The following is a 53,214-nucleotide window of genomic DNA, read 5'->3' on the forward strand; positions in this document are numbered from 1 at the left end:
TGGCTGTAATCCGACATATAATTGGCTGTAATCCGACATATAATACAATCTTGCCGCCTCAATGCTAAGGCGCTGTTTATCCTGATCCATGATCCAACCCACTTTTATTATGTCGTAATCGAATTGGGTTCATTATACATCGTTATGCTGATGATTTCGATAGCGGACGTCGTTATGAACAAACAAGCGCCCGATCAACGATTGTATTCCTGACGTTTCAGGGATACACCGTTGATATGGACGCTTGCAAAGGATCAGCCTATACCGGCTGAACGTATTCGAGTGGAGATACCCGGCCATAGGAGGTCTTCGCGCCTTGGATCGGCGCCGCCCAGGCCACGGCGTTGGCAATTACCTGTTGAATTTCAGGTTGATGGTAAGTAGGGAATGCTTCATGACCCGGTCTGAAATAGAACAGCTTGCCGCGTCCGCGCTTGTAGCAGCAGCCGCTGCGGAACACCTCGCCGCCTTCGAACCAGGAGACAAACACCAGTTCATCCGGTGCCGGGATTTCAAAGCGCTCACCGTACATTTCCTCCTGCGGAACCTCGATATATTCTCCAAGTCCGCTTACGATCGGATGGCTGGGATCGATGACCCACAACCGTTCCTTCTCGCCGTCATCGCGCCATTTCAGGGCGCCTGTGTTCGTGCCGAGGAGGCGCTGAAAAATCTTCGAGCCGTGACCGGAATGCAGGACGATGATTCCCATGCCGTCCAATACGCGCTGACGCACTTTTTCCACGATATCATCCCGTACTTCACCGTGAGCCACATGCCCCCACCAGATCAGAACATCCGTTGAAGCGAGCACCTCATCCGTCAAGCCGTGTTCCGGATCATCCAATACGGCGGTGCGTACGACGAACTGTGCATCCTTTCCCAGAAAATCGGCAATCGTACGGTGGATGCCTTCAGGGTAAATCTTAGCGATCTGTTCATTATGTCTCTCGTGCCGGTATTCATTCCATACCGTTACATTGATATTAGCCAAGGGTAGTGGCCTCCTTTAATATTGAAATCCAGCGACCTCTTATACATTCATCCTAAGTATAGGCTGTGTTACAATGAACGGGAATGTGTGAAAGTTACTCTTTTTGTACAAAAACGACTTCGCGTTTTTTTGGGAGAGAGGGTGGAATGCGTGCTATCGATGAACGCTGACTATGTGCCGAGAATCAAACTGATGGGATTTGTCTCCTACAAGAACCCCTGGATTCATTTTAAGCGGAACACACACGAGTATATTCTGTATTTCGTGAAGAGCGGCGAGCTTCATATGCGGGAGAACGGCGTTTCCCATGTGCTCAAAAAAGGCGACTTACTGGTCCTTGAACCGCATTTGGACCACGAGGGAACCCAAAAGCATTCCTGCGACTACTACTATATTCATTTTGAACACCCCGATATTCGTCAAGCGCCCGAGCGTCCCTTACCCTTGCTGGCCAAGCAGTGGATCATGGGCGAGAACGAGACGGCAGGCAAGAACGACAGCAGGCAGCTATATTTCCCCAAGACCTGCACGCTAATCCAGAAAAAAAGCCTTCATCATATGTACCATGCCCTCGGCGAAATGCTGCAGCTATATAGGCGGAAGCACTTTAACCGCAGTTTGACCGCGCTCAAATTCATGGAAATGCTGATCGAGCTGTCCCGTGAGAGCCTGTTCGATGAGCTGGAGAAGAACAGCCCGCATACCAAGTCCTATATGAAGGTGCATGCACTGCTCGACTACATTCATGAACATTACGCCGAGAAAATCATCAGCTCGGATATCGAACAGCGCTTCGAATGCAATTATGATTACATCAATCGGGTATTCGCCAAGCTTACCGGTCATACGATCATGCGATATGTGAATCAGGTACGAATCAATCATGCAAAGGAATTAATCGAGGCCACGCACCTTAGCTTCGGTGAGATCGGGTATCTGACCGGCCTGGAGGATCCATTCTATTTCAGCAAGATCTTCAAAAAATACGTCGGCATGTCCCCGAATCAATACTATAAGCAGGTCCGCGAGAAGGAATAAGCTTGGCTTACCCGTTGCTGGCTCCCTGCGTTATGGTCGTCGTATCGTCGTGGATAGAACCAAGGAAGCGTTTAACGGTTGACCTTCGGCGTTGGGGATAACCCGCCACCCCTCCAAGTTAATAGGGAATTATCCTTGCACTTCTCCACATTTGTTCACAAACGCTGGATAACTTCCCTGAAATAAAATATCGGAAATTCAGTTTGTGCGGAACGAACGGGGATAATGTTCATAACTCTGTGTATAACGAACTTATTCAAGATGTTATGCACAGTTCTTCCGATGTGAGGTAAGTCTTTTGTGTTAATTATCCACATGCGTTGATTTGGATTTTTCCGCATGAACCCGGAATCATGGCATATAAAAAAAAGCGAGAACAGGGAAGCCTCCTCCCTGTCTTCGCTTTTTAATAGTAAGGTGCCTTCTGCTCTCCCTCGTTACTTGCGCCCGTAATCGGCCTTAATCTCTCCCCAGCTCTTCGTTTGCCATTTCAGCACCTTGTTCTCATATGTATTGGTTCGAAGCCAGTGCTCGGCCCGGTCCACCAGATCCCAGATCTCTTGGGTTGACTCATCGCGCGGAAGCGTGGAGACCACCTTCTTCTGCTTCAGCCATTTGAGCGCATTCATGGAATCGCTGTACACCGTCTTGGTGCTGCCGATTTTCTTCAAATAAGCCAGTGCGTGGACGATGGCCAGAAACTCGCCGAGATTGTTCGTTCCCTTCGAAATCGGTCCGCACGAGAACAGAATATCTCCCGTCTGCGTATCCACGCCTTTGTACTCGACGGGTCCCGGGTTTCCTCGCGTCCCCACATCTACGGAAATGCTGTCATAATCGATCTCACCCGGTTCTTCGGCAGCAGATGCGCTGCTTCGCTTGTAGTTTTTGGAGCCTGAGCTGCCCGATTTGCCTCCGGACTGCTGCCCCCAGTAATTTTTATAACCGGCCGCATAGGCCTGTTCCGCTTCGCTCCGGGATTCAAACGCCTTGAACTTCGCACCTGTAAACTGATTGACCTGCTGCTGGCAGTCGCCCCAGCTTGTATAAATTCCGGGCACTTTACCTACCCAGACTACATAATATTTTTGCTTCGCCATCCTAAACCTCCATCCTGAACTAACCTCTCTAGCGTACTATATCACATCCTCCGAAACCAACAAAAAAAGCGCCATCGTCTCCGATCCGCTTTCTGTGTTTGATCTTATTCAATTGTTCCTGTTTCGTCGGCTTTACTCTCACATGCTGTGACAGCGCACTGTAATCTTCGTTGGTCTTTCTCATTGAGACGGCTGACCATGTTCCGGCACGTTCCGCTTTGCGGAGCGCTTTTTGCGTTTTGGTACGGGCCATAAGGCTCACACTCCTTGTATTATAGAATTCCCTTATATTGTACGGCAAAATGGATGGTAATGGAACAAAAGGCAGTCTGGGATTTCCTCTCCTTCTTCAGAAAACCTATGATATAATACGGAATCATTGGAGAATAGGTCCAATTAAGATAAGAGGGGTTGAAGCGATATGAAACTAGAGCGGCTCATATCCATGATTTACATGCTGCTGAACAACGAGATCCTGTCCGCGTCTGCCCTTGCAGAGAAATATAACGTGTCCCAGCGAACCATATACCGCGACATTGATGCAATCTGCGCAGCCGGCATTCCCGTTGTATCGTATCAGGGAGTGAACGGCGGTTATGGCATTATGGAGCAATACAAGATGGACAAAAGCTTGCTTGGCTCCTACGATGTCAGCGCCTTGATCACCATCCTGCACAGCATGTCCACGGTGTTTGAGGATGAACGGGCCATGGATACCATTCAGCGTTTGCAGACCATTGATCGTTCCGCCAATACGGCATCGCAGGGATTGTCCATGGATATCGGGAGCTGGCGCTCTTACAACGAAAGCCTCCGACTTCTTCGCCGCGCCATTACCGACAAGCATGTGATCTCCTTTCAATACATAAGCGCCAAGAATGAACGCATTCACCGTAAAGTCGAGCCCCTGCGACTCATGTATAAATTCGGCTCCTGGTATTTGTACGGATTCTGCAGAACAAGGGCCGATTACCGCGAATTCCGAATTTCGAGGATATCGGAGCTGTCCCCCTCCGCCGAGCCCTTTCAGCACCAGCATTCGGAGGAGCACACGCACGGTCCTCATCTTCAAGAGCAAAATCCGCACGACCGAGGGGAGCAGCATCCCTGGGAGCCTTCATCCGATGCGATGGAAGTCATCCTTCACGTATCCCCCCGGGCCTTGGCCAGAGCGATGGATCAATTCTATGATGTACAGCGGGAATTTTTTGAAGACGGCTCGCTCCGTCTCACGTTCAAGGTCCAAGATCCGGATTCCTGGTGGCTCTGGTCGACCCTGCTAAGCTTTGGTGAGGATATCGAGATCATTGAGCCGGCTGGCTTAAGGACGCTCATGCAATCCAAATTAGAAAAAATGCTGCAGGTATACACAAAAGTATGACAGTCCGCTGTCATACTTTTTTATTTACAATGTTCCCAAGAAAGCAAAAACGAAGAAGCCAAAGGGGACGATCACGATGAATTATCCTGTAAAAATGTATGAGTACCATGTATGGGCCAACCAAGCGATATTCAACCGTCTGCTGGAGCTGCCGGGGGAATTGCACAATCAGAAAATAACGAGCATTTTCCCAACCGTATCCGAGGCGTTGATTCACATTTACACGGCGGATCTTGGATGGATCAACATTTTGTCCGGGATGGATATGCAGCAGGCTTTAACAGAGGCCTTCCAGCTTCGGGAAGAGCTTGAGTCCATCTCACTGGAGGACCTAAACCTCCGGTTTATCGAACTATCCGAGCGATTCACGGCCTTTCTGGGCCAAAATCCTGACCTGGAACGGATGATCCGATTGGATAATCCTTATGCCGGGATCCGGGACACCCGCCTCTCCGAGATCATGCTTCATGTCGTGAACCACGGCACCTACCATCGTGGAAATATTGCTGCCATGATGCGCCAGCTCGGAAGCTCCTCCGCGATGACCGACTACGCTTTTTTTGGTACCAGAGTGAACCGGAGTTGGTGCTTGCCTAAATAACTCGCAGCAATATCGGCAATCCCCTGATCCGAATTCCATACCGGTTCAGGCCGGCAAAAGCCGCAGCCAAAAAGCCTGCTCCGAACGGGTCCGAAGCAGGCTTTCCTGTTTCTAGTTAAAAGCGTGCTACAATTTGCGTCCCTCCGTCAAGCGTACCCAGAAGCCGCCTTTAAAGCTCTTCGGTTCATGGGAGATAATGAACGCCTGCGGCGACATTTTGGATAGTGACTCCATCAACCGCCGCTCATTCTTCCGTTTCACGAGAACTTGAAGCACGAGCCGTTTGCCATCCTTACCGTCCGCTTCCCAGGCAGTCACGCCATACCCCTTCTCCCGCAGGTTCATCGCCAGGTTCGTCTCAACGGAATTCACGATAACCTGTACCACGATGTACCCGAGTGCCAGATACTCTTCGATCCGACTGCCGGCATATACGCCAAGGCCGAAGCCCAGGCAATAGGCCGCCATATTAAAGGGATTGTCCAGATTTTGCAGGACGAGATTAAGGCCGAGCAAGTAAACGAATACCTCCAGCATGGCCAGGAGAGAGGCGATCCCTCTCCTGCCTTTGATCATCAGAATCAGACGCAGCGAAAAGATCGAGACATAAACCACGTTGATGCCGATGATGGAGCCGATAAGTGACAGCGAGATCATAAAGAATCGCGGGTGGCGATGTACTCTGGTCTTGGCTTCTGGCCCGAATACGGCTGCTTGACCTTATTCTCCACGCTGTTGTAAACCATAAAGATATTGCTGCGCGGCATCGGCGTAATATTGCTGTTCGAACCATGCATAATATTGCAGTCAAAAATCACGATTGAACCGGCTTTACCGACAGGTGTGTCGATACCGCTTTTCTGCACCATGCGTGTCAGGCTGTCATGATCCGGAACGCCGTATTCCTGTTTGCGCAGGGAATCCTTGAAGTGATTCTCCGGCGTTTGGCCGATGCAGGCCACGAATTCCTTATGCGATCCAGGCACAACCATAAGCGGTCCGTTATAAGAGTAGTTATCCTCCAGAGCAATGGAGCAGCTCAAAGCTCTCATACGAGGCATGCCATCCTCAACATGCCATGTTTCGAAATCAGAGTGCCAATAGAACTCTTTGCCCGTGAAGCCCGGCTTGTAATTAATCCGCGATTGATGGATATACGTCTCGCTTCCCAAGAGATACTCCATGATCGCCAAGAGTCTCGGATGCCGGGACAGCTTCTTGAACACTTCATGGCTCTCGTGCACCGCAAAGACCGATCGAACTTCGTTCCCACCCGGCTCCCGGATCACTTCATCCTTATCCAGCTCTCTTGCCGATACCTGCAAACTGCGGGCTTCCGCCTGATATACCGACAGCTCCTCTCGACCAAAGAAGTCTTCCAGGAATAAATATCCGTTGCGCTCATAGAAGTCGGATTGCTCCTGCGTTAACGCAGCATCCGGTGTCCATTCCGAATGAACGACAGGATCCTGTCTCTTTAGGATCCGGGGTTCCGAATGCACTCTTGAAGGATAAACGTCTAGTTCTTTTTCCTGAAGGGCCGACACATGATTATTACTCATCGCATATCATCTCCTTAGTCCAAATTTGGGGCAAGCAGCGGGTAGGTTCCTTCCTCGTCATGAACTTCCGCGCCGGTAAGCGGCGGATTGAATACGCAAACCATCCGCATCTGCGAACGAGCTCTCAAATAATGCTTCTCGTGACCGTCCAGCGCATACATCATGCCTGGGGAAATAGGGTGCGTTTCACCCCCGACAATCTCGATTTCCCCCTCGCCTTCGATGCAGTACACGGCTTCGACGTGGTTTTTGTACCAGATCAGCGTCTCCGTTCCCGCCTTGATGAGGGTATCATTGAGCGAGAAGCCCATGCCGTCTTTTGTAAGCAGAAGCCTTCTCGAGTTCCATGTCTGGGTATCGATATCGTCTTTGGTATCCACGATCTCTTCCAAATGTTTAACAATCATGACAACCTCTCCTCTGCTGCTAATTGTTTCATACTGTTCTCAAATATCCCCAATCCCTCTGCCAATGTGTTCATTTCAATCGTAAGCGGCGGCATTAGCTTTGCCACTTCGCTATACGGACCGGACGTTTCCATAATCAGTCCATGCTCGAAGGCCATCTCGGACAGCCTGCCTGCGAGCTCCGGCTTATCGAAAGCAACCCCCTGAATCATGCCTCTGCCGCGGATTTCGCCGCCGAGCTGAGGATAATCCTTCACAACGCCTTCCAATGATTGGCGAATCCGATTTTCCCTGATGCCGATATCAAGCTGAAAATCTTTCGTTTTCCAATAATTCAGCGCTTCGGCTGCGGCAACGAATCCGAGATTATTGCCCCGGAAGGTACCGTTATGCTCCCCCGGCTCCCAAATATCAATCTCCGGTTTGATCAGCGTAATCGCCATCGGCAAGCCAAAGCCGCCAATCGATTTCGAGAGGCATATGATATCCGGTTCAATACCGGCATCATCAAAACTAAAGAACGGACCGGTTCGGCCGCAGCCCATCTGGATATCATCCAAAATCAGCAGCATTCCCTTATCCTTGCAGATGCGCGCAAGCTTCTGCAGCCATTCCCGGCTGGCGGCGTTCAATCCGCCTTCCCCCTGCACCGCCTCGACGATCACTGCGGCCGGCAGCGGAATTCCGCTTCCCGGATCATCCAGAAGTTTCTCCATATATGCCATCGTATCCACGTCGTCACCAAAGTAACCGTCATACGGCATAAACACGGAGTGACTTAGATCCACGCCGGCACCCTGGCGCTTGAAGGAGTTGCCGGTTACCGCCAGCGATCCGAGCGACATGCCATGAAAGGCATTCGTGAAGCACAGAACGGTGCTGCGCCCTGTCACTTTACGGGCGATTTTGAGCGCGGCTTCTACGGCATTCGTTCCGGTCGGACCGGGGAACATCACTTTGTGATCCCACCCGCGCGGCTTCAGGATGATCTCCTGAAATCGGGTCAGAAACGTTTCCTTCGCACCCGTAGCCATATCCAGGCTATGCGTGACGCCATCCTTCAGGATGTAGTCGACTACCTTCTCGCGAATCTTCTCATTGTTATGTCCGTAATTCAAAGCCCCGGCTCCCGCAAAAAAATCAATGTATTCATTCCCCTGCGTATCCCACAGCTTCGCATTTCGGGCCTTGTCAAAAACCGTCTGAAAGCTCCGGCAATAGCTTCTTACTTCCGATTCCAGCTTGTTAAACACAGTAAGCTTCGGTTTCTCCATGACTTGGTTGTCCATAGTTCCCTCCAATTGTTTAAATGTCATTGAAAAAGGGGCCAATCACGAATAACGGCTCATCTTCATGGGACGTTCCATCGGGGAACATCTCTGCTCCATAACCTACGGTTACGGTGCTGGGAATGGATTTCTCCTCGGCATAACCGAGAAACAAACGACGGGACGCCATGTTACTCGGCGATACCGTAGCTTCAATGTAACGGACGCCATGGCATGCCTTCTGATTCATCAGATTTGTCAGCATTGCCTTTGCAACGCCTTGCCTCCGATGCGAATTAGCAACGGCCACTTGCCATACGAACAGCGTCTCCGGATTGCGAGGAGAACGGAAGGCGGAAATAAAACCGATGATATCTCCTTCATGCTCGGCAATCATGCAGGTATCATGGAAGTAATCTCCAAGCAGCATGTAGCAATAGGGAGAGTTCAGATCAAGCGATCCGGTGTCGCGTATAAGCTCCCACACCCGGGTACCATCCCGGGCTTTCGGTCTTCGGTAAACAATTTCGGTATCGGTATCCACAGCCATTCTATACAATCACCTCTTTCCAGAACTAATTTCCGTTGGAACGGAATCGCTGCAGGAAGCTCTGCAGCCGCTCGCTCTGGGGATTATCGAATATCTCCTCCGGCGTGCCCTGCTCAACGATCCTTCCCTCGGCTCCGAAGATGACGCGGTCCGCGATTTCCTTCGCAAAATCCATCTCATGCGTAATCAGCATCATGGCCATTTCGCCTTCCTCCGCGATTTCCCGGATGACCTCCAGCACTTCGCCGACCAGCTCGGGATCAAGCGCCGAGGTCACCTCGTCAAACACCATAACCTTTGGCCGCATGACCAGCGCTCTGGCGATGGCAACCCGCTGCTTCTGGCCCCCGGACAGATTGGACGGGTACATCTTCAATTTGTCGGCCAAACCGACCTTACTGAGCATGGAGACGGCCCGCTCCTCCGCCTCCTCCTTGGATAAACCCAGCACTTTGCGCGGGGCCTCCGTCACATTCCGAAGCACGTTCATGTGCGGGAACAGATTGAAATGCTGAAAGACCATGCCGACATTGCAGCGCATCCGGTGCAAATGCTTTTCATTGGCCCGAACCAGCTTGCCCTTCTCTTCCATATGCCAGAGCAGCTCACCATCAACCTCGATGGTTCCCTCGGTGGGTTCTTCCAGCGTCATCAGCATCCGGCCCATCGTTGTTTTGCCCGATCCGCTTGGACCGATCACAGCCACCTTTTCTCCAGGCTGCATCTCCAGATCGATGCCTTTAAGCACCTGTAGATCACCAAACGACTTGGTCACGCCGGTATATTTCACAATCGGCTTTGTACCCGTAGCGGTAACGGGATTTCCCTCCTGCTGCGGCACCTTCGACGCTTCCGCCTGCTCATCGATCACAACGGCATTCAATTGATTCCCTCCTTTTATTTTCCACGCTGCAGATTCATGCGTTTTTCCAGCCTTTGCACAAGCAATGAGGCGATATAACTGATGACCAGGAACAGAATCCCGACCATCGTATACGGTTCAAATGCACGGAACGACTGCGACACGATATTTTTAGCCGTCAGCATCATCTCCACAAGCGTTATGGCGCATAGAATCGGCGTCTCTTTAAACATAACAATCAAATAATTACCCAGTACCGGAATGATCGGCGGCACCGCTTGCGGCAGGATAATACTTCGCCAGGTTTGGGCTTTCGTGTAATTCAGTGCTGTGGCAGCCTCCCATTGTCCCTTCGGCACTCCCTCGATTCCGGATCGGTACACCTCGGACAGATATGTGCTGTAATGCAGCCCGAGACCGATCACCCCGGCATAGAAGGCCGGAATGGAGATTCCGGTAAGAAGCGGCAGGCTGTAATACAGGAAGAAGACCTGCACCAGCAGCGGTGTATTGCGAATGAATTCGATCATTCCTTTGGTTATTAGTGACAGCATCTTAAATCGGCTCCGCACTGCAAAAGCAAGCAGCAATCCGATGATCAATGCCACCGCGAAAGCGCAGATCGTCACCCATACCGTCATTTTTAATGCACTCAAGAGCTGGGGCAGGATATCCCATACATAGTTCCAATCCCACATGACTATAACCTCCCCGCTGTCCATTTACGCTCCAGCAGTCGAACTGCCAGCGAAACGAGCGTAGCAATGACAAAATACATGAGGAGCAGCAGCACCAGAATCTCGGTCGTCCAGGAGATGTAATTATTGCGGAGCACCATCGCCTGATACGTTAAATCCGCCATCGTGATGAAATAAACCAGTGAGGTGGATTTGATGAGCTCCACAAGCTGATTCCCGAAAGGGGGAAGCATTCGCAGGGACGCTTGAGGCAATATGACATTCCACAGTCTTTGCCAAGGCTTCAGATTAAGCGCTACAGCGGCTTCCCATTGTCCTTTCGGAACGGCCAACACGGCGCTGCGAACGATTTCCGAGCCGTATGCGCCGAAGTTCAGTCCGATCGCGAGGATCGCAGCCAGCATTTTCGGAAGCTCGACGCCGATGAACGGAAGGGCGAAATACAACCAGAACAGCTGCACCAGCAAGGAGGTCCCCCGAAAGACTTCCACGTACACGGCTGTCAACGTGCGAATGATCCACAGCTTCGACAGTCGGCATAACCCGGCTGCAAAGGACATCACGACCGCAAGAATGGCTGAAAAGAAAGCAACTACAATCGTGATCTCCGCCCCTTTCAACAGCGTAGGGAGAAAATCAATCCACGAATTCGGCATGCTATTCCCCGCAAAGGGCAGCGGCCGTCATCTCGCCCGGGAGCTCTTCTTCTGTGAACCCGAACTTCTGCAAAATTTCCAGCAGCTCGCCCGACTCCTTCATTTTTTGAAGCTCCGCATTATAAGCCTCCTGGAACTCGGTATCCGCTTGGCGGAAAGCCGTAGCTCCATAACCGCGAACGCTTTCGCCGTCGATGACCGGCTGCTCGAAATCAGCCACGCGTTCGATGCTGTCGTCGCTGGCCGAATCCAGCATCGCCTGCAGGGACGGCCCCGTCATGGTAATTGCATGCACCCGGTCTGCCTGAAGGGCGCTAATGGCCGAGGCTTGATCGGGGACCTGCACAATCCGGTCCGTAGGAATGCCGGACTTTTCCATATAGCCGATTTCGACCGCACCGGTCATAACGGCGACCTTAGCTTGGTCATGATTGGCAATATCCTCATAACTTCCAAGTCCCAGCGGATTCCCTTGCTTCACCGCAATGGCTTCCCCGATGCTGTACTCCGGATTAGCAAACAATACGGCAGAGCAGCGATCCGGATTAATGAACATGCCTGCGGTAATTAGATCAAACCGCTCGGCCTGCAGTCCGGCAACCAGCGATCCGAATTCCGTAAGCTCTCCCCTCATTTCCTTGATGCCAAGCCGCTCCAAAATAACCCTCGCAATCTCAACCGCTTCTCCTGTCAGCTCCCCGTTGGCCTCTTTATAGGCATAAGGCTTCTCATTCGCAAATCCCACGGTGATATACCCCTGCTCAATGGCTTGCTCCAATGTACTCCCTTTGTCGCCGCAAGCCGCAAGCGACACCCCCATAATCAATGACAACATCAGTACAACCACTCTCTTCAAAACTTCCCACAACCTTTCATTATGACTTTGGTATTCTTAAAAATGGCATGTTGAAATTATCCATGTTAACCCATATGTTAACTAGGATTTAAGCGTATTCAGATACCTTGCATGGGTCGGACCTTCAGGGAAGATGATTCATCCATCTCCTTCCACGCTTAAACCCAATGCCATCTGACCGATTTAATTGGTTTTGGTTAAACATTTGCAGGCCTTGCCCCTCCTCTTTAGCAGAATACAAAAAGACCACCAAACAGGGGATCTAGACATAGCTCCGCCAGCAGGGGGTCAAAAAATAGAGAAAAGGCCCCTAAAGAGAATTAAGGGCCTTTGTTATGAACATCCATTATGTATGCAAGACCCATCCACTGCTGACGAGGTTAGCTGACGGACTCGGGTAAGATGGTACCCTACACTCGTGATTCCAAGTGACTCGCCCCTGATGAAACTGGTTCCCCCGCTTTCCGGAAAATGTATGCCGGAAACTAAGCGTGTGTCCATGATAAAGGGAACTTCAGGAAAAGTCAAACCCCTTTAACCGCTTTTTCTGGAAATTCAGAGGCGGAAGTTCCGCTCTTCCAGGGCCTATGACAAGCATGAAAAATGCCTCATTCAAGCCTCTCCCCCAACGATGCAGTAATTTTATTCCAGTCTCATTTTTCGCTATATAGCAGGCATTTGCCATGCCTCCCTTACTCATTCATGTGGTGGATCGTTTATGCCATGAATTACATTCGGATTGTGAAAGCTTTCCCCACACATTTACGGCGTAAATACGGCGCAAATTTTTTTTTTGAACCGCTGCGTACCGAGCCTATGAATATCGTAGGGAAATCCGAAATTCATCCTATAGTTTTGCTATTCGTCAATAGATGAATGCCTCCGGGGCTAGCGTACATTCTGGAAATTATAGGTGTTTATCTATCATTTATGCGCTATTAACCCATGCCGTACCGAGAGTATTTGCGTAGTATAGAAAAAATCTAAAGGAGGTGCTTCATTTGGAACGTTCTTCTAGAAAGAGAAAATTGTGTGCTCTTAAAAAAATAGAGAAAAAAGTCATTCATGCGAAGAAAAAGCATTGCCCGTCTCATGGTCATGGTGATCATAAAGGCCACGGCGGTGGCATTAAAAAGCGTCGATGCCCAAGAGCTATCCGTGGACCTGTAGGTCCTCAGGGTCCTATCGGACCGGTTGGACCGGTCGGACCTATCGGGCCTGTGGGACCTGCCGGACCGACAACTGGTATTGCAGGACCTGCTGGACCTGCCGGACCTGCTGGACCTGTCGGGCCTGTCGGACCTGTCGGACCTGCGGGACCTACTGGAGCTACTGGAGCTACTGGGGCAACAGGGGCTACAGGAGCAGCCGCCGGAGGAGCCATCATCCCATTCGCATCCGGCATACCGCTTGCTCTGACCACCGTTTTAGGCGGATTAGTCGGATCCGTTGGTCTCGTAGGATTTGGTAACTCGGCCAATACGTTTACGCTGGCTGGCGGTACGATTGACCTCACTGGAGCCGCTGGAACTCTGCTTAACATGGCGTTTAACACGCCACGAGCCGGTACCATCACTGGCATCTCCGCTACCTTTAGCACTACTGTGGCGCTTTCCCTGCTGGGAACTACCGTTACAATTACAGCACAACTGTACAGTGCGCCGGCTACAAGCAACATTTTCGCACCGGTACCAGGCGCTCTTGTTACGCTGGCTCCGCCTCTTACGGGCGTTCTCGCTCTCGGTACGGTAAGCAACGGCTTCGTAGAAGGCCTGGCTATTCCGGTGCCGGCCAATACACGCCTGTTAATGGTATTCTCGGCAACCGCAGCTGGCGCAACACTTGTCACTGCAGTGGCAGGTTACGGCAGCGCTGGTGTCAGCATTATATAAGTTTCGTTTTCCACCTGCAAAAAAAAGCCCCGATTTTATATCGGGGCTTTGCTTTATTTACACGGCTGTATATCCGCCATCCACCAGCAAGCTCGTGCCTGTAATGAAGGACGCATCTTCACTGGCGAGGAACAACACGGCTTTGGCTACTTCTTCCGGCTGTCCCAAGCGGCCCATCGGATGAAGGCCGACCAGGTGCTGGGTGATCGCTTCCGTTCTTCCCTGAATAAGAGGAGTATCGATATATCCCGGACATACGGCATTAACCCGGATCCCTTTAGGAGCATAATCTGCGCTCATCGACTGGGTTAACAGCTTAACGCCTCCCTTAGCGGAAGCATAGGCGGTAACGCCCGCTTTTCCGACATGGCTATGGATTGAGCCGCAGTTTACGATCGCCCCTCCGGTTCCTTGGGATAACATTTGCTGGATTACATATTTATCGCACAGGAACACTCCTGTCAGATTAATATCAATCGTTCTTTGCCAGTTGTCCATCGACAACTGATCGGCAGGAGCATCATGAGCAATGCCTGCATTGGCGAACAATACATCGACACGGCCAAAATGCTCAACCGTCTGCTTCACCATATTTGCAACTTCCTGTTCTTGGGTTACATCCGTTTTAACGAACAGCGTTTCAAAGCCTGCCCCTCTTAATTCATCGGAAACTGCTTGTCCCCGGTCCGAATAATCCGCGATAACAACCTTGGCTCCCTCTTCCACAAAAAGCCTTACCGCTGCTTCGCCGATCCCGCTGGCGCCTCCCGTCACAATGACAACCTTGGATTCAAACTTCATTTGTCGACCACTCCTATTTTGTGAATTCATCATATCAGCTCCACATTCATGTAGAGTTTGCATACTTCAGGCATGATATTCCACAAGCCCCTTTTCTTTCTTAAACCTACGTAGTGTCGAATGACGGCATATGAAGTCATAACTTGATATTCGCTGCGTCCTAACCTTTTTATCCGCCCGTCCGTTGTTATACCGGCCGCTCGATCGTAAACATCTCTCCCAGTGCAGAATAGATGTTTCCCGCCATACGGCTGACAGGCTTCAACTTGGCAGCGTCAATCCGGCCTTGCTCGTATAGCTCCTCCGAAACATGAAAGCGGACTACGCGGGCAATCAGCAGATCAGCAGCAGGCAGCTGATCCGCGCCATTCAACGTGACCACCTGCTCCAGCACGCATTCCATGCGAATCTTGGATTCCAGAACGCCGGGAACCTTAACAACCTCGCTTACGACAGGGGTTAAATTGGTTCGGTCAAGCTCACTCTCGTCCGGAGGCAGGTTCGCCGCCGTTTCATTCACGGCCTCAACGTTGTCTTCGTCCACGATGTGGATGACAAGCTCGCCGCTTTGCATGGCATTTCTCGCTGTATCCTTCGCCGTGCCGTTCTTCCGCTGAACGGAAACGGACAGCATGGGCGGATTGCTCGTCAGAATGGAGAAATAACTGAACGGCGCGGCATTCAGCACACCTTCCTCCGATAATGTCGTAACAAAAGCGATCGGCCGCGGAACAACGCTCCCGATCAGCAGCTTGTAGATGTCCCGTTCGCTTTGAGTATTCGGGTCTATGGATATCACTTGAGTTGCCCCTCTCCTGTATTTTTGACTTCTATAGGCTCCAGACCTTCCTCAATACGGGATCGCTCCGGTTCAAACCAGGCAGGAAGTTTCAATTGCTCCCCCAGCGAGTCCAGATCTTCATCCACCGTAAAGCCGGGCGGATCGGTTGCGATCTCAAACAAGATCCCCCCTCGTTCCCTGAAATATAACGATCTGAAATAGTTGCGATTCTTAATTTCTGTTGGCAAAAAGCCATGTTGTTTCACCCATTCAAGCCAATTGCCGTGCTCCTCATCATCTTGAGCACGCCATGCAATATGATGGGTCGTTCCAGCGCCTCCGGCTCCCAAAGGGATATCCCGCATCGGCAAATCAATCACGCTGCCGAAGGTCCCGGCTGACTGAAACCGTGCATAATTAACGTCCACTCCCATGAAGGTCAGTCCCATGACCTGCTCCAGTGCCTTCTTCGTTTCCTCCCATTTGCTGCTGAACAGGACCGCGCCGCCAAACCCTTTGATCGCCGTATCCGGAGTAATACCGTCCACAGACCAGCCGTTATTCGGTCCTTCCTCCCGCTCAACCAGCTCAAGAGAAAGTCCATCGCGATCGGAGAACTGAAGATAATGCTCGTTAAACCGAAATGCTTTCATGACAGAAACGCCAAAGCTCCGCAGCCGCTGTTCCCAATAAGGCAGGGCACCTTCAGGGACAACAAATGTTGTATACCCAACCTGCCCTCCTCCACGTATCCCTCTTCGTGAAGCAGAAGACGGAAAGAAGGTGATAATGGTCCCCGGATGCCCCTCCTCATCCCCGAAATACAAATGGTAAACCTCAGGCGCATCGAAATTGACCGTCTTCTTGACCATTCTGAGTCCAAGCACACCCGTATAAAAATCAACATTTTTCTGCGGATCCTGCGCATAAGCGGTAATATGATGAATGCCTGCCGTTTGTAATGCCATATCCATCAACTCCTCATCGTTTCGTGTCCATACCGAGGTTTCCCTACATGATTTTCGGTTCGTATGATATACACAATCTTTAATTTTAATATCTTTAATTAAAGATTATATTTTTTTCATACCATTGTCAAGCGGCCCTTCACAGCCAGGACAGACAAAAAGCCGCCAAGAACGATTCCACGCTCTTAGGCGGCTCCAGTATGCAGCTTCGGCCACATGTCTATCCCGCGTTTATGCTTTTTGCCATTTTTCCTTAAAGAACAGCTGATACACTCTGGTTACGATAATCTTAATGATCATGTAAATCGGTACCACCAGCAGAATCCCTATAATTCCGCCCAGATCCTGTCCCACCAGAACCAGGATAATGATTGTAATGGGGTGAATTGCCAGTTGTTTGCCGAAGATATACGGACCAATCAGGTTATCCTGAATCTGCTGGGCTGCCAGAATGACAACAAGCGACCAGATCGCCGTCCCCGGGGATTGGATGAACCCGATGATCACAATCGGGATCGAGGAAAGAATAGCTCCAATAAACGGTATGAAATTCGCAATGACAGCGACAACCGTCAGCAGCAGCGCATAAGGCAAACCAATAATCAGGAACCCGATATACATCAAGACGCCCAGCGCCAGATTGATGAGGACCCGGCCCACGATAAACCCTTTGAGCGCGTTATTGATTTCATCCAGAACCGATGCGCCCACTTCCTTGAACCGGTTAGGTAGAAAGCTGACAATCATCTCCCCGAACTTCCCGCCTTCCTTCAGCATGTAGTACAGCATGATCGGGAACGTAAATAAAACGATGGCAAAATTCGAAACAAACGAAAACAGGTTCATAATATAATTCGTGAGGAACGTGAAGCCTTGGTTCAAATAATCGGTTAGCTGTGTAAGCGGATTGGAGTTCTCCGGGAATATATCCTTGAAGAAGCCGTTATTCTCCCATTCCTGCAGCTGCTCGCCAAGCTTTGCAAACAAAGCGGGGGCATTCTGTACAAGGGCCACGATCTGATCCCGCAGGGATGGCCATACTCCAATAATAAAACCTGTAAGGATACCTGCAAACACGACATATAAGAGCAGAATGGCCAGCGAGCGATTTAGCTTGCGCTTTTCGAGATAATCAACCAGCGGCCTGAGCAGGTAATAGAAGAATCCGGACAGCATCAGCGGCACAAGGATGATCGAGAAGAACGAAAGTACCGGTCTGAATATAAAATCCACCAGCGACCCCAAATAAATAATAAAGAGAACCAGGATCACGGCAAGACATAATTTGAAAAACTTGTTCATTTTCAGCAAAAAGCATGCCCCTTCTCCTATTTTTTTCACCATCGTATCATGACCATGTATCCATATACAAATCGCTCCCATCTGCACTGTTCAGAGTGTCGGATCTAAGGTGCTATCGCTTTTATAACCATTCCGTTCACTTCATCCTGGAGATATATACTTCTCCTAACGCCTCACGTATAATATGTAGGATTGCAAGGGTAAGGCTATAGTGTAGGAGGATATTATAAAACATGCATGTTACATCCATCATTCTTGGTCTGATCATCGTACTGAATATCGTGTTCTCCATGTTCGTCGTGTTCAGGGAACGGCGGGATGCCGGCTCCACCTGGGCATGGCTGCTGGTGCTGTCCTTTATCCCGATTCTGGGCTTTGCGCTGTACCTGTTGTTCGCCCAAAATCTAAGAAGAATCCGTCTCTTTCATTGGGATGATCTGCAGAAAACCGGAATCGAGAAGGTATTGCTGTCTCAAATGGAAGGGATGAATAAGGGAGAATACCCGTTCAGCAATCAAGCGGCTGCGGATAGCAGCGATTTGATCCATATGCATATCAACGAGAATCAAGCGATCCTTACGGACGACAACCACGTTGAAATTTTCACGGATGGACGCAAGAAATTTGAACGGTTGTTTCAGGATATTGAGGAAGCCAAAGTCTACATACATATTCAATACTACATCATCCGTCGCGACGAGCTGGGCAAGAAGCTGATATCCCTGTTGACCAAAAAAGCAAAAGAAGGCGTGAAAGTCCGGGTTCTGTACGACGAGCTGGGCTCGCGTCAATTAACCAAGGGCTTCTTCAAAGCATTTCGCGAAGCCGGCGGAGAAGCCGAGGCCTTCTTCCCGTCCAAGCTGCGCTTCATTAATTTGCGTTTGAATTACCGGAATCACCGGAAGCTGGCTATCATTGATGGCGATATCGGGTATGTCGGCGGTTTTAACGTAGGGGATGAGTACCTGGGTCTCAACTCCAGGTTCGGGTATTGGCGGGACACCCATCTGCGCATTCAAGGTGAAGCGGTCTATGCGATGCAGGTTCGCTTCATTCTCGATTGGAATCAGGCTTCGCACCATCACGATATTTATTATGAATCGAATCTGTTCCCCAAGATCGATTCGCCTGGCAATGTCGGGATTCAGATTGTAACCAGCGGTCCGGATTCCAGGTATGAGCACATCAAGAATGGTTATATCAAGATGATTTCGTCCGCCAAGAAATCCATTCATATTCAGACGCCGTATTTTATCCCTGATGCCAGCCTTCTGGATGCGCTCCGCATTGCTGCGCTGTCCGGCGTCAAGGTTCACCTGATGATTCCCGATAAACCGGATCATCCCTTTGTCTACTGGGCGACCTTATCCTATATCGGGGAAATGCTGAGAACCGGGGCTAACGTGTATCTCTACAATAATGGCTTCATTCATGCCAAGACGATTATCATTGACGAGAAGATTTCTTCCGTCGGCACGGCGAATATCGATGTTCGAAGCTTCAAGCTGAATTTTGAAGTGAATGCGTTCCTGTACGATGAGCATTTATCACAACAGCTGACTCACATCTTCCACCAGGATCTGCAGGTATCCAGCCAGCTTACAATGAAGCAGTATCTGGAGCGATCAAAGTGGATCAAGTTCAAGGAATCCATCTCGCGCTTGCTGTCCCCTATTCTGTAAAAACAAACCTTTAGCGCTGCCTCAACATTTAGCAATCCAGAAGAAATACGGGAGACTCGGACCGTTTATACTAAAGCCAAGGAAAACAAATCCATCATTTTAAAACTGGGAAGGATGTTGAACGTGGCTAAACTGACACCGTATATTTTCTCTGAGGATGCAAAAGCGCAGGCTGAGTTTTATACCCAAGCACTAGGCGGGGAGATCCTGTCCGTACAAACGCATGGCGAGATTCCCGGAACCAAGGAAGAGCTTAAAGACAAGGTCATGCATCTTAGTCTGGTAGCCGGAGGCATTCCAATCTTTATGTCGGACTCCATATTCCAAACCCTGGAGCGCGGGAACGGGATTCACCTGAGCCTGTTGTTTGAGAGCGATGCTGAAGCGCATGAAGCTTTTGACCGCTTGGCCCAAGGCGGTAAGGTGCTTGATCCGCTGAAGACTCAATTCTGGGGAGCGCTGTTCGGGTTGCTGGAAGACAAGTTCGGCGTATTGTGGCAGGTAACGACCGAAGTCCAAGGCAATTAATGTTAGAAGGCCCTTCAAGTTTCACTTGGAGGGCCTTTTTTGCGTTATTTATTCGGAACTCCAACGATCCACGACTTCCGCAGCGGCCAATCGGCTTGTGTACAGAATATTTTTAACATCCAGCGTGGTGCGGCCTTGTGCACGAATGATCTCATAATCCGTAATACCGAGGAATTCGAACATGGATTTCAAATACTTGTGCGAATATTCAATCTCACGGTACCCATCATTCTCTGTATATATGCCGTCGCTGCCCTGTATGACCACAACGCTTCTTCCGTCGGTAAGGAGTCCTTCGGACCCGCTTTCCGTATATCTGAACGTTTCCTTCGGGATGATGATATTGTCCATATAATCTTTCAGCTTGGAAGGGATGTTAAAATTGTGAAGCGTCATGGCGATTACATACTTGGATGCCCCCTTGAACTGCTGCAGGATCTCAGCCATCCGCCCCATCATTTTCCCTTCATCCTCGGATAACGGCTCCCCGCTCTCAAGCTTTTCCCACCCGTTCAGCAGATTCGTGTCAATGGCGGGAATGAATTCCCGATATAGGTCGATCTGTTCGATAAGGCTGGCCGGATTCTGCGCTGCATACTTGCTTACGAAAAACTCAAGCACCTGCAAGCTCAAGGACTTCTCGCTTCTTATTCTCGGATGTGCATTAATAACGAGTAGGCGTTCCATATAGACAACACTCCTTTTATTTTGTGGTCAACCAAAATCACCAGCTAGCTTGCAGTCTGACTCACCTCCCGATTAGAATGAACGCTTAACACGCATCATCTCAAGTGATCTTCCTATATCAATTTGTTTGTACATACAATTATAATTCCGCGAAGATAAAGACCTCAGTCCTTATTCTCCAATTGATCACTCACCTCGTATAGATGCAATGATAATTCATCACCTTCGGCATGACCTAAAATAGCGCCATAACGACTGCGCAAATTCATCCAGCACTCGTGAATCACTTTCTCCAAAGCCTTTCCTTTATCGGTTGTATAGATCAATGACATCCTTCCTTCTACCCGATTATAAACCAGCCCTTTAACGGCCAGTTTCTCAACCAGACGGGTTACGGTAGAAGGCTGAAGGTGAAGAATTTCGCCTAATTCCTTCTGCGAGATCCCTTCCTTCTCATATACAGCCATAAGCAAATAAGCATATGTGGGTGACAATCCGCTTGCTGCAAACTCGTCTTCGGCCATCTTGGTAATGACCCGGCTAAGACGATTGGCTGTGAAGTAAAGGCATTCCTTAATATACGTATTTAGCATAACGGTTACCTCTTTCGCTGAGTTCATCCTGTTGAATCGCCTTTTATTGTTTGCACATACAAATATAACGGATTTCCAAATAAAAGTAAAGAGGCAGATTTCCCCCATAACCTCGGAGACCTCTGCCGCTTCATTTTACGGGATGTATGCTGCTTCATGTTGAAGATACACCTGCTTGCTGCAATGCTTCTATTCGACCTGGCTCTGATCCATATACATGACTTCCCACAGGTGGCCGTCCGGATCCTGGAAGCTCCATCCGTACATAAAGCCATGATCCACCGGATCATTGGAAGGCGACCCTCCTGCGGAAAGTGCGGCATTAACGATTTCGTCCACCTGCTCCCGGCTTTCGGCGGATAGTGCCAGAATTACTTCCGTTGTGTTCGCGGCATTCGACAGATCTTTCTTGGTGAACGTCTTGAAATAATCCTCGGTGAGCAGCATGGCAAAGATGTTATCGCCGATGACCAGGCAAGCCGCGTTTTTGTCCGTAAATTGCGCGTTAAATTCAAAACCGATTTTCGAGAAAAAGTCCTTCGTTTTCTCCAAGTCCTTCACGGGTAGGTTTACAAAAATATTATCGCTTTTCAATGCCATTTCGAATCACCTCGTCGATTTGATAGATTCATCATAGCATGAGCAGCAGAGCGGCATTTCTCTTCAATTGCTATATTCAATAAACACAGCAGCGATTCAGCCAGGCTATAGCTTAATACTCCTTTCGAAAAAAAGGATGCCTCCAGGCAGCGTTAAAACTCGCCTGCGAGACATCCCATTTGTATTACGAATCCATGTTAGTTAGATAAACCCACTGCCCGCAGCAATCTCATGACGGTTACCACCGTCTGAGCTTTGGTTACATGGGATTGCGGATCCAGCTTGGAGCCGGATACGCCTTGCATAATCTTCTGCTCCACAACGAAGACGACGGACGACTTCGCATAGGATGAAACCTTGGAGTGGTCTTTAAATTTGTTTAACAATCCTTGGTTCGCTTCGTTCTTCTTGCCGGCATAATTCAGCACATTACTTAGCATAACGGCCAATTCCTCACGCGTAATCAAGCTGTTTGGATCAAAGATATCGCCTGAGCGTCCTTTCACTAACCCTGCCGCTTTCGCAGCTGCAATCTCTCTGGCATATCCGGATTTCGGATCTACATCCTTGAAGTTGGAGTAACTGTCGTCAGGCAGAATACCCAGCGCTTTCACCACAATGGATATAATTTCGGCACGGGTAATGGGTTGATTACCGCCAAAAGATCCGTTACTTTCACCAGATACGATCAGCTTGGCAGCAGCCTGCGCAACGTCTTCTCGTGCCCATGAAGGGATCGCGTCACTAAACCGGATATCTTGCTGAAGCAGGGCATAAACACCGCTGCCGGTTTTCTTGATTTCAACCGTTACCGTACGATCGGCGTTAACTTTAAATAAAGTCGGAACGGATCGAAGCTCATGGGTACCTGGTATATAAACCACTCCGGTGGCACGTTTTATATTTATCTTTTTCGCATCTACAGTAACAAATTGGCTGACATGGGTTTTGCCGAAATGCTTCAGTTCGGTCGTTGTCTTATCCGCGTTGATTTGCTCAAGCTTGAACAACAGCGGGTCGGCTAGTACTTCTCTTCCCTTCATCAGTTTCTCAACGCCCGCTGCATCGGCAGCCTCAGGAGAAATAATCGAGACTTTCACAGGACCTGGAACCGTAATCAGCGAAGCCGGAATCCGGTATTCTGTCCCGTTCACGATAATGGAGAGACTGGCCTTGGCTCCTTTTTTCGCAACGGCAGCGATGACTTCTTGCGGAATCTCAACCTCAGCCTGCTTCGCACCTGCACCCGCATGGATCTGGAAGTTGGAGGAATCCGAAAGGTTAATGCTGTTAACAGCTGCAGCTGTAGGTAGGGTCACCATAGCCTTATCGCCATGAAGCGTGACTTTTGCCTCTAGCTGATCTTTGGCTTTAGGAGGTTGTGGCGTCGAAGGCGTTGGTGAACCAGATCCTCCAGCGCCTCCTGATCCGCCGGAACCGTCAGATCCACCGGAACCGCTGCTTGAAGTTGTTACGCTAAGCAGATTCGAAGCGCTGGAGACGCGGTTAATCTCATTCCCCGTTCGATCTACCGCAAGCACATGAATCTTGTAGTTTGTCAGAGAGCTAAGGCCATTCATGGTGTAACTATTTTCTGTATCCGAGCCTGACAAAGCATTATTCACATATACTTCGTATCCCGTTGCACCTGCCACAGCATCCCATTTCACCTGAATGGAGCTTGCGCCGACACTTACCTTTGAGAGATTCGCCGGAGCCGGAAGTGCTGAAGCATTGACTTTGCCGTCGATCGGCAAGTCGGTAATGAGTTGAGTCGTCAGCGTCTTATTGCGGTCGCCATTGATATCCCAGCTCATGACGCCGGCAATATCCAGCGACTTCACGATAGAAGCGGTGTACTTCATGGTGTTCTTATCGTTGTAGGTGATGAACACTTTATTTTGATCGTTGTACAGGTAAGGTACCTTGGCGGATTCGTTCCAATATCTTTTATAGCCGTTCTTGTCGATGTAGTTATTCTCGAGATCGCTGAAATCGAAAACTCCCGCTTCCCAAGTTTTTAATGAGGAGCCACCCTTACAAATTTGATATTGACCCGTTGGCGGACACTCATCCCATCCTTTACCGTAGTAGGGAACACCGGCGATCAACTTGTGCTTCGGCACCCCACCGTTCAGATGTCCTAACAAACCGCCAAGCACATGATTTCTTGGAGCGGATGATGCTGCTTTTGGATGCTCTCTGTCATAGAACAGCGGTGCATTATGATGACCCAGCGTCTCCCAGCTTCCGCTGAAATCGTAAGTCATGATATTGATGAAATCAAGATATTGCACGGAATTTGCAAGATCTGCATTTTTAACAAAATTGTCTCCCTGCCCTGAAGCAATCGTCAGGAGATAATACTTCCCGTCCTCGGAACCAGCTGCATCCAATGCCTCGCGAACGGTTTTCATTAACAATGTGAAGTTTTCCGTATCTTCCGGCCCTCTGGAGTTATCATCTTCCCCGCCTTCAACCGGGTATTCCCAGTCAATGTCCAAACCATCGAATTGGTATTCACGAAGGAAACCAACTGCAGAGTTCGCAAAGGCTCGGCGAGTTTCTTCTGTCTTCGCCATATTAGAGAAGTTGTTGGACCAAGACCAGCCGCCTACCGAAATCATGAGCTTCAAGTGGGGGTTAGATGCCTTGATGCCATCAAAGGCTTGGAAGTTCTTGAAATCATTCTCTGGGTCTCCAATAATCATCTCACCATCATAAACATATCTATTTTGTAAAGGAACATTCGGGTCTTCGCATGCTCTTACAGTACTTCCAAACTTTTTCCAACACAGATCAGCAAACGCGTAATTAATATGGGTTATCTGAGAAACATCGATATCAGTAGGATAGAAATTTCTTTCGGATGGTAGTGCTGACCATGATGTGTAGTAAGTGATATTGTTATAATTGCTTCCGGGTACAACCGTAACTTCTTCACTTATAGGTGATGTCCACAGCCTGTTGAAGGCTTCAATCTGGTATGAATAAGACTTGCCTTCTTGCAGTCCAGCAGCCAAATACCGACTCTCATTGCTCGTTTGTATCTTCGTGCCATCTTGATAAATATGATAGCCTGTAGCCCCTGGAACTGGCGCCCACCCCAATGCTGCCGTAGATCTCGTGGATGAAACAACCTGCAGCCCCTCAGGTTTAGCAAGCTCTCCCCATTTCAGTTTGACGGCATTACTCTTCGCAGAGGTTTCCGAAGGCTTGACGGCAGTAACCTCAAAAGTATAATTGCGATTTGCTGTTGGATCGAGGGAGTATGTGACCGACGTCACCGTGTCCAATGTCTCGACTTTGTTATCGTCTATATACAATTCATATCCAGTGGCACCCGAGCTTTCTCCCCAATGGAGAGTTACAGCTTCCTCTGAAATATCCGTAACTTTCAAATAACTTGGCGGCGCTATCGGCGCTTGTTCATATACGGTTTGATCCGCAGTGGTCGTGAATTCAAGAATATTACTTATCATGTCTTTGGACGGCCTATGATCATACCAAGTAATATATATGCGATAGGTTGTTTCAGGACTTAGCCCTGTAACGGCATGGGTGGTTAAATTTCCCCATGTGATATAAGCACCCGTGTCTGCATTCCAGACATCGATATCATTCTTGTCCCCCTTAAGGAAATCCCACTCAAAGGTTGCCTGGTTATGCGTAACCTCAACTAATCGGAGATTCTGAGGAGCAGACGTCTTCGGAGGTTTAACATCACCATCCAGCGTAGTGAATTCGACTACATTACTCTTATGCCTTTGGTCTGGTCCTTGAGAAGGCCTCTCATACCAGGTAATGTAAAATTTATAAGTTGTATTGGGTTTTAAGTTATCAAGAGTTCGGCTTCCGCCATTACCCCATGTATACCATGCATCGTCAACGGCATTCCACACATCAATTTCAAACGTGTGTTGAGGATTATTCTTGTCATAATCCCATTGAATCATTGCTCCAGTGGCTGTGATTGTGTCTTGAACTACGCGCAGATTCTGAGGCGCAAGCGGATCTTGAGCTCCATAGGTCGAGCTTGTTACCGTTGCCGGGTCGATTTCGGAGCTAATGGTAGGAATCTCTGAGGAAGGAGTACCCTCTGCCGCATAGGATGCAGGCGCATTAAGCAGTGGCGTAAAAATGAGAATAAGGGCCAAGAAACACATCACCCATTTCGGGTGCTTTTTCGTTAGAAAGGGTGTCACCGTTTTCACCTCTGTTGATTAAATTTCGATTGCAAATGATACAGCATTTCGATGGATGTCTGTCCCTCGGTGTCATCGAGTGGTTCTTTGATGACTTGCCTAATTTCGCAGATCGCTCAAATCAAACTCCTATTGAAAGCGGCTACTAATTTTTCCAGCTCAACTATGTAGAGTTCAGTCCCCCCCTTTCTACTCATGATGGAATCACGGTCCGAGCGCTCTACTACAGCCTCCTTTCATAAATTCATTCGAGTTCAATAAATATTCATATATTTGTATCATGGAACCTACACTATCGATTGAGAAGGGATACATTTCCATAACCATGGGATAAATTCTTTTAATTTTATATTCTGTTAATAAATTCAACCTGGATTGGATCTGTCAGGGCCTGCAATCTTTACAAATGGAAAAAGAGCCCTCCAAGGACTCTTTTTCTTTTATTTATGCAATGATATCCAACCGATTCATCGAATCGAACTTAAATGCTCGTGCTTTAATTTCCATATACTATCGGCATTACGAACGAACACATTCGTTGCTCTCCCGCTTCCGGACGTAAATGTCCCCTGATGATAACCCTCGAAGTGGTAGGTATAGACACATACCGCCGTATGAGTATCACTCGCGATCCACTCTACATCCTCCGCCCGGTACACCTCATCCTGAATAACATGCCAAGCATGTTCGAAATAGGCCCGAATCTCATCCAACGTATGACAGCTCCGGTCCGAAAACCAATAGACCGCTTCTCCGTCGAGCAGCCGGGCTACATTGTCAAAATCATGCGTATTCGTGGCCGCTATGTATGCCTCAAGTGCCTTTTGATATGACATTGTTCCACACCTCCCATCTCTCAACTATTACATGCCCAACAATCCAGTTCCATTGTTATCACAATTCCACTCATTCACATCCAGAATACCTTATTGTGAAGCCTGCATTCCATAAAAATTCTCCATTCTATGGTGTGACTCTACTTCTCACTTTATTTCAATTCTCATGTTGTATCTTCCTTACAAAACTACATTAACACCGATTTCGCCTTTGTTTATGATATTATATGGAGCAGCAGAATCTGGTACATTCAATATGCCAGTGCTCTTTTGAAACTTATTTAAAAATAGTAGGTGAACGCCAATGATGAGTATCGCGCAATTCGCTGCACGCACGGGCATGGTTCCCAGTGCGCTTCGCTTCTATGAGTCCAAAGGCATTCTAGTTCCGGCTGAACGGCACGATAACGGTTACCGGTTCTATGGATACCATCAAATTCAGACCGCCAAACTGGTAAACAGTCTCCGTCAATCAGGAATCAGTCTAGGGGATATTCGCTGTTTCCTGGAGGCCGAGGAAAGTACGCGTTTCCAGCTTCTTGAACGCTGGCGGCGGGAGGCTGAAGCACGTCTACTTTCGGTTCAGATTGCGAGTCAATATCTAAATGGAATGGAATCGGATCATGGCAGTCTGCATCTCATCAATTGGGAAGAACCCTTAACCGTGATATGGCAGCCGTTTTTGGTAGACAAGCCAGTGAGCTCCTACTCTCGAGAAATGAAACAAGCGGCTGCCAAACTCCGTGACCTCAACATTCGCACCCAAGGCTCCAGCTTGATCAAGGTGATAGATTCCCTCCCGCACGCGGTCCAGATTGAAGTCGGATATCAAGTCATAACGGAGTCCTCCCGGAAGCCAACCCCTCTCCCGACTTCTTCGGAAGCCTATCTGGAGACCATCCCTCCTACCTTGTTCATATCGGTGGATAGTTCATGGGAGGATACCTTCATCTGCATGCGAACGATCCGCTTTCTCCAGAAGTTCGGTTTCGAACCTGCGGGCAAGCGGCTGGAACGGCATTTTCCCGATTCTCCTCTATTCGAAATCATGATTCCTGTAATGCAAACTCGCTTCACTTGACCTTCAAGTTACTTGAAGGTTTATACTAGGATTGTTCCGTTTCCAAAACTTTCTTGTAGGAGGATCAAACGAATGGTTGGATTAAGGCTGGATGATTTTGATGGAGGTTTTATCGTGGCCCCCTGGGATCGATTCAAGGAACTCATCGATTGGTATAGCACACATTTGGATCTGAAAGTGACATACGAAGAGGATTACCCGGTCGAAAAGATGGCCACCCTTACTTTCCCGGCACTGGGATGCATACATATCAAGTCGGTGGAACATGATCACCCGCATTTTGCAGTAGACTGGGGCCAGAACGGGAATGTTCGCTTCTGCTTCACCACAACGAATCTTGAAGCTGCACACGCCTATTTTCGCGAACAGAATATTCAAGTAACCGATGTGACCCAAGGCGCCTTTGACCGTTCCTTCGATTTCTTCGATCCGGTAGGCAACCGCTTAACGGCAATCGAACCGGAACCAGGTACGGAGGCATTGGTTGCTAAAGCACCGGACGCACGCTTTCCCTTCCAAGCGATCCCCCGCTTTGGCGTAGACCGACTGGATGAAGCCATCGCTTGGTATGAGACTAATCTGGGCGGCAGGGTCGAACGGATCAGCGAGGACGGAACCTCAGCAACCGTTATCATCACTAACGAAGGTGCACCGGTCTATCTGGAAATCGTTCGGATGGACCGAACGAAGAGCGCGCTCACTGTAGCTGCAAGGCCTTATTGGGTAATCCGGAAGAAGGCCGACTTTTTCGAGACCCATAAACGTTTGCAGGAACAAGGATGGAAGGTAACCGATTTTGCCGGAAATCCCAAGTTTCTTGTCATGTTCCATACCTATGATCCATATGGCAACCAGATCAATGTCTGGTGTTACGAGGACTGTTAGTCATAAAATTTGACATATCCACGGGAATTCCTCATTAATGACCATGACAGTTGAATGATCAACAAGCTCTGACCGATCTTCATAATCGGACATTCATGAAAGGGCTGCGAGCATTCCAGCAGTTGATCGCAGCCCTTATATTGCAGTCGGGATTAATAGATCATTAGATTGTCCTTAACACTTGGTTTGAAAACTTGCCTTTCCTTCCAAAACGGCATTCAAGAACTTCTTCGATTTTTTCAATCGCTTCTGGATCTCTTCAATTTCTTTGATTTTTTGTTCAATCATTGCCGTCTTAGCCTCGTATGATAAGTTAAGTTGTTGATCTACCAACAAACTTAATTCTTCTATAGAAAAGTCTACGGATAAAAGTGCCTTCACATCATCTAGAAACTCCACAATCTCTTCAGAATAAACACGATAATTATTTGCATCTCTTTTAACATAGCTGTCCGGAATCAGATTCTTACGTTCATAGAATCTTAATGTTGATATGGCAGACCCGTTAATTTTGAAACATCGTTTATTTTCATAATAGGACCTCTTTTATTTCTTGCTATAAACCTAGGTTCATAGTTCATAATACGAAATATGATAACGAATGACATCTACAAAGTCAAAAAATCTATGTTATCAAAAGGAGAGGTTCTATGTTTAACCATATTCAAAACAACGATTTCGCCAATATCGTTATGGGCCGACGTTCTGTCCGTAATTATGATGAGAGCATTAAAATATCGAAAGAAGAGATAAGCGATATGATTTCGGAAGCCAGTTTGGCTCCATCCTCTGCAAATATGCAGCCTTGGCGTGTAATTGTGGTCGATACTCCAGAAGGAAAAGAAAAGCTACGACCTCTTGTGAGGTTCAATACGTTACAGAATGATACTTCATCAGCCATGTTATTAATTTTTGGTGATACCCAAAGCTATTTATATACTGAAGAAATTTACAATACAGCTGTGGAACAAGGAAAAATGCCAGCTGAAGTACGTGATCGTCAACTCGAAACCATTCTATCCTACTTTCCGACTCTATCCAAAGAAATGAAAGTTGAAATTGCAAAAGTCGATAGCAGCCTCTTTGCCATGCAGTTCATGTTAGTAGCTCGTGCACATGGGTATGATACGAATCCAATGGCAGGCTTTGAAGCTGATCAGTTAGCAAAAGCATTCGATTTAGATGAAGAACGCTATGCTCCAGTCATGATCATCTCATTAGGAAAAGCCAAAGAAAACGGGCATGAGTCCGTTCGATTAAGCTCTGACAAGATTACATTTTGGAGGTAACCATTATCCGTAATCGCTTCACCATCAATCAATAAGAAAAAGGCAGCCGATCATTGTGATCGGCTGCTTTGGCTTCACATAACTAATATTTCATTCCATGAATTATATTTTATTTGTATAAATAACTTTGTCCACATCGTGTCTAACGGTTTTATGACCTTGTTTAATTCCTTTCCCAATGGCTATAAGCATCACATCTTCATACCTGTCAGAAATCTGTAAGGCCGACTTTAATTGTTTGGAATCATACCCGGACATGGTAATCGTATGAAGACCCGCCTCGTTCGCCAGTAAGACTAACGACATGGACGCCAGGCTTGCGTCTCTTACTAATTCGAGCTTTAAATCTTCTTTTGATTTATTTAAATAATATTGGATAGCCGCGTTGGCTAAATAGTCTCTTAATGATGCGTCAAAATAACCCTTTTGGAACCCATCTTCATGGATATCTATAATGTTTTCTTTTTCAAATGCTTGATAATCGCCCAGTACAACGATTAGTACGGATGCTTCTACTACCTGTTGCTGATGAAAGGCAATGGGGAGTAACAAGTTTTTTAACTTCGGGTCGTCTATAACCAGGTACCGTGTCGCTTGAATATTGTTTCCGTTGGGCGATTGGCTGGCTCCTTCAATCAAAGCAGCCAACGTTTCCGATTCCACTGTATAATGGGGATCATAATGTCTAACAGAACGTCTTTGTTCCAATATCTCTCTCACACTCATTGTGCTCACTCACTCCAAATGTTTTATTTGCTTCACATTCCGATTATAATGGACCGTACAGTGGCAGAAAATAACGCACAATAAAGTGGGTTAGCCACCTTTATGTGCCTATTTAGGGGGAATCCATAATGAACGGTCTCAATACGGGAATCAATATTTTTATGAATACGGTAGGAGGAAAGTGGAAATGTTTAATCCTCTTTTTTCTGAGTCAAAAACCAAGGAGAACCAAGGATTTCTATCTGCTCATGCCAACCATAACGCAGAAAGTTTTAACCGAGCAATTAAAGCAGCTGGAACGAGATGAGCTTGTCCGAAGAGAAGTATTTAAAGAAGTGCCGCCTAAGGTAGAATACAGTTTAACTGAGCTGGGCCAATCCTTCGTGCCCGTATTAAATACAATGTGTGAATGGGGCAACACCTATGCAACCGTACAAAACCTCGAAACAGAAGAACAAATCTGCTGCCAGCATAAATAGGCGGTCGTGCATATAAAGAGGCGTCGAAAAAAACGAGCAGACGAATGATCGTCTGCTCGTTTTCTATATTAAACTCCTTCATCCGTCTCATTCTCCGGCGTCTGCTCGGGCTCTTCCGAAAGCGCGCTTTCGTCGGACAGCTCATACGAGACGCCATCCACAACAACCTTTTCGACTAGGGACACGTCAAGCGGCTTATCCAGCTTCACGGTAACCTGACTTGAGTAAGTCTGGTTTTCCTGAGCGTCACCAACGCTTTCCGATGACTGCACAGCTTCACCTTCAGCAGGATCAGACGAGTCTTCCCCTTCTGCTGTCCCAGTATTCGGGTCCGTTTGATTATCCGTTGATTCAATCTCTGTTCCTGATGGATCGGCTTTTGCTTCGCCTGTAGTTTCATCCGCGCATACCCGCGTTAATTCAGGGCTGGCAGCTTCAAACAACATGCTTGCATCCTTGCCTACAATCTGTAGCTCGTCCACATTGAAATCCCGGCAAGCTGCCGGCTGTTTAAAATGGAAACTCAGCTCGGTCTTGCCCTCCTGCTCGCCTTCCTCCACTACCGTCGCCGTCAGTAATGGCTTTTCAGGGACGGTATCGGAAGAAGCCGGAGGTGCGGTAACCGGAGGGGTAGTGACCGGATTCGGATCGGCACTGCCATCCGCAGGTCCCTTGCCGTTTTGGATCATCATGAAAACAGCGCCAGCAATAACGATCACCGCAAGCAAAGACGACGTGATTTTTACGAACCGCGAATGCTGTCGAATCCATCGCACCAACGGCGAAGCTAATTCAGCCCTAACCTTCGTATACACCGGTTTAAGGATTGGAGCGGGAGAATTGAAATACGTTTTCGCATATTCCTTATTCTTGAAGGCTTCACGGTCATAGGTTTTGAAATAATCGACGATGGCGGTGGCATAAGCCGGAACAAGTCCCCGCGGTCTAACGAATACAGGTTGCTCGGCAGACCACATAATATACTGGTATACCACTTCTGCACTGTTGCCGTATCTGTGCAAATAATCAAGCAGGCCCCGATAGTCTACGGCACTGGAACGAATCTCCGTGCAAAAGGCTAGGGTAATGCTATCAAATCGGGATGGCACCACATGGTTCTGCAGCCATTTCCGCATGATTTGCTGGGTTCGTTCCCGCTCCTCGGCTGACAGATCCTCCAGCACCTCCACTCTTGCTTCTTCTCGGCTGGACCATTGGTGAAGGGCCAGCATGACCGCGGCTTTGGACCGAATCCGGGAATCAAACCGCTCTACCCAGCCCTTGAACTCCTTCGGCATTTGCAGAAAGCCGATATCCAGCAGCTGTTTCTGGCTTAATTGCTCGGGCTCCACCTCACGCAAGAGGAAAAGGTTTGCCGCATATATCAACCGGTCTGCAAATGATGTTCCGCCTTGGTAACGACCGATTCCCTTCTGAGGATGGTGCTCCAGCGAATCCAATTGGTCCAGTACGGCGTTGACCGCTCTCACCGGATCCGAATCCTGCTTAAGCTTATCGACAAGCTGGGCTTCGGCTAACCTGATGTAATTCTCCTGTTCCAGCAGGAGCGGGTGGTTCCGAACCCACAAGCCGATCAGGTCTACCAAGTCTGTAGGCGACGCCGCTTGCTGCATGCGTTTTTTCATGTACGGATCAAACATCAACGCCGGCAGTCCCGGACTGGTCAGCACCCTGGCGTAGAAGGCTCGGCTTAAGGCCGGGCTGCCCTCCAGCAGGTCGTAAATCGCCTCGGTCACATCCTGACGCCGCTTCGATAAGGCGTTATTTAATGAGCGGATAAAATATTCCACAATCAGATCATGATGCTGCCGGGGATTGATGCCGTGATAATCCCTAACAAAACCGGCAATGGCTGCATCCGGAACATGTCCGCCTTTGACAAGTTCGAATTCCTGGGCAAACAGGGTGTGGAACAGCTGATCCAGCCGTCCCTTAGAAGCAAGGGCACCTGCCGGCTTCAAATAAAGCAGCATTGCACGCAGAACGGCATGTTTATGCTCATGGTACAAGCCCTCTTGGCCTTCTTCAATCTGGAACAGCACACATAAATCATCGTAGCTGTCCAGCAAGATCCCCAGACCCGGCTCCATATCGGCAAGCATCTGCTCGGCGAAGGCAAAAAAGCGCTCGGAGCGATCCGGGTCCAATAGCGTTTCCCATGCAAAATCAAGATAAGGCTGCTCGGACCATTTCAGATCGGCATTGATGACCCTGCCGGCAGCGAGCTCAAACAAATAATCCTTCTCGATGCTGCGGTCGCTTAGACGCAGGCTGCCCTTCTCCACGAACATAAGGTGAAGTCCCTTCTTGCTCTGCGGCTCCTTGGCATAGGTTACGAATCCAAGCACCTGGCGCAGCGCATAGGGCAATCGGCCAAACAACACAAAGAGCAGCTGCTCCGCCTTCGCGGACAACTGTTCCACCGGCACATCCAGAACGATATATACCTTTTTCTTCCCGGCAGCCGCGGATATGCATGCATAGAGCAGCTGCTTGAATACCTTCTCGTCGATCCCAAGCTCCTGCAATAAGGCTGGCGCCCTCTTATAGGAAATGGCGGCTTGAGATTCGGCCTGAACCGGAATGGCAGAAAGCTGCGGCAGATCAACGCCTTCTTCAATATCGTAGTGATCGGCAAAGGAAGCCTGCAGCCAGGACTGGTAAGCCGAATGCTCATCTTCAAGGAAACCGTCGGGAATGACATAGTGATGCGTAAAAAAGGCACTGCGAAGTCCCGTAAAATCCGCAGGCTGAAACACGCTTCGCCCCAGCACCGTTTCTCCTGTTTCCGTATGGAACAGATGAAGGGCGGCCGGATAAGCCGCCGCTTCCCTCTCGCTTCGTGCCGTCAGCTCGGCAGGAGCCTCGTATTGGCAAAAGGGATGCAGCACCTTTTTGATAAAGGAGGCCTCCAAGCCGGACGAACGGGCCACCGTATCAAAGCCTTCGGCTGAACGGAATATGCCCCGCCGCTCCCGCGTGTACATTTGCTGCTGTATGGTTCGGGATGGGAAATCCGGCACTAGTCTTCCCTCCCCTGAATATACTTCAGCTTGTACAGAAGCCAGATGAACGGTTCATCCACCCGAATCGGGCTAACGACGCTTTGCAGCTTCTGGTCGACAGGGTTGCTGCCGAGAGCCGACACGGCAAAGTATGCAGTATTCGAAAAGTATACATCCATCGTTCCCTTGAACGGACGGTCAACCTTCTCGATAAAACGGCGGATCTCGCCGTCAATATTTTCAAACTCGGTCAAATTCAAAAACTTGCGGTGTACCACATTGTTAAAAATGTTGCTGTTCAGCTTCACATATTCGCCATCCTCATCTTTAAGGGCATGAAGCATATCGCTCTTGGTCAAGACAACCGCTGTCGGAATATCCGTCTTGCCCTTGTCCTCATAAGCGATGAAATCGCCGAACATCGTCAGTACGACGTCACGCGGCTCATCATACTGGGATACCCATTCACCGGGCTGGTCACCGAATTTCAGACGGATTTTCTCTCGAATGGAGCGGATTTGGAGCGGATCCACCATAAACAGAATACCCGCGGAATTCTTGATATGCTGTCCATGGAGACCCAAATAATCCTCGTCCACCATGCCCTCGCCCGCCACGTCAAAAAATACGAGCGTTAACGGCGGCTTGGACTCGTCCTTGAACACGAATTGGAAAATGAAAGGCTCCTGCATCTTCTCCTTCTGCGTAGACGCCAGCAAATCTCCCCGCTCAAATAACGGCTCCTCATAGCCGGTACGGAACTTGCGGCTGATCTCGGCATTCAGCGGCATGCAAGCCGCATCGAAATGATCCGCCGTCGTATGCTGCAGCGTATGAATGAGCGAAGTCATATAGACCGACTTGCCCACTTGCGAAGCACCGATAATCGAGATAATGTTGCTTGGCACCTTCCCGGCGGTTACCGGAAGCTCATTGTGGCATTTCGGGCACAACCGTCTGCGCGTGACGACGCCGTAACGGTCATTCAATCCAACCAGTACGTGATCCGAATAAATGTGCTGCTCCTCCGGTATGTCGCTCGGACGGATAATCGCTTCGATATCATACACTGAATCCAGCCCAAAGCGTTCACGGTACCGATTCAGCTCATCATCTTCCCCAAGCGCATAGTCCTCGTCATCCTCTCGGTCGTGGGCAGCCCGGAAGACAACCTCCTTCGGAGCAAACTTACTGAAACAGTAAGGGCACACAATATCATAGAACAGCGGCCTAGGCTCCGGCTCCGGTTTTTTCTTGAATATATCAAAAATGCCCATCTTTCGTACCTCCCTCTGAACCCTATGAATTACACACTGACGCGTTCATCGTGGTTGCTGTGTGTTCGATTTCTCTATCTATAAACGAGCTCATACCGTTGTCCATACTTCTTGCCATCCGTAAAAAACAAGCGAATATAATCGTTCTTGCCCACCTCGATCGCAGGCAATTCGTTGCGCCCTGCCGCAAAATCCGTAACGAAAGGGTACAAGATGCCGTCTTCCTTGTTAACCGGATAAGCCCCCTGCTTCTTTACGTAACATAAAACGTCCTTGGGTACCGGCACTTCCGCCGTCACCTGAATTTCAATCGTCTTATAGGGCTGCAGCCAGCGGCTCTTTTCGCGGATGGAGTATGTCAGCATGGCTTTGCCGGTGCTGAACTGAATGCTGTTCGCTTCATCCGGCTGCCTGATTAAGGCCATCTCTCCGTCTTCGGAAGACATGGCATACACCGTGTACATAATCTGACCAATTCCGTCCACCCGATCCCGATACCCATTGTTCGCCTTGTACTCGTCTCGGGTATACAGACGCAGGCTGCCAGGCTCCAAAGCTCCAGCGGGCGGACCAAATCCATCATCCATCTCGCGGTGAATGTATACCGCCTGAAGATCTGGCGGCCAGTTCCAGCGGAGCGTACAGAAACCATCTTCCAACTGATAGCTTAATCCCTGAATGACCCATTCTCCGGGCTCCGCATTTTTAAAACGCATATCGAACGCCCCCTGCTTTAAAATCCTCGGCTTGTTGAATCATTCGGCCGTTGTCCTCGTCCCGTTCGGCCCGGCCGCTGCTCATTGCGAATGATCCTGCTGTTCTCCTTAACCGGGATCACCAACGTAAACAAGGCGATGACTCCTGCGAGAATGAAGCAGGCCAGCATACGAATGGAGGCATCCCCCACTTCTACCCCGGATAGGCCATATTCCAGAACAACGCCTGCGAGCACGCCGGATACCGCTCCGCCGATGCTGAAGCTGAGCGCGAGATGGCGGTTATCAAACACAATGCCGAGGGCAAGGCCCATGGCAGCGCCAATAAGCAGCATCGCAGCGATTCTTACAATCTGATAATAAACGCTATCTTCCATAACGCCCGTACGTTTCGTCAACAGGGAACGATCCCCGACATCGTCATAGATTTTCTGGAAAACAAAAGACAAATCTGCCGCGTTCTGCACGTCGTAATATTGCCCGCCCGTTTCGGCGGCAATCGTCTGAAGCAGTTGGGCACCGTCCGGGTTAACAAGGCTGAGGCCAATCGTATTCACCGCGATTTGCTGCTGCTTGTAGTCCGCAAGCACACGCGCATGATCCGTTTCGCTAAAGCCGTCCGACAGCATAATGACCATGGCGCTTCGAGCGGCATCATGGCTCTCTTGGATATGCGTCATGGTATCCTCCAGCGCGAGACTGATGTCCGTGCCACCGTCGGTCGTTGTCAAACCGTCGATTTCCGCGATGATCTCATCCTTGGCTTCTTGGTTCTTCACACGCGTAAACGGCTGCAGTAACGTTGTCGCATGATCAAACACCATCACGGATACACGGTTATCCTCGTCCATGCGGTTGATCAGATTTTTGGCCGCCGTATATCGGTCCTGATTCGGGTCCGTATCTTTCATGCTGCCTGAATTATCAATGATCAGCACGATGTCCTTCACGGGCTTGGCGCTGCCCGGGTTCAACTGATACACCCACTCAAACAGCATACCTAGCAGGAACAGCGCCACCAAAGTGGATGGAATCAGCAGCTTCCATGATGTGCCTGTATATCGCTGTCTCCATGAGCTCCCATTCAAACGAGGGGAGATCAGTTCTGCGATTAAGCAGGCCAATCCGATGCACAAGGCCAAAATTCCGAAATAGATCCCTGTAACCACGATGACGGGAAGCCCTGTCCCCCACTGGCGAAGCAAAAATTCCCCAATGGCAAATCCGATTCCCCCACCGACTAGACTAAACAGCAGCAGGAGAGGGTTTATTTTTCGTTGCACAATACACGCCTACTCTCTGTATCAGAATCTAAGAACGCTAGCGCAGCTCTGGAAGTTGCGCCGGTTCCATTCCATGAAATTCATAACCGTTTGCCGTATAGGTCTCGTAGTAGGTTCTGCCATTCCGGTAGTACATCAGATCCTCCAAGTGGAAACCTCCCATCAGGTTCAGCTTCTCAACCCCGCTTGAGCGCTTCTCATGCACGATGCCAAGCTTGTACACCCGTAAAGCTTCATCGGCGTGAATCGCGTAACGGACGAATTCGCTGTCGGCATCGCCGAAGAAATATTTCTCCTCGTATCGATGCTCCTGCGTATAGTCAAGCAGTCTGACCAACGTAACGGAGTTCTCCTCCAGCATCCGGTATAGCACCTTAAACAGATCTTCCTTGGCAAGCACCTGCTTGTTATTGTAGTCGATGGTTACGTTCGCCCGCCGCAGCAGTTCTTCCTCGAAGGTCTGCACGAACGGCTCTGCCGTCAATAGATCCCTCAAACAGACCCGGATCATGTTCGACAGGATCGGTTCGATCCCTTCATGCGTAACGATGGAGAGATTGCCGACATACCGTTCCTCGAAGAATACGCCCTGGCCGCGCTTGCTCTCCAATTCCAGCATCAGCTCTTCCGTGACCAGGCCATAATACTCCATCAGGTTCTGGCCGATATAATCATCTGCGGTACGGATGCTCGACTTGGCCGCTTCCAGCAACTCCGCTTCGAGCTGGTCCAGCATGTTCGCCTGCTGCTTGTACTGACGGTGAATCCGTTCGAGCTCCGTCTCATACAATCTGTAAAGCTCTAGCTCCGTTTCCAGCTGCAAAAGCTCATATTTGCGTCGATAAACCTCGCCCACGAAATATCGAATGAAATGGCGCACATTCTGTTTATCCCGAAAAGGAAGCTTCTTGAATGGCTGACTTTCCACGCTTTCCTCATAATAGCGGTTGAGTCCGTCCTGCTCGCTCTTCAGGAGGCTGCCGAGATCCCGGATTCGGGAACGAACCGCTTCCAGCAGTATCCCCTCTCCCGCCTTGTCGCTCGTCCACTTCACGATTTGATAACAACCGATTTGCGGGTGATCCGCCGAGGTTCGACGAAGCGCACGATGAAGCTCCTCAGAAGTACTCATATCTCTAAGTCTCTTTTGGACCTCAAGCTCGTAATTGCTGTGAAAAAATTGCCGGCAGCCATCCCCGAACAATGCCTCTTCTGCTTCACGAATGTTCATCCGCTTCAGCCCGGCATAACTGACGGGGTGTGACATCATACCCTTTAGCCCGTCCAGATGCTCCGGGTTTGGCAGCATCCGGTCCGCTCTTGCCGATACGGCCTCCGGATTTAGACCAAAGTAGGTCAGGCATTCATGAACCTCCGGTTCGGGCCCACCCTTCATGCGAAGGAGAAGTCCGCGGCATAGATGATAGAGCACCGTTAGCGCAATCGGCTCATTCGGCCTCTTTACTCGGGCAAAGCCTGCGGAGACAAAGCCTTGGCGGCCGGATTCAGTCATGATATTGCTTTTGAACGACGTATTGTTGTATATGCCCCGGACTCCGTCATAGGTTTCATCCTTCTGCTTCCGGTTCTTAAGCAAACCCAGATGGCAGATGATATCGTAGATATCCTGCATCCCGGCATAACCCGATATGCCGCGTTCATTCTTATCGGATAGTACATAAACGAGATCAAACAACGACGAGGCCGGGTGAACGACCGGAATGGTCAGCCCATCCTCCGTGACCTGCAGCGGCGCGGAGAAGCTGTATTCCCGGCTCTGCATCAGCTCCAGCTCCCGCAGGAAGGCAACGCCCACAGAGCTCGCATAACCATAGGAATCAATCTGCTCCCTTTCATTAATGAGCGCATACATATCCATTTGCACCGACTTGAATGACTGCTGGAAGATGGATTCGGCCAGTAATGAAATTTCCGGTATAAACACATTAAACGGGTCGTCGACCCGTGTAATGACAGACAGATGAATCCGGTCAAAGGATGAATAGCTGCGTCCATAGTCTGAAATATGGTGGCTCAGCTTCCGAATCGCTTTATTCAACCCGGCCAGGTGATGCGGGTCCCGATAGAAGTCTTGGTACAGCTCCTTGCGTGCGGACTTGGATGAGCCGTCTGACGCTGGCAATTGCAGATGATACCGATGAAGGCGACCAGAGGATTCGGAGCCTTTCGGCTCCCGATTCCCGCTACGGTCCGTTCCCACATGAAAATAAACGACGCTTGCGCTGTTATCCCATTTGCGGTCATGAATTTCCATGATCAGTTCGATGGCGGACGCTGTCTTGTCGCCAATGAACAAGTATACCTCCGGGTAATGGATGCTGCTCTGATCATCCTCCATCAAGGTAAGCTGCTCTTCCGACTTGGCATAGCCGGCAGCATACTGGCGAAGAATCTCCCTCATCGTCTATTTCAACCTTCTTCGGATGTCGTTTAATTTCGAAGATACCTGTCTGTAGAACTGGTATCGCTCTTCACCGTCCGCAAGCTCCACCTTCTCGTATTCGAGCCGGTCGCGCGTTTCCAGGAACCGCTCGCCCAATTCTTCCAGCTTCGTGAGCAGCGGCGTAATGTCCTCGGAAGCGGTCAGCTCCTGATCGCGGCGGGAGGATTTGCGAAGCAGCGTGCTGCGGCTTTTCTCGTCCAGCTGACGGAAGTGCTTGTAAACTTCATACTCCACGTCGTTCACGCTTTTCAGCAGGTTGGCAAACGGCTCCCAGGAATCTTCCTCCGGATCGCGATCATAAACGAAGAGCGCACCCTTCTTGGTGATCGTCCCGGTGTACAACGCCTCGATGAATTGATCAAGCCATTTCTCTTCATTCTGATTGTCGCTGATCAAGAGCTCGAATTCCGTGATTTTGGCCGCAATGGCGGCATATTTCTTCAGCTCTTCCCGCACGATGCGGATCATTTCCGGCGAACGGATCAAATTCTCCTTGGCCATATCCTCGTTGATGCTGTTGAAAATATCCTTAGAGCCTACCCGCTCCAGCCCCTCGTTCATCAATCGCTTCAGCTCGGTCCATGCCCGCTTGACCTCGCCAAGGTTAGGCTTGGGACTATCAAGCTGCAAATCATAAGCGCGAAGCAGCTCGTTCAGATCAAATGGCTTCGTAAACACGACCGCATAGCGGCTGCTCGTATTCTGGTCAACGTCCTTCTGGATGATGACTTTAAACTCAAGCGCCTGGTTAAATTCAGCGCGTACCCGGGCGTTATAATCTTGAACCCGCGGGTTGACGTAGGTATCCCCCCAGGATTTCTCGGGAATCGGTGATGGCAGGTATGTCCAATTGTTGCGGTCCGTCTGAACCAAGTGACGCCCGACGCCTTCCTTGTCCATGATCGTGCGTTCGTAGCTTTCCTCATAAACCTTTAGCGGCGTATAGACGAACAGCGGCACGCCGTTCTTCGTATTCAACCAGAAAATCCGGTTCTTCACTTCGCTCTCCTTCACGGTGAAGTGAGACTTCCCGACCGAATTGTTCTGATAATTGCGAATCCCCTTCAGAATGCTTGGTGCCTGTACCGGCACGGACACGAAGCCCCAGGAAGGGAAGTACAGATTGCCTGCGCTGTTGCTCAGATGGAAGACCGGCACGGCTTCGTCATCCAGCTTGCTGGCGATGTTGCGCTCGACGAATTTTTCGATGGAATCCTCCTGCCCGAATTTCATGACGAGGAAATCCTCCATCGAGCGGGTGATGAGATCGCCGAATTTATCGGTAAGAAACTCCGAAATGGATCTGACGATATCGATCTCCTGCTCCCGCGTCCAACGATTGGCATGGCTCAGCAGCTCCTGCGCGAAATCGCGGATGAGATCATCCACATCCTTCTGATCCATGATTTTGTTGATCACGTCGGAAATGTCGGGCACGCTGACCAGGTTCCAGTAATACGTTTTATTCCCTTTATGGTCCTGCTGCTCTTCCCCGTTGACGAGAATGTCGCCGTTCTTGGCGAAAATCGAATTCAATGCATTCAGAATTTCCGTATACACGCTGTAAATCCGGTTATTCTCCTGATTCAGCAGATCGTATAAATCCTCATAGAATTCAATCATCTGCTCGGTGCGTTCCACATCGGCTTCCAGCCAATATTCGTTGATTTTGGCTTCAATATAGATATTCTTCTTCTTATCCTTGGAGACAAAAGCGCTCTTCGCATCGCCCAGGCGTTCGATGGCCTGTTCCCTGGCCGACTCGATGTCACGGGGAATGCGGGTCAGATTCTCGCGCAGCGCCTCGATGTAGGACAGCAGCATCTTCAGCAGGCTGAAGCCCTTCTCCGTATAGATCAACCGGGACACATAGAACGGTCCTTGCTGCGGATGCAGGAACATGCGGCGGATTTGATCGCTGAACTGAGCCACGATCTCGCCCGGCAGCTGCTTCTTCGCTTTGATATACTCCTCGCGGGCTCTCGCCAGGAAATTCTGCTCCAGCTCCGTGTCCATATTGATGACCTGGTTCTTCACCACGTTCGCGTAGCTGAGCCGTTCGCTATTCTGGTACCCGGGGAGCGGCTCCGGCACGCGGGACTCGAAGTTCTTCGTCATCGAGTCCAGGTCGATGCCCAGCTTGCTTGCGAATTTCTCGACGTCCTCCTGGCTTGGCGCCTTCTCGAACATGGTTTGCATTTTGCCGAAAACGCGGTACGCGAGATAAGTGGTCATCTCTTCTATCGGTAGAACAGCCGAAGATGCGCCGATAATGTTGTAGTCGTAATTGGCAGGGTACGCCTTGTTCATCTGCGCGATATTGGTGCGGATGTTGCTAATATAGTCATGGATCGCAAACTCTTCGCCGGACTGTTTTTCCTCGCTGGCCATGAAGTTCGTGATGTTCTCAGCGGTAACGTTCATGCAATAATCATAGGCGTTCTCCAGCAGCTTGCCTTCCGTATTCGTAGCGGAAATCAGATGGCACAGATTAAACGGAGGCAATGGAGAGTTCACGTTCAGAATATTGCCATACTGCTGCTTGAAACGCTCGCCTCTGGCATCCACGTTCATCCAGTAATCGAGCTCTTTGAGTGCGGCGTAACCGTTCTTCTTGATGTATTCGCGCGTATGCTCGCTCAAGCTTTTGTTCGCCAGATTAATATCCGGCGTAAACAGATAGCCAAGGGTGTTCACGCGGTCAATGCCGGCAGAGCCGTGGTCGCGTTCGATAATGCCGCGGACGATATAGGCGATGTCCAAGAAGCAGCCGCTGCCCGTACCGCCGGACAGCCCCGTCAGCAGGAAAACCATCAGCTTTTTGTTCGTGCCGACCGACAGCGTCTTGATCTTCTTGTCGATCGCCTGCACCACTTGCGTAATCTTCGTGAACAGGAGCAAACGGCCCGCTTGGCGTACGCCTGCTGCCCCGTTCATGCCATCGGTAATGCTCAGTTCTGGCGACAGCCAATCTGTAATGTACGGCTCCAGGATGCTGCGGTTTTGGAGGAGGCCTCCAATCTCGGCATTGGAGAGAAGCACAAATTCATTGATCGGATCAAGCCCGATGCCTTTATAACGTTTATTCTTATCCTGCTCGTTGGTCTCAAAAGCCAGAAACTCCACATTATCCGGCTTGTCCATTCTCTTCTTGGACAACGGATCCTCCGGCAGCTTGAAACGCCGGTTAATCTGATATTTCAAGCGCAGCAGCGCATCGATCCCCGTCCCTCCAAGTCCAATGATAAGGATCGGATTGTCGATGGTATCGACCCGTATTTTCTCGCTGACAATCCCGCCTCCAAGTGAAACGTCAAGCTGTTGTATATGTTCTCTTACTACCGGTTTCATAACTTCCCCTCCTGATAGGTCATGGCTTTAAGAGGTTGTTCAAAAAGTCCGCTTTTGATAAGAAGTGAGTCAGGAAGCAGCCCTCTTTGAACACGCGCTTTAAGCCAAATATTCAAATAGTATCGTTTTGTCCGCCTGCTGCAGGGAAACTCTCAGCCGGTCTCCGTTCTTAAGCTCCGTGCCATTCGATGCATCCAGCGCACGGCCGGATTTCTCAACCACGGCCGAAGAATTGTTTTTAAGTATAATGCGGTCGTTCTTGCCCGGCATGAATAAGATCTTCTCGGTCTCCTTCAGCTCGGGAGCAAGCTGCAGAAGCTGATGCAGATTGAACTTCCCTTTGAACGAAGTCAGCTTCTTGTATTGCGGAAACGTCTTCTCGCCCGTGTTCTCGTCTCTGATCTCGATCACGATCTGGCCGACAAAGCCTTTGTTCGCTTTCTTAATCGCGCCGAGGATGAAATATGCTGCCGCTCCAACCATGAGCAGCGCCGCGATGCCAATGATTACGGGCCATAATGGAAAAGGTTTCGCATCCTCGCCCGCAGTCATCTCCTTCCCGCCGCTTCCGGAGCCCGCGGCTGCCGCTTTTGCGCTAATCTTCACAGGCACGCTTTCGCGGTAGAAGCTCTGCTCCTCCGCCCGTACCTTCAGCTCGTAGTCGTGCTTTTGCGGAATCTTGTAACTCCCTTCAAAGCTGCCGCCTTTATTCTCAAGCTCGACCTCTGACTCGTCCCCGGTGTCCAGATCCTTAACCAACAGCTTGGCCGTCATATTGCCATACTGCTCCTGATCCTGCAGCTTCTGTCCATTGCTGACGAGATATGCCTTAATATCGATCGTGTCTCCTGCCTTTACCTTTGAAGGTGGCGGAGGATCCATGGTCAGCTCCAGGTCGTAGTTGAATACGAGGTTAATGTCGATTTTGTCTTTCGATACGCCTTTCACCTGCAGCTTCCAATCGCCTTGCTGCGGCTTCAGCAGCTTGAGCAGCGAGTAGGAATTGGAAGTAGATCGCAGGACATTGCCCGAAGGAATAGTCTGCTCAGCGCCGGCAGGATCGACCAGCTTCACGTCGACCGGGCTTGAGGACATAATGGAAATGTTCGCCTCCAGCACGTTCGCATTCGGCACACGAACCGTAACTTCCTGATAGCTTCCATTGCCGGTAATGGATTGTACCGGAACGATCTTAAGCTGCTGGTGGCTGGCAAAAATCTCGCTTAATATTTGCGGAAGGTCATCCGCCGAACTGGTAGTAAAGGACTTGCCCCCCGTTTGGTTTGCCAATTCATCCAACGTTTCTTTATTCAGCTTCCCGTCGGCATTCAGCCCGATCGTATAAATCGGGATGCCGCTCCCCTTGGCCTCCTTGACGGCTTGCTCTAACTGATCTGACGCTTCTTGGCTCGTCTTGCCTGTGTTTGGATCCAGATCATTGTTACCGTCGGCCAAAACAACGATCATCGGCGCATGCGCCGGGTCCATTCCCTGCTTCAGCACTTTCACGGCTTCATCAAGGCCTACGGACATATCCGTGTACGGACCGCGATCCAGCTGATCGATAAACTCCTTCAGCGCGGTCTTGTCCGCCTCCGACTGAATTTCAAGCAGCGCTTTCTCCCGCTGAATTCGGTCAGTATAGGATACGACGCCGACCTTGTCGCCGGTGGTGGCCAGCATGTCGATAAACATCTTCATCGCTTCGCTGCTGATCCTCTCCGGATCACTGTTTTTCATGGAGTTGCTGGCATCCATCACCAGTACGGCATCAATCTTGGAGCCTTGCGAGGCAGCTATTGCCTGAGGCATGGTTCCTCCGCTCCAGGTCAGGGTCAGCAGCACCGCTGCCATCAAAGAGAGCAGCCATTTATTTTTACGTAACATCGAATTACTCCTTCATCCATTTAGTCTAGCATCAGGTGGATGCCTCGGTTCGTTTGTCAGACCATTAGTCTAACTGTAGGCAATAAGTCTTAAAATTACATGAAAGAAAGCTTAAAAACATACCGGGAACATCCATTTCTCTGGTGTATTTATATAGAAAATACCATGCTAATCACTAAAATATACCAGCACTATGTCCATATGATATAATTATACCTGCCAAAGTTCAACATAATCAGTCGTACCACCCGGACTTAGGACACAAGCCTCACCCGCCATTTTCGAACAAATACGATGCCGAAAGGAATAGATATATGATTACATACGGATGTCTCGGGATTTTGTTTCTTTTTGTCATCATCAAGATCACGGCCTACTTCAAGCGTAAGAAGAACGCCCCGACACCGGAGCAGCTGCATCAGACTCTGCTTGAAGTTGCCAACTCACAGAGGGAACAGCATGGATAAAAAAAAACCCGTACAACTTCGCCCCTATAGTAAAACGAGATATGTCTACCAAAAGTTAAGGGTTTGCAAACATTGCCACCATTTCACGATTCTTTGGGAAGACAGCTGCGCTCACTGTAAACGCAACGCCCTTGTTCCCGTTATGGAACTTGCAGAGAAAATGGCCAAGCGTTCCATACAGAGTGACCGACTTCTCTTCTATATAATAGGGCTCTCTGCCGTGCTTCTTAGTCAGACCTTCTTGCAGATCGTGATCTCCTTTGCTTGTATGGTGGTCCTGCTTGTATGGTTATGGCTGATCCAGCGGCGAGTGCTGCATTCCGAGACCCTGCACGCTCTGGACAAGCTTATAAGAAGTCAGCGAAAACAGATTCTTGAAGGCCTTGACCTGAACAAAGCGACGGCTTCTGCCGCCATCAAAGAAGATGCCCAGCTAGGGTATGAAATCGTCAGGGAAATTGCCTTTTTGGTCCGAAATGACCGCATCCGTCTGCAGCAGATCGTTCTCCTTCAAAGCTTCAGCCTGCGCAAGGATATGGAGCTTGAGCTTGAGCCGCTGCTGCTGGATGATTTTGATCCGGACTTAGCCGCCTATATCGGTGAAATCGCCAAAATTAAACGCGAGTTGATTAACAGCAAAGCCATCCAATACCTGCTCGACCATGAATCCAACATTTTGCGGATGGAGCAAGGCAGGCAGATTATGATCGACGCCGCCGGGGCAGCGGTACGGAAGAAAAAATACATCGATACCTTCCCTGATTTCATTAGCCGCTATGCGGATGGATTGCCGAGATATCGCTTCCTCCGCTTGTATCAGATCGTACGCCGCAATCCCGGCTTGTCGTGGAACGGCCTGCGGGACCGGGTGTCGGCCATTTATAATGAACACTACCGCTCGGACCCTGATTTTCAAAAATGGGATTAGAGGGGCTATACCGTTATGACGATGAAAAACACGCTAACCCTGCGTAATTTGTATCTTTTTTTATGTATAGTCCTTCTGCTGCTGATCGGATATAAGGGAATTCATATCTATCAGAAAATCGAATCGATGGCGCAAGCAGAGCTATTGTATGCTCAGAAGAAGCTCGTTCAGGCAGAAGAATGGTATCAAAAAGCGCGAAATAATCGCTCCCTTCTATATAAAGAAGAGCTGCTTGCCTCAAGACTGCAAGAGCTTGAACCCATTACTTCCATGAAGCAGAGCCTTTCCTCGCTTGATCATCGATTGAGCCGGGTCGGGGAAGCAGGCGATTTTTCCGGCTTTATGAACGTGTATGCCGAATTGCTTGACGCGGAGCTGAAACTTGCCGGGCAACAAGGGGCTTATGCTTCCTACTACGATGAAATTGCTGCGTTCTACGGAATCCCCGACGATGTGAAACGGATATTCCTGCAGTTCATTGGTTTGTTTAACCGTCAGGCCGATGAACTGGTTGAAGAGCAAAAGTATGACGACAACAGCTTCAAATGGAATTTGCTCCGTATTCCCGATTCATTCTACGGCGGGGAGAAGCAGAAGAATGACAAGCTGCTCCGTCTGTTCCAGCGTTATGACGAAATGATTCTAACCCGTCTGGCAGGAGCCGGACAGTATACCGACATGTTGAATTGGTCGCAGTCTATGAGCTCCGAATATGCCAGCCGATCACTGCCGGCTGCCTGGTTGAACGGCAAGACCGATGAACTTGTGTATACCATGCTGCAAAAGGATGTCCAGCGAGAGCGGCCCTCCGATTTTGCTTCGCACGCCATGGGGTACAGTGAGTACCTGGAACGGAACGAGCGGAAGAACGCGGAAATCATGGCGTATATTCAGAATCAGATGAATCGGTGGATTGCAGCTGCCGATGGGATGGTACAAGATCAGAACTACGAGGAAGCGATAGCTCTTTATGATGCGTTGTCGGGATACCAGGATATCAGCGGTAAACAACAAGCTGCCGAATTGGCCTGGACGATCCACGATCCGATTCGTTTGTTTCAAACGGCGGGTCTCAAAGGAAGCTTCAGCTACGTAAGCGGAGGCGGGAATCGCTTTGGAGGATTGGCCTATGCCATTGGAGTCGATGAGGGAAATATCATCTATTTAGCGGTCTTGAAAGCCGATGAAACGGTGCAATTATTCCAAAACCATGATTACCCGTCCGACATCGCCATCCAACAGGTTTCAGTTGAGGAATCGCTTAGCACCGCTAAGAATCCAGTCATTCTTGTGGAGGGCGATGCAGGAACCGGACTGGTATTGTATTCAGGGTATGAAGCCAGAGATGCCAATCTGACGCTGCTGTTCCAGTTCACGGCCGAAGGCTACCAGGTCCAGCCGGATAAGTCTTTGCTGGTCACCAATCTGGAAGGAGCCAGCCCCGACGAGATCGCCATCTTCGAGCGTCAGGGAGACCAATACGGATTCACAGGATATCAAGTTCATTATACCGACATCGATATCGCTAATATCGAGAAGTATCCGAATGAGAAGGTTCGCTTCTCTGTCCATATCCTGGAGAGTGGCTATGGTGAAGTCGTTGCAGAACGCGATGGATACCATATCGTCTTAAGGGGAGACTTGGAATTTCCTGCCGGGAGCGCGACGCTAATCGGTACGTTCAATGGCGAGTATCAGCAGCTGGAGATCCCGGGAAGCCAGAGTTCCGCTATTCCGGACCCTGCTGATCAGGAGACCGAGCAGGTTGATGGACACAATGGAGACGTTATAGATGAAACCGAGAATCCAAGTGACGCCGTCACTACAGAGGAAATCAATCCAGATGATGTTCAACAAGAACATAACGGAAGTAGTGACAGCACCGTATCCGGTCAGATCACGCAGGTACCTGTCATTCAGGTGGAATCGATTGAGTAAGTATAGCAAAGAGGCTGTGTCCCTTAATCTTCAGGGGCGCAGCCTCTTTGCTATACTTATAGATATCAATCGTTATAGGATAATCCTTCCTTAAATTTTGAATGAATCCAAATGCGAGAAAACCTGTGCCTTTGAACAAGTACAGGGTTTCTGATTATCGGACGGCGTAACTCTATAGTTCAATTTTAATTACATACATGTTACTCAGGTCTCGTGTCTGTCAGTAGTTCTGCCCATTCAAGAAGTTGATCCAGCTTATTTTGGGTACCCTGTTGCGCAGCCATCAGGGTGTATCTCAGACCTTCCTCATCCCAGCTGATGACTTCGATTTCTTTTAAATAGTCCCCCTTGTGACCTCTGACCATCACCGGTTCTCCAAACTCTTCTTCCTGATCCTCGTTCTCGGGAGATTTGAACACGGACAGACTTAAAGCCGTCTTCCCTTCCTCCAGGTAATTTATCATCACTTCGGTTCGATCCAACTCTCCGCTACCTTCAAACATTTCTACAGATATTTGATTGAAACTTTCGGCAGGGAACTGCAAGAACGAGTGGCCTAGAGCTGCCTCTGCCTCTTCAACCGTCACGGATTTCGGACCGAAGTCCTCCATTGAGATCATTTCAACATTCTCCGGGAGCTCCAGTTTAAATGTATCAGTAGTAAATTCCGGAGATTCATCCAACAGCTTATATGCGAACTCAGATGTGATATCTCCTGTTGTGACTTTGGATTTAACAACCATCCAGTTTTTGGCATTGACCCAGTACTCCTGAGAACCAATCAACGTGCTTTTACCCTCTTCAAGCGGAGTCGCCTTGATATGATATACGTCATTCCCAAGCCATTTCTCTTTCGCCACTGTTTCAATGGAATGGGTACTCCGCATGCGTTCAAGCTGGCTCAGCATTTTCTCTTTTGGAGAGCTTTTAAGGGGTCCAACCACCTCGGCATCCATAATATAAGCTGTATTTCTGGCTTTCTCATAGACAATGATCTGTTTACCATCATTCACGGACACGCTTTGATCGTTTCCCTGTGTAGCGATCTCGTTACGCATATTGCCGTTCTCTGCGTTATACCATTCTTTAATCGACATAGATTCCGTTCTCTTATCTCCTTCGATAAGGTTCATCTCAGCTTCGGCATAGTAAGAGAAGGGCTTGTTATTCTCTTCAATGGCTTTTTCCACCATTTCTTCACCCGTATAAGCCAATGCTTCTCCTGTCTGACAGCCTGTCATCAGTGCACCTGACAGTAGAGATGTCCCTAGAAGGAAAATCAATTGTTTTCTTTTTAATATGTTTCTAACCCTTTTCTTTGTCTGTATCATATCTCAACTCTCCTTATCTGAAATAGGCAATCCGCATATGACGAGCGTTCCGTACGGCGCCTCTGATAAAAGCATAATCGTTCCTTGGTGTTGTTCAATCGCCATTTTAGCAATGGTTAAACCAAGCCCGAAGCTGCCTGAACCCGCTTGATTTCTAGAAGTTTCCCCTTGATAGAAAGGTTCGTACAGCATCGCCTGAATTTCCATGGGGATGTGCTCTCCATCGTTCTGAATCAACAACAGAATTTTCGCTTTTTCTTGATTGAAGTGCTGATGCACAACAGATTTAAACGGTGGGAATACCCACTCCGGAATCTCAAAACAAGTGGATACTGCGCCAAGGTAAAGCTTTCCTCCCTCTGGCGTATACCGGATAGCATTGGAGATCAGGTTATCCATCATCCGCATCATCAGTTGAGGATTTAATTCCAATTCGCCGCTAACTGTAAGAGTTGATTCCAAATGTATGTTTTTAACCGATGCGAGAGGTTCATACCCCTCCAGCAGCATTTCCATGAATTCCGCACTGTCCACCTTAACGTGCATTTCCTTTGTTATTTTGGATTCCAAGGAAGCATATAAATTCAAATCATCCAGCATATGCCTCATCCTGTCGGCCTGTCCGATCATGAGTGCAAGGTATTCCTGACTTTCCTCTCTTGTTAACTTTAAATTACCGAGCTCTTCAGCATAGGCCCGAATGGAAGTGAGCGGTGTTTTTAAATCATGGGACAGAGCAGCTGTCATGAAAGCTTTCTCTTCCTGTTGCTTTGATAGCTTTTCACGCGAAGCTTCGATTGTCTTTCTCATTTCCACAAAGTGATTCATAAGCTCTTCCATCTCACCACCGCCTCGGTATACAGACTCAGGCACCGGTTCCCCTAAGGCAAAAGCTCTCATTTGTTTTGTCAGCATACGCATCGGTAAGATCAACTTACGCCGGGTGAGCAACAGAACGATGATAAACAAAGCCGTTATAAACAGGCACAGTAAACCAGCTACCCATAGACTCCGATGTCTTACTCCTTCTTTCCACTCATTCCTGGCCAGCGTGATCCGGTATATTCCTGCGATTTCACCATCTACGAACACGGGTTTTTTCATCACATAACTTCGCGGATTGATTTGCGTCTGGTACAATTTTGCGTACAGACTCTCAGTGGTTTGAACAAATTCCGTATACTGACTGTCAATCATCGATGAGTAAATAAGCACGCCGTTTGGGCTAAATAATTCAATCTTTAAAGCATCACTCGTCAATGCGTTCAATTCGCGCTCGTCCCGGGTAGAATTGAAATGATAGAGTTCAGGTTTTTGCAAATATGTCTCTGCTGCAGATATCTCCTTCGAGGCTGACATATAATCGGCGAACGAGCGTTGCTCATCCAGTTTCCCAATAAGCTGGTACAGCATGATTCCGGCTGCGAGAGGGAGCAGCATGAGCACTAGAAAAGCAATAAGCAACCATGTCCTAAGCTTCATTATAAGAACTCACCGATAAAACGATAACCGCTGCCCCACACCGTTTGAATATATCGGGGTGTTCGAATATTTTCTTTAAGCTTCGCCCGCAGGCTCTTAATATGCACAGTGACCGTATTCCCGCCGTCCACAACTTTTTGCTGCCAAACATGTTCATATAGCTCGCTTTTACTAAAATGACGCCCTGGATGGGTGGAAAGTAACAGCAGGAGTGACCACTCCTTACTCGTAAGTGCCAGCAATTCATTTCCATACATAGCCTGTTTCAAAACCGGATCAACGGTAAGTCCACCCCGATAGCACAACAGGTGAGATTTCCCTTCCTCGCTCCCTTGGTATTTCCGGAATTTCTTCAGGTGGGCCTCCACCCTTAAAGTAAGCTCAGTCAGGCTAAAGGGCTTGGTGATATAATCATCCGCTCCGAGTCCAAATGCTTGGATTTTGCTCTCATCTTCACTCCTCGCACTCATGATCAGCAAGGGAACTTCGCTTTTCAACCGAATGTTTTTGCTCAGTGTAAAGCCGTCCATTTCCGGCAGCATCAGATCTACCAAGACGAGATCATATTCTCCATTGCAGAAATCCCCCCAGCATTCCAGCCCTGTTGTTGCCCACGTTACCGCATAATTCTCACGGCGCAAATGATCTCTCACGACCCTACCAATTCCGGAATCATCCTCAACGATTAACAGATTGCCCTTATGTTCTTGATATTCATGGCTGTACTTCTGCTCCATGCTTTATCCTCCCCTTGCTATCCATTCTAGTTCGATTTACTGATGGGTTTGAAAAGTTAATAAATTCTTTATAAATCGAACAATTGATTTATAAATAACTTGATCAAATCAAAAAACCGCTTTTTCGCGGCTTTGGAAGACAGTATTGTTATTTAAGTATACTGGGCCAACCTGCAGGTTCGCCAGCGAAGCTGCAGGTTGGAGTTAGAAAGGAACAAAATCTACTATACATCCTTGATATCACTATATTCGTATCGGATGGCCCATTTTGTAGGAATTTCAACGAATACATAGATTTACAAGGCAATGTTTTTCCGGTATCTTCCCTTCTCCATTTTGGTTTCCATAAGACGCCTATAGCGAGCCGTCCGCTAAATCCCTAAAAACGACTAATGGCTTCGCTCTCTAAAATAAAGGGCGAAGCCATTAGTTATTAATGTTTTGATGTAATTCTAGGTGATCCTAATTTCATTTTAAAACAAAGTAGCCGTTTGACATTTATATCTTCTGATACCAGGACAGAGGATCCGTAATTTAGATGGAATCGGCCCATTATGGAGTTCACGCGGACACAGGATCTGCTATTGGACCATAATCACGGGTTAATCCACCAAATAACTCGTAATAGCGGATCTCTTGTCCGCATGTTGCTGCGAAATGGTAAGAACAAGGAAATATAGCGGAACCAGTGTCCTCAAATATCTTATCTCGATAGACAATAACAATGCCGGGGCGATATCAAACTTAGGGATTCTGTACACTCCCCCTCTATAAGAAAAGCCGAGCAAATGTCAGGAAATAACCTGCATCTGCTCGACTCTGATATGACTTTCCATTGCTCAATACAACTTTAATTTGCTATAACTTTATTTGCATTCTACAAGGGTCGTCGTTGTTATTTGGTATTAAAGTTGTGTTCTGAAGTTATTGATTTTTCTGAGTTTATCATAATTCAGTTATAATACTGATATATAGTTGTGTGCTAGAATTCTGAGGATTCTGACTTAGACTACTGGTAG

47 protein-coding genes, 1 pseudogene and 1 riboswitch are annotated in these 53,214 nt (G+C 49.0%); of the genes and pseudogenes, 13 read left to right on the plus strand and 35 right to left on the minus strand.

Translation table 11 applies throughout. The features are described 5' to 3' along the window. Together ACPV3A_RS26360 and ACPV3A_RS26365 are read right to left on the minus strand one after the other, a co-directional pair. A partial coding sequence (locus ACPV3A_RS26360; RefSeq protein WP_426202297.1) for a hypothetical protein occupies positions 1-90 on the minus strand: 90 nt, incomplete at its 3' end. 169 nt (positions 91-259) lie between these two features. Then, a complete protein-coding gene (locus ACPV3A_RS26365) occupies positions 260-994 on the minus strand; it encodes a ThuA domain-containing protein (RefSeq protein ID WP_071219709.1) in 735 nt (244 codons plus the stop codon). Between the two features lie 159 nt (positions 995-1,153). Here ACPV3A_RS26365 and ACPV3A_RS26370 point away from each other — a divergent pair, with 159 nt between their 5' ends. Then, positions 1,154-2,032 (plus strand): AraC family transcriptional regulator, encoded by an 879-nt coding sequence (locus tag ACPV3A_RS26370; RefSeq protein WP_194544655.1) that lies wholly within the window; start codon positions 1,154-1,156, stop codon positions 2,030-2,032. Between the two features lie 437 nt (positions 2,033-2,469). Here ACPV3A_RS26370 and rnhA read toward each other — a convergent pair whose 3' ends face one another. Together rnhA and ACPV3A_RS26380 are read right to left on the minus strand one after the other, a co-directional pair. After that, on the minus strand, positions 2,470-3,132 hold the full coding sequence (gene rnhA / locus ACPV3A_RS26375; RefSeq protein ID WP_339220016.1) for a ribonuclease H: 663 nt from the start codon (positions 3,130-3,132) through the stop codon (positions 2,470-2,472). A 28-nt stretch (positions 3,133-3,160) separates the two neighbouring features. After that, on the minus strand, positions 3,161-3,385 hold the full coding sequence (locus ACPV3A_RS26380; protein WP_054404324.1) for a hypothetical protein: 225 nt from the start codon (positions 3,383-3,385) through the stop codon (positions 3,161-3,163). Positions 3,386-3,553: 168 nt separating this feature from the next. Between ACPV3A_RS26380 and ACPV3A_RS26385 the strand changes: the two genes are divergently transcribed. Beyond that, positions 3,554-4,513 carry a helix-turn-helix transcriptional regulator gene (locus ACPV3A_RS26385; RefSeq protein ID WP_426202251.1) on the plus strand — a complete coding sequence of 320 codons (960 nt, stop codon included), beginning with the start codon at positions 3,554-3,556 and terminating at the stop codon, positions 4,511-4,513. Positions 4,514-4,589: 76 nt separating this feature from the next. Continuing rightward, entirely contained in the window at positions 4,590-5,114 is a 525-nt protein-coding gene (locus ACPV3A_RS26390) for a DinB family protein (protein ID WP_426202254.1), read from the plus strand. Positions 5,115-5,240: 126 nt separating this feature from the next. On the opposite strand, the gene ACPV3A_RS26395 is transcribed toward ACPV3A_RS26390, so the two are convergent. From ACPV3A_RS26395 to ehuB, 9 genes are read right to left on the minus strand one after another with little or no spacing between them, the layout of a single operon-like run. Continuing rightward, positions 5,241-5,771, minus strand: coding sequence for a DUF2179 domain-containing protein (locus ACPV3A_RS26395; RefSeq protein WP_015737571.1), 531 nt, complete (start codon positions 5,769-5,771; stop codon positions 5,241-5,243). Beyond that, positions 5,768-6,676 (minus strand): ectoine hydroxylase, encoded by a 909-nt coding sequence (gene thpD / locus ACPV3A_RS26400; RefSeq protein ID WP_194544659.1) that lies wholly within the window; start codon positions 6,674-6,676, stop codon positions 5,768-5,770. Before thpD ends, ACPV3A_RS26395 begins: the two co-directional genes overlap by 4 nt. Positions 6,677-6,690: 14 nt before the next feature. Next, complete coding sequence (locus ACPV3A_RS26405; RefSeq protein ID WP_220683841.1) at positions 6,691-7,083, minus strand: ectoine synthase; 393 nt, start codon at positions 7,081-7,083, stop codon at positions 6,691-6,693. After that, a complete protein-coding gene (gene ectB / locus ACPV3A_RS26410; protein WP_194544661.1) occupies positions 7,080-8,372 on the minus strand; it encodes a diaminobutyrate--2-oxoglutarate transaminase in 1,293 nt (430 codons plus the stop codon). The genes ACPV3A_RS26405 and ectB overlap by 4 nt, the downstream gene beginning before the upstream one ends. A gap of 16 nt (positions 8,373-8,388) precedes the next feature. Further along, complete coding sequence (ectA, locus tag ACPV3A_RS26415) at positions 8,389-8,901, minus strand: diaminobutyrate acetyltransferase (RefSeq protein WP_071219716.1); 513 nt, start codon at positions 8,899-8,901, stop codon at positions 8,389-8,391. A gap of 25 nt (positions 8,902-8,926) precedes the next feature. Next, the gene (gene ehuA / locus ACPV3A_RS26420; protein ID WP_269468916.1) at positions 8,927-9,784 is read right to left on the minus strand and encodes an ectoine/hydroxyectoine ABC transporter ATP-binding protein EhuA; all 858 of its coding nucleotides are present in this window, start codon (positions 9,782-9,784) and stop codon (positions 8,927-8,929) included. 14 nt (positions 9,785-9,798) lie between these two features. Next, a complete protein-coding gene (gene ehuD / locus ACPV3A_RS26425; RefSeq protein WP_426202258.1) occupies positions 9,799-10,461 on the minus strand; it encodes an ectoine/hydroxyectoine ABC transporter permease subunit EhuD in 663 nt (220 codons plus the stop codon). A 2-nt stretch (positions 10,462-10,463) separates the two neighbouring features. Continuing rightward, positions 10,464-11,117 carry an ectoine/hydroxyectoine ABC transporter permease subunit EhuC gene (ehuC, locus tag ACPV3A_RS26430; protein WP_113059538.1) on the minus strand — a complete coding sequence of 218 codons (654 nt, stop codon included), beginning with the start codon at positions 11,115-11,117 and terminating at the stop codon, positions 10,464-10,466. 1 nt (position 11,118) lies between these two features. Continuing rightward, positions 11,119-11,952 (minus strand): ectoine/hydroxyectoine ABC transporter substrate-binding protein EhuB, encoded by an 834-nt coding sequence (gene ehuB / locus ACPV3A_RS26435; RefSeq protein WP_194544665.1) that lies wholly within the window; start codon positions 11,950-11,952, stop codon positions 11,119-11,121. Positions 11,953-12,329: 377 nt separating this feature from the next. Further along, positions 12,330-12,475: riboswitch (cyclic di-AMP (ydaO/yuaA leader) on the minus strand. Between the two features lie 499 nt (positions 12,476-12,974). On the opposite strand from ehuB, the gene ACPV3A_RS26440 reads away from it, so the two are divergent. Beyond that, positions 12,975-13,865, plus strand: a complete 891-nt coding sequence (locus tag ACPV3A_RS26440; RefSeq protein WP_308116253.1) for an exosporium glycoprotein BclB-related protein — start codon at positions 12,975-12,977, stop codon at positions 13,863-13,865. 57 nt (positions 13,866-13,922) lie between these two features. On the opposite strand, the gene ACPV3A_RS26445 is transcribed toward ACPV3A_RS26440, so the two are convergent. The 4 genes from ACPV3A_RS26445 to ACPV3A_RS26460 all read right to left on the minus strand — a co-directional run bounded on the left by ACPV3A_RS26445 (position 13,923) and on the right by ACPV3A_RS26460 (position 17,726). Continuing rightward, positions 13,923-14,666: an SDR family NAD(P)-dependent oxidoreductase gene (locus tag ACPV3A_RS26445; RefSeq protein WP_127593874.1), complete on the minus strand. Its 744-nt coding sequence runs from the start codon at positions 14,664-14,666 to the stop codon at positions 13,923-13,925. A gap of 187 nt (positions 14,667-14,853) precedes the next feature. Continuing rightward, complete coding sequence (locus ACPV3A_RS26450; RefSeq protein WP_426202261.1) at positions 14,854-15,465, minus strand: flavin reductase family protein; 612 nt, start codon at positions 15,463-15,465, stop codon at positions 14,854-14,856. Further along, complete coding sequence (locus tag ACPV3A_RS26455) at positions 15,462-16,415, minus strand: ring-cleaving dioxygenase (protein ID WP_426202263.1); 954 nt, start codon at positions 16,413-16,415, stop codon at positions 15,462-15,464. The genes ACPV3A_RS26450 and ACPV3A_RS26455 overlap by 4 nt, the downstream gene beginning before the upstream one ends. Positions 16,416-16,646: 231 nt before the next feature. Continuing rightward, entirely contained in the window at positions 16,647-17,726 is a 1,080-nt protein-coding gene (locus ACPV3A_RS26460; protein ID WP_426202265.1) for an AI-2E family transporter, read from the minus strand. Positions 17,727-17,950: 224 nt separating this feature from the next. Between ACPV3A_RS26460 and cls the strand changes: the two genes are divergently transcribed. After that, the gene (cls, locus tag ACPV3A_RS26465) at positions 17,951-19,399 is read left to right on the plus strand and encodes a cardiolipin synthase (RefSeq protein WP_194544670.1); all 1,449 of its coding nucleotides are present in this window, start codon (positions 17,951-17,953) and stop codon (positions 19,397-19,399) included. Positions 19,400-19,522: 123 nt separating this feature from the next. Then, the gene (locus ACPV3A_RS26470) at positions 19,523-19,927 is read left to right on the plus strand and encodes a VOC family protein (RefSeq protein WP_426202268.1); all 405 of its coding nucleotides are present in this window, start codon (positions 19,523-19,525) and stop codon (positions 19,925-19,927) included. Between the two features lie 48 nt (positions 19,928-19,975). Here ACPV3A_RS26470 and ACPV3A_RS26475 read toward each other — a convergent pair whose 3' ends face one another. The 5 genes from ACPV3A_RS26475 to ACPV3A_RS26495 all read right to left on the minus strand — a co-directional run bounded on the left by ACPV3A_RS26475 (position 19,976) and on the right by ACPV3A_RS26495 (position 26,848). Then, a complete protein-coding gene (locus ACPV3A_RS26475) occupies positions 19,976-20,614 on the minus strand; it encodes an FMN-dependent NADH-azoreductase (RefSeq protein WP_426202271.1) in 639 nt (212 codons plus the stop codon). A 164-nt stretch (positions 20,615-20,778) separates the two neighbouring features. After that, complete coding sequence (locus ACPV3A_RS26480) at positions 20,779-21,207, minus strand: MarR family winged helix-turn-helix transcriptional regulator (RefSeq protein WP_194544956.1); 429 nt, start codon at positions 21,205-21,207, stop codon at positions 20,779-20,781. A 189-nt stretch (positions 21,208-21,396) separates the two neighbouring features. Beyond that, the gene (locus ACPV3A_RS26485; protein ID WP_071220907.1) at positions 21,397-21,807 is read right to left on the minus strand and encodes a VOC family protein; all 411 of its coding nucleotides are present in this window, start codon (positions 21,805-21,807) and stop codon (positions 21,397-21,399) included. A 197-nt stretch (positions 21,808-22,004) separates the two neighbouring features. Next, complete coding sequence (locus ACPV3A_RS26490) at positions 22,005-25,973, minus strand: glycosyl hydrolase family 18 protein (RefSeq protein WP_426202299.1); 3,969 nt, start codon at positions 25,971-25,973, stop codon at positions 22,005-22,007. A gap of 506 nt (positions 25,974-26,479) precedes the next feature. Continuing rightward, positions 26,480-26,848 carry a nuclear transport factor 2 family protein gene (locus ACPV3A_RS26495; RefSeq protein ID WP_339220041.1) on the minus strand — a complete coding sequence of 123 codons (369 nt, stop codon included), beginning with the start codon at positions 26,846-26,848 and terminating at the stop codon, positions 26,480-26,482. 304 nt (positions 26,849-27,152) lie between these two features. Between ACPV3A_RS26495 and ACPV3A_RS26500 the strand changes: the two genes are divergently transcribed. Beyond that, entirely contained in the window at positions 27,153-27,929 is a 777-nt protein-coding gene (locus ACPV3A_RS26500; RefSeq protein ID WP_339220043.1) for a MerR family transcriptional regulator, read from the plus strand. 72 nt (positions 27,930-28,001) lie between these two features. Next, positions 28,002-28,814 carry a VOC family protein gene (locus ACPV3A_RS26505; protein ID WP_426202275.1) on the plus strand — a complete coding sequence of 271 codons (813 nt, stop codon included), beginning with the start codon at positions 28,002-28,004 and terminating at the stop codon, positions 28,812-28,814. 174 nt (positions 28,815-28,988) lie between these two features. On the opposite strand, the gene ACPV3A_RS26510 is transcribed toward ACPV3A_RS26505, so the two are convergent. Together ACPV3A_RS26510 and ACPV3A_RS26515 are read right to left on the minus strand one after the other, a co-directional pair. After that, positions 28,989-29,195, minus strand: a complete 207-nt coding sequence (locus tag ACPV3A_RS26510; protein WP_426202277.1) for a hypothetical protein — start codon at positions 29,193-29,195, stop codon at positions 28,989-28,991. Then, positions 29,196-29,324, minus strand: a pseudogene (locus ACPV3A_RS26515) (MerR family DNA-binding transcriptional regulator); the annotation flags it as partial. It lies immediately after the preceding gene. A 140-nt stretch (positions 29,325-29,464) separates the two neighbouring features. On the opposite strand from ACPV3A_RS26515, the gene ACPV3A_RS26520 reads away from it, so the two are divergent. After that, a complete protein-coding gene (locus ACPV3A_RS26520) occupies positions 29,465-30,103 on the plus strand; it encodes a nitroreductase family protein (protein ID WP_194544676.1) in 639 nt (212 codons plus the stop codon). A gap of 102 nt (positions 30,104-30,205) precedes the next feature. Here ACPV3A_RS26520 and ACPV3A_RS26525 read toward each other — a convergent pair whose 3' ends face one another. After that, positions 30,206-30,829: a nitroreductase family protein gene (locus ACPV3A_RS26525; RefSeq protein WP_194544677.1), complete on the minus strand. Its 624-nt coding sequence runs from the start codon at positions 30,827-30,829 to the stop codon at positions 30,206-30,208. A 128-nt stretch (positions 30,830-30,957) separates the two neighbouring features. Here ACPV3A_RS26525 and ACPV3A_RS26530 point away from each other — a divergent pair, with 128 nt between their 5' ends. Beyond that, positions 30,958-31,308, plus strand: coding sequence for a winged helix-turn-helix transcriptional regulator (locus ACPV3A_RS26530; RefSeq protein WP_071220915.1), 351 nt, complete (start codon positions 30,958-30,960; stop codon positions 31,306-31,308). A 68-nt stretch (positions 31,309-31,376) separates the two neighbouring features. On the opposite strand, the gene ACPV3A_RS26535 is transcribed toward ACPV3A_RS26530, so the two are convergent. The 7 genes from ACPV3A_RS26535 to ACPV3A_RS26565 form a co-directional block, all read right to left on the minus strand. After that, positions 31,377-34,352, minus strand: coding sequence for a hypothetical protein (locus tag ACPV3A_RS26535; protein WP_426202280.1), 2,976 nt, complete (start codon positions 34,350-34,352; stop codon positions 31,377-31,379). Next, positions 34,352-35,611 (minus strand): hypothetical protein, encoded by a 1,260-nt coding sequence (locus ACPV3A_RS26540; RefSeq protein WP_100541387.1) that lies wholly within the window; start codon positions 35,609-35,611, stop codon positions 34,352-34,354. Before ACPV3A_RS26540 ends, ACPV3A_RS26535 begins: the two co-directional genes overlap by 1 nt. A gap of 74 nt (positions 35,612-35,685) precedes the next feature. Further along, on the minus strand, positions 35,686-36,327 hold the full coding sequence (locus ACPV3A_RS26545) for a beta-mannanase (protein WP_339220052.1): 642 nt from the start codon (positions 36,325-36,327) through the stop codon (positions 35,686-35,688). A gap of 17 nt (positions 36,328-36,344) precedes the next feature. Beyond that, positions 36,345-37,610 (minus strand): vWA domain-containing protein, encoded by a 1,266-nt coding sequence (locus tag ACPV3A_RS26550; RefSeq protein ID WP_339220054.1) that lies wholly within the window; start codon positions 37,608-37,610, stop codon positions 36,345-36,347. A gap of 37 nt (positions 37,611-37,647) precedes the next feature. Then, positions 37,648-40,032 carry a transcription initiation factor TFIID gene (locus ACPV3A_RS26555; RefSeq protein WP_426202282.1) on the minus strand — a complete coding sequence of 795 codons (2,385 nt, stop codon included), beginning with the start codon at positions 40,030-40,032 and terminating at the stop codon, positions 37,648-37,650. Positions 40,033-40,035: 3 nt separating this feature from the next. Further along, complete coding sequence (locus ACPV3A_RS26560; RefSeq protein ID WP_426202283.1) at positions 40,036-43,425, minus strand: tubulin-like doman-containing protein; 3,390 nt, start codon at positions 43,423-43,425, stop codon at positions 40,036-40,038. 99 nt (positions 43,426-43,524) lie between these two features. After that, a complete protein-coding gene (locus ACPV3A_RS26565; protein ID WP_426202285.1) occupies positions 43,525-45,312 on the minus strand; it encodes a vWA domain-containing protein in 1,788 nt (595 codons plus the stop codon). A gap of 314 nt (positions 45,313-45,626) precedes the next feature. Here ACPV3A_RS26565 and ACPV3A_RS26570 point away from each other — a divergent pair, with 314 nt between their 5' ends. The 3 genes from ACPV3A_RS26570 to ACPV3A_RS26580 are packed head-to-tail and all read left to right on the plus strand — an operon-like array spanning position 45,627 to position 48,645. Beyond that, positions 45,627-45,779 carry a hypothetical protein gene (locus ACPV3A_RS26570; RefSeq protein ID WP_164817485.1) on the plus strand — a complete coding sequence of 51 codons (153 nt, stop codon included), beginning with the start codon at positions 45,627-45,629 and terminating at the stop codon, positions 45,777-45,779. Further along, positions 45,772-46,707, plus strand: coding sequence for a hypothetical protein (locus ACPV3A_RS26575; protein WP_426202287.1), 936 nt, complete (start codon positions 45,772-45,774; stop codon positions 46,705-46,707). The genes ACPV3A_RS26570 and ACPV3A_RS26575 overlap by 8 nt, the downstream gene beginning before the upstream one ends. 15 nt (positions 46,708-46,722) lie before the next feature. Further along, a complete protein-coding gene (locus tag ACPV3A_RS26580) occupies positions 46,723-48,645 on the plus strand; it encodes a hypothetical protein (protein WP_426202289.1) in 1,923 nt (640 codons plus the stop codon). 200 nt (positions 48,646-48,845) lie between these two features. Here the strand turns inward: ACPV3A_RS26580 and ACPV3A_RS26585 are convergent, their stop codons facing one another. Genes ACPV3A_RS26585 through ACPV3A_RS26595 form a run of 3 tightly spaced genes read right to left on the minus strand, consistent with a single transcriptional unit; the run spans position 48,846 to position 52,195 of the window. Next, complete coding sequence (locus tag ACPV3A_RS26585; protein ID WP_426202291.1) at positions 48,846-49,976, minus strand: LolA family protein; 1,131 nt, start codon at positions 49,974-49,976, stop codon at positions 48,846-48,848. Between the two features lie 3 nt (positions 49,977-49,979). Then, the gene (locus ACPV3A_RS26590; RefSeq protein ID WP_426202293.1) at positions 49,980-51,458 is read right to left on the minus strand and encodes a HAMP domain-containing sensor histidine kinase; all 1,479 of its coding nucleotides are present in this window, start codon (positions 51,456-51,458) and stop codon (positions 49,980-49,982) included. Then, positions 51,458-52,195, minus strand: coding sequence for a response regulator transcription factor (locus ACPV3A_RS26595; RefSeq protein WP_426202295.1), 738 nt, complete (start codon positions 52,193-52,195; stop codon positions 51,458-51,460). The genes ACPV3A_RS26590 and ACPV3A_RS26595 overlap by 1 nt, the downstream gene beginning before the upstream one ends. Between the last annotated feature and the right edge of the window lie 1,019 nt (positions 52,196-53,214).

This window comes from Paenibacillus sp. Dod16 (genome assembly GCF_049893405.1).
Taxonomy (GTDB): Bacteria; Bacillota; Bacilli; order Paenibacillales; family Paenibacillaceae; genus Paenibacillus_AQ.

What these genes read in the sequence shown, in the direction of transcription:
- ACPV3A_RS26530 (WP_071220915.1), top strand. Translation starts at nt 30,958, where the DNA reads ATGAACGGTCTCAATACGGGAATCAATATTTTTATGAATACGGTAGGA.
- ACPV3A_RS26590 (WP_426202293.1), bottom strand. Translation starts at nt 51,458, where the DNA reads ATGAAGCTTAGGACATGGTTGCTTATTGCTTTTCTAGTGCTCATGCTG.
- ACPV3A_RS26390 (WP_426202254.1), top strand. Translation starts at nt 4,590, where the DNA reads ATGAATTATCCTGTAAAAATGTATGAGTACCATGTATGGGCCAACCAA.
- ectA (WP_071219716.1), bottom strand. Translation starts at nt 8,901, where the DNA reads ATGGCTGTGGATACCGATACCGAAATTGTTTACCGAAGACCGAAAGCC.
- ACPV3A_RS26445 (WP_127593874.1), bottom strand. Translation starts at nt 14,666, where the DNA reads ATGAAGTTTGAATCCAAGGTTGTCATTGTGACGGGAGGCGCCAGCGGG.
- ACPV3A_RS26580 (WP_426202289.1), top strand. Translation starts at nt 46,723, where the DNA reads ATGACGATGAAAAACACGCTAACCCTGCGTAATTTGTATCTTTTTTTA.
- ACPV3A_RS26405 (WP_220683841.1), bottom strand. Translation starts at nt 7,083, where the DNA reads ATGATTGTTAAACATTTGGAAGAGATCGTGGATACCAAAGACGATATC.
- ACPV3A_RS26585 (WP_426202291.1), bottom strand. Translation starts at nt 49,976, where the DNA reads ATGATACAGACAAAGAAAAGGGTTAGAAACATATTAAAAAGAAAACAA.
- cls (WP_194544670.1), top strand. Translation starts at nt 17,951, where the DNA reads ATGCATGTTACATCCATCATTCTTGGTCTGATCATCGTACTGAATATC.
- ACPV3A_RS26385 (WP_426202251.1), top strand. Translation starts at nt 3,554, where the DNA reads ATGAAACTAGAGCGGCTCATATCCATGATTTACATGCTGCTGAACAAC.
- ACPV3A_RS26525 (WP_194544677.1), bottom strand. Translation starts at nt 30,829, where the DNA reads ATGAGTGTGAGAGAGATATTGGAACAAAGACGTTCTGTTAGACATTAT.
- ACPV3A_RS26565 (WP_426202285.1), bottom strand. Translation starts at nt 45,312, where the DNA reads ATGTTACGTAAAAATAAATGGCTGCTCTCTTTGATGGCAGCGGTGCTG.
- ACPV3A_RS26595 (WP_426202295.1), bottom strand. Translation starts at nt 52,195, where the DNA reads ATGGAGCAGAAGTACAGCCATGAATATCAAGAACATAAGGGCAATCTG.
- ACPV3A_RS26545 (WP_339220052.1), bottom strand. Translation starts at nt 36,327, where the DNA reads ATGCGTTTTAAAAATGCGGAGCCCGGAGAATGGGTCATTCAGGGATTA.
- ACPV3A_RS26540 (WP_100541387.1), bottom strand. Translation starts at nt 35,611, where the DNA reads ATGGGCATTTTTGATATATTCAAGAAAAAACCGGAGCCGGAGCCTAGG.
- ehuD (WP_426202258.1), bottom strand. Translation starts at nt 10,461, where the DNA reads ATGTGGGATTGGAACTATGTATGGGATATCCTGCCCCAGCTCTTGAGT.
- ACPV3A_RS26490 (WP_426202299.1), bottom strand. Translation starts at nt 25,973, where the DNA reads ATGTGTTTCTTGGCCCTTATTCTCATTTTTACGCCACTGCTTAATGCG.
- ehuB (WP_194544665.1), bottom strand. Translation starts at nt 11,952, where the DNA reads ATGTTGTCATTGATTATGGGGGTGTCGCTTGCGGCTTGCGGCGACAAA.
- ectB (WP_194544661.1), bottom strand. Translation starts at nt 8,372, where the DNA reads ATGGACAACCAAGTCATGGAGAAACCGAAGCTTACTGTGTTTAACAAG.
- ACPV3A_RS26575 (WP_426202287.1), top strand. Translation starts at nt 45,772, where the DNA reads ATGGATAAAAAAAAACCCGTACAACTTCGCCCCTATAGTAAAACGAGA.
- rnhA (WP_339220016.1), bottom strand. Translation starts at nt 3,132, where the DNA reads ATGGCGAAGCAAAAATATTATGTAGTCTGGGTAGGTAAAGTGCCCGGA.
- ACPV3A_RS26370 (WP_194544655.1), top strand. Translation starts at nt 1,154, where the DNA reads ATGAACGCTGACTATGTGCCGAGAATCAAACTGATGGGATTTGTCTCC.
- thpD (WP_194544659.1), bottom strand. Translation starts at nt 6,676, where the DNA reads ATGAGTAATAATCATGTGTCGGCCCTTCAGGAAAAAGAACTAGACGTT.
- ACPV3A_RS26560 (WP_426202283.1), bottom strand. Translation starts at nt 43,425, where the DNA reads ATGAAACCGGTAGTAAGAGAACATATACAACAGCTTGACGTTTCACTT.
- ACPV3A_RS26495 (WP_339220041.1), bottom strand. Translation starts at nt 26,848, where the DNA reads ATGTCATATCAAAAGGCACTTGAGGCATACATAGCGGCCACGAATACG.
- ACPV3A_RS26555 (WP_426202282.1), bottom strand. Translation starts at nt 40,032, where the DNA reads ATGAGGGAGATTCTTCGCCAGTATGCTGCCGGCTATGCCAAGTCGGAA.
- ACPV3A_RS26520 (WP_194544676.1), top strand. Translation starts at nt 29,465, where the DNA reads ATGTTTAACCATATTCAAAACAACGATTTCGCCAATATCGTTATGGGC.
- ACPV3A_RS26455 (WP_426202263.1), bottom strand. Translation starts at nt 16,415, where the DNA reads ATGGCATTACAAACGGCAGGCATTCATCATATTACCGCTTATGCGCAG.
- ACPV3A_RS26480 (WP_194544956.1), bottom strand. Translation starts at nt 21,207, where the DNA reads ATGCTAAATACGTATATTAAGGAATGCCTTTACTTCACAGCCAATCGT.
- ACPV3A_RS26380 (WP_054404324.1), bottom strand. Translation starts at nt 3,385, where the DNA reads ATGGCCCGTACCAAAACGCAAAAAGCGCTCCGCAAAGCGGAACGTGCC.
- ACPV3A_RS26505 (WP_426202275.1), top strand. Translation starts at nt 28,002, where the DNA reads ATGGTTGGATTAAGGCTGGATGATTTTGATGGAGGTTTTATCGTGGCC.
- ACPV3A_RS26500 (WP_339220043.1), top strand. Translation starts at nt 27,153, where the DNA reads ATGATGAGTATCGCGCAATTCGCTGCACGCACGGGCATGGTTCCCAGT.
- ACPV3A_RS26570 (WP_164817485.1), top strand. Translation starts at nt 45,627, where the DNA reads ATGATTACATACGGATGTCTCGGGATTTTGTTTCTTTTTGTCATCATC.
- ACPV3A_RS26395 (WP_015737571.1), bottom strand. Translation starts at nt 5,771, where the DNA reads ATGATCTCGCTGTCACTTATCGGCTCCATCATCGGCATCAACGTGGTT.
- ACPV3A_RS26475 (WP_426202271.1), bottom strand. Translation starts at nt 20,614, where the DNA reads ATGGAACGCCTACTCGTTATTAATGCACATCCGAGAATAAGAAGCGAG.
- ACPV3A_RS26485 (WP_071220907.1), bottom strand. Translation starts at nt 21,807, where the DNA reads ATGGCATTGAAAAGCGATAATATTTTTGTAAACCTACCCGTGAAGGAC.
- ehuC (WP_113059538.1), bottom strand. Translation starts at nt 11,117, where the DNA reads ATGCCGAATTCGTGGATTGATTTTCTCCCTACGCTGTTGAAAGGGGCG.